Source organism: Burkholderia sp. AU31624 (assembly GCF_020420065.1).
GTDB lineage: Bacteria > Pseudomonadota > Gammaproteobacteria > Burkholderiales > Burkholderiaceae > Burkholderia.
In genome coordinates this window covers 1-56564 of record NZ_JAIZRT010000011.1, presented here as the reverse complement: position 1 = coordinate 56564, position 56564 = coordinate 1, and the positions used below count along the sequence as shown (strand labels likewise).

Genomic DNA, 56564 nt, shown 5'->3' with positions numbered 1-56564 from the left:
GCCCCAGAACATGTCGGCAGCCGGAATCGTGACCGTCGCGCCGGCCGCGACCGCCTTCGCGATCGCCGCGTCGGTGTCCGGCACGTACAGGTGCAGGCACACCGGCGTGCCTTTCAGTGCCTTCGGCCCGAGCGCGCCGTGCTCGGGCATTTCATCCACCAGCATCAGTGTCGAATCGCCAATCACGAGGCACGCGTGCGCGAGCCGGCCGTCGGGCATCGCCAGGCGAAACTGTTCGCTCGCATTGAACGCGCGCTTGTAGAAGTCGATCGCTGCGGTTGCGCCGGCGCAGATCAGGTGCGGCGTCAGCGTGCGCATCCCTTCCGGGATCGGTTTGACGGACGTGGACATGGGTGTCGCTCCTTCGGGCGGTTGTCGTATCGGAATCGGGACGGACGCGCGATGCGCACGCCTCCGATGCTACGACGGACGAACCTGGCGGAAATCGACACGGCGCCCGACATTTTTTTGTTTTCTCGGGTATCGGCGCACGCGGGTTCCCCGCATCGGACGTCATCGGCGCGTCAGGTCGGCCTCGTTGCCCGGCACGCCGAACTGCCGGCGGCATGCCTCCAGCAATCCCGCCACCGCATCGAGCGGCAGATCGGCAAACCGGGCGATCGGCAGCATCACGCCACCCGGTACCTTGTTGCGCGATGAAAGCGCCGAGAACTGGTAGCCGATGTAGCGATTTCCGGCGACGCTGATGATCCGGAATTCGGTGACGTCACGCCATCGCGTGACGGGTTGCTCGCGCAAAGCCCCGATCAGCCTGAAGCCCATCTCGTCGACCTGCAGCGCCATCCTGCGCCGCGACGACACGAAGAAGGCGGCCCCCGCCAGCGCCAGCAACACGGCCAGTGCCGCCACCGGCCAAAGCGCCGGCGCGGCTGCGTAACCGCACAGGCTCGCCACGGCCAGCACCGCGCACGCGATCGCCCTTCTTTTCAGGCTCCGGCCGTCGACCGCCAGCGTCACCGGCAACGGGCCGACGACGGTTCCCGCGTCGGAATCGACGTGCCAGCCGGCGGAATCGGTGGTTTCGCTTTCGTCGTTCATCGCGCAATCGCTCACGTCGACGGCAACCCGCTCATCGCGGCCGGATACCCGATCGACGCGCCGAGACAGGCGGCCTGTCGCCGCAAAATGCTCGGTATCGACGACGGTAAGCATCGACGCACGACAACACGCCTTCGTCCGCACGGAACCGGCCACGCTCCGTCGGCATCGGTCATGTTCAGTTGCACACCTTGACGGTACCGTTGGTCGTGCATTGACCAATGGCCCAGTGGCTCTGCCCTGCCAGATGAGGTGCCTGGCCGACGCCACGGATCGGCTCGGACGGCGAAGATGCCGGCACGGCCGCGGCAGCCGACGCGGTGTCGGGCGACGGGAGCGGAGGCGGCTCGGGCGCGGTCTGGCAAGCCGACAACGCCAGACAAAGAGCGGATGCCAACAGGGCGATGAGCGGTCTTGACATGATTTCGTACGCGTTTGCGATATTCGCTTCCGGGAAAACGGGCTCGCTCAAGATCACGTGCCCCGTCAGACCGTTCGGCGCAACCGCCAATGCAGCATGGCGACCATCCAATACTACTCCTCGCGATCGACGTCGCGCGAGCGGCCATTCGGCCAGGTGCCGCCCTCCATGCGGCGGCACGCGCCATCGCTGACGCATGCCGCGCCGGTCAGATTTGCGGCAGGTCGCGCAAAGTGCGCGACTCGTTCGTTGCATCGATGTCGAGCTCGATGCCTTCCGATGCATCGCGATACAGCACGCGCTTCAGCCGGGGCCCGATCGCGGTGGCGTCCGATGCCGAGAAGATTGCGCGGACATCGTTACCGGACGCGAGCGCGCGCGCCACGTCCGCCACCGGTGCTTCGCTCGGCGTCGCCGCCCACGACCGGTCAGCCGGATTCACGGCCGCCCAGCGCACGTGCGTCACGCGCGCGCTGAGCGGATCGATTCGCACGCCATTCACCGCAAACATCGACATCGGCATCTCCTTCGAATTTTTTGCGGGCCGCCGTACCGATACGCGGTCACGGACGGCCCCAGATCTCGCAGACGTTTCCCGCCGGATCGGCCACGGAAATCGCGATCGTGCCGTCGCCGTAGTCCCATTCGTTCAGGATACTGACGCGACACGACTCAAGTCGCGCGACGGCTTCCGACACGTGCGCGACTTCGATCGCCAGCGCAATGCCATGGCCGGTCGGACGAAACTCAGGGTACGGAAACTTGCCACCGCTACCCGTATGGATGGTCAACGTCGCCGCATTCACGACAAAGCGATGCCACGGATTCCCCGCAGCCGACACGCCTTCGGCATGCACGGGCAGCGCGAGCGCCAACCGATAGAAATCCACCACCGCCCGGAAGCGATCGTCTTCGACCGGCACCAGAATGCCCAGACTCGCGATCATGCGCGCTTCTCCGGCCCACGTGATTTTCGATGATACATTGGGACGCTTTACAACCGTCAACAGACAATCGTGCACGGGAGAAACACATGACCGACGCCTGGGGAACCTTCCCTGCCAGAATGGGCGACCATCAGGCTTTCATCAGCTTCAACCACAGCTTTGCGGAAATCGCCGAAGGCGATCCGCGCACGTCGCTGCTCAGCGTGCGCGTCCCCTTTGCGCATCCGACACCGGAAGGCCTGCCGAGCGGCGACGAATTCACCGACCTCGCGACGATCGAGGATCTGCTCGACGCCACGATCACCGCGAAAGGGGGCGTGCAGGTTGGCCGCATCACCGTCGACGGCCACCGGGATTTCCTCTTCTACGTGCCGTTCGATCAAGAGGCAGCGGCGGAGATCGTCGACACGCTGGCCGATCAGACGACTTACGCCCTGCAGTACGCACATCAGGACGATCCGGACAAGGAAGCGTACTGGCAGACGCTCTACCCGACCGATGACGACTGGCTGATCATGCGCGACATGCGCGTGCTGGATGAATTGCGGAAGAAAGGCGACGCCAGCGAGGTAAGCCGGCGCGTGATGCACTGGGCATACTTCCCCGACCCGAGCGACGCGCATCAGTTCGCGGACTGGGCCGAATCGAAAGGCTATCCGGTCGAATCGGTGGCGCCCACCGAGGACGGCAAGTCGGCGGTCCGGTTTTCACATGAAGGCACCATGGCGCTGGCCGACATCACGCGCCATACGATCGCGATCAACCACGAAGTGCGTGCACTCGGAGGGGATTACGACGGATGGGAAACCAGCGTCGAACAGGCTGGCTGAGCGGGTCGACCTGCCCGCTGTGCGACACGTGATGCAACGCATCCGGCGCAAAAAATATCCCGGCGGCATGCTTGCGCGCCGCCGGGACCAAGGCATCACCGGCCGAAACCGGCGATGGGCCTGAGGGTTCGCTCAGGCACGAGGAAAGCGATTCGTGCGGACCAGGCGAACGGATGCCGGGGCGCGCAATCGATGCGCTCACGCCGCCCGCCGGACGCCTGTCCGGTTCCGTCGACGCAGCCTTCCCGCGTCGGACGGGCAAAAAGCCCCCGCTCCTGCGCGAGCGAGCGGGGAAACGGTTGACCGGGCCGGGGAAGAACGGTCAACCGGCCAAATTGTGAGCGTGGGCCGCACAACGATCTGTGCGGCAACTCACCATTTGGTGACAATGCCGCAGCAATTGGTTCGCTCGCGTGCCGCGCGGATCGCGTCACGGTCCGAGCGCAACGCCCGCGACCGGCGCAAGCATTACCACGATGACGGGCGACAGCACCACGGCCCCGATCATCATCACGCCGTCGGCCGCGAGGGTGACAGGCGTCGCGAGCACGCGCACGGCCTTGCCCGCCGTCGTGATGCGGTCGGTGACCGGGATCTTGTACGCATGCGCAAACGACGACCATGTCTTGCCCTGCGCAAAACCATCGGCGCGATAGCGCGATCCGGCCAGTTCACCCTTCATCCCCAGATCCCAGTCTCCGAGCTTCGTGAAGCCGTCCTCCAGCGCACGATTCCAGTCCTCATCGGTCATGTGATCGCGGTGGAGCCGCAGCGAGAAGTCGCCCGAAATCTTGCTACCCTGCGCGACGAACCCAGATAGCGACGCCTCGATCGATTTCCGGTAAGGCGATGCCAGCACCGCGCCGAGATGCTCCGGCATCTCGAAGATGTAGTGATATTTCTTGCCGAGCACGACGAATTGCTTGCCGTCCTCGCTGACGAGGAATCGGTCGACTGTCTCTTCGTAATGGCCGTCTTCGAACAGCATGGCAGTGCAGCCTGCCAGGCCGGCAGCGACAACGATCGCGCCCGCCGTCAACAGCGTTCTTCTTTTCATGTCTGGAGTTTTATTTTGTTTTAATTCAATCGGATATTTTCAGCCCGGGCCCAGTCTCCGGTAAGTCGCAGGTGTTGTCAAAGCAGGTTTATTCTATTTTTCCGATCGAGACGATTCTGGTTTCATTTTCTTGCACCGATTTTTTCGAAACCGCAGTTTGCGAACGCCGTGACTCGCGTCATGACAACCGGGTTTCGTCATCGTGACGGTCAGCTGAAAAGCCATTCTGCGACCATCTCTATCCAGTCGAGTTCGCCCGCGATATCGATGACGGTTTCGCCGACGATTTCGGCAGTCGATGTGGTCGATGCGCCCGTCGCCACCGTCCCGGCAGCAACCGCGTTCGCCTTCGCCATTTCGACCGGCGCGCCCGATCTCGGATCGGCCAGCCGCTCCAGCCAGTCGATGATGTTGGCACGCGCATCCTCTTCATCGACGAAATCATGTCGCTCCAGAAATCGATCGAACACGACCCACGTAAGCGTCTTGCTTCGCGAATCGGATTCGAGATGCCAGTCGACAACGCCTGTCCGACCGGACGCCCTGATTTCGAGCATCGCGGTGAAACAGTAATCGAGATACTCGATTTCAAGTTTCGACGACATGGTTTTCTCCGGTCGATCTGCCAGCTCTGTACTTACGATGTGCCGCGCATCGGGTTCCTCGACACTGTATGAATCTTCGATGAAATTCGCGCGGCGCATCATGTCCGCGAGCAGTATCGCGATATTCTCGTGACCTGTCGATATCGATCGCCGACACATGACCGCAATCGATTTGCTCACTATTGTTCTCCGCGCTTTTGCTCGCGGCCAAGGTTCTGCCGCGAATCGGGCCGATTTCCTATTTCGGGTATTGTCCTGCCTCGCCGCCGCAATCGCGCTGCTAAACTGGAATCAATAAGGCCGCTTGCGGCATCAGAGGAAACAATGGCACTCGCCCACGCACAGGAAAATGGCGTAGAAGTCTGGGTGATCCAGCTTCCCGGGCACACACCCTATGCCTACACGCACCTCAAGCGGGTATTCTCGTCTGACGATACGCGCCATCGGGTCGTGACGATCGACCTGCCGAAACTGCTGGCATGTGCCGACCGCGACACGACGGACTACGTGTTGCCGTCCGTTCTGTACTGGGCCCCTGGAAAAGCCGCGGGCATTCGCGAATTCCTCGATCCTGAACAGGACAGGATTGCGGACATGCCGTACATCACGTTTCGCGAGACGAGAACGCGAACGCTGCTCGGCATCCCCGGCCTGTCGAAGGTCGGCGTCGCGTCGTTCCGCAACGGCCAGCATCGCGCACGCTATCTGGCCTATGCAGGCGCAACGACCCTGCCCGTCGAGGTGCACGAGACGGAAGCCGATTTGCTCGTGCGGTACTGCGGCGAGTAGCGACGGAGTCCGTTCGGCTTTCGCCCGGCGACGGCCGTACCTCGTGAGACCGTTCGCTCGAACGTCGCCAGGCCGCTACGCCTGTATCGCATAGATCCGGTCGGTGACCTCCGTCTGGCCGATGCGGCTCGTCTCGATACCCGCCAGTTGCCATCCGTTGTGTTCATAGAAACCGATCGCGCGTTCGTTGTCCTCCAGCACCTTCAGGTGGACCTTGTCCACGCCAAACGTACGCGCCCAGGCACGAACGGCTTCGATCATGCGCTTGCCCGTGCCGCTTCCGTGATGCGCAGGATGGACGTGCAGGCAGTCGAGCAACACGCCAGGCACCGGGTCGACCGGACGCTCGGCGCTGACGAAGCCCACGGGCTCGCCATCCGCCTCGGCGATCAGCACGAGCCCCCACTCTTCTTCATTGCGATCCAGATAGTGCCGCCATCGGTTCGCGTGCTCCGTCGGTACCTCGTCGGCGAGGTAGGCAGCCGGCAGGATGTGGCTGTATGCGGTTTGCCAGCTCAGCGTGTGCAGGCGAGCGATATGGTTTGCGTCGTGCGCTGTCGCGGCACGCAGCGTGGCCCGGGTTTCCGGCATCGGTGGTCACTCCTTCAGCTTGCTCTCTTGATCGGGACATCCCGCCGCAAAATATACCGCGCATTGCGGCATGCAACCCTCGACGACCTGCGTGCGAACGATACCGTGTCGGCCTGTCCCGAGCCGACGAAATCACGGCATCGCACTCCGCACGTAATCGGCGCGTACCTTGCATGCGCCGTCGCCACCCACCAGCTCGTGACGTCCGCCAGCGCTCGTCTTCTTCACGCCTGACGCGATCGCGTCAGCGCCTGCCCGCCGGGCGTCGCTGCAACTCGTTGCCTGTGCAACGGAATGAAGGCAAAAAAAATCCCGACACCATCATTGGTCGTCGGGATCGAACGGCCCTGCAAAGCATGAGGGCACGAGGAAGCCGACACATTACATCAATGCAAGACTGTTGCGCGCTGTCGGTTCACGCCAAGTCCCTGTCCCATTCCGCCATTCATGCGCAAAGCGCGGCCATAAACGAAAAAAGCCTGCTCACGCGGAACGCGAGCAGGCAAGAAAACGGATCAGCATTCGAGGCACGAGGGCTGTCCATGGAAGATAACGGCACGGAGCGCAAGAACCTTAGCTGGGACAGGAAACTTCGCAACATCATGTCGGCGGGATACGGCCATCCAATCTCGTGTCGAAGATCCATTGATGAAAACCGGCGACACAGTGACGATATCCTGTCGCCCGCAACGCTGGCCGTCCGCCAACCGTGCGAAGCTCCACCCGGCTTGCTCGTAGCAAAGCACCACTCCATTCAATCGGCCATGTATGGCAAACTTCGGCTCCGAATCGGCGCAGCGCGCACTCTTCACTGCAGGGGAATCATGTACGTCTTGATCTATATCGCAGCAGTCGCTGTCGCGAACCTGATGGTCGCTCATTTCGGACCCGCTGCTACACCGATCATCGCGTTCTTTCTGATCGGACTCGATCTCGCGATTCGAGACCGACTCCATCTGGACTGGCGCGGTCGCGCGCTTTGGTCAAGGATGCTTGCGTTGATCGCGGCCGCTGGTGTTGTCAGTTACGCGCTCAATCCGGCTGCCAAGGAAATCGCCCTCGCGTCTCTCGCAGCGTTCGGTTCGGCAGCCGTAGCAAGTGCAATCGTGTTTCAACTCGCACGTCGCTTTCCGATACTGGCGCGCGCCAACGGTGCGAACGTCGCGGGTGCGGCTGTCGACTCCATCGTCTTTCCGCTTATTGCGTTCGGGGCGGTGTTTCCGACGATCGCCGCATTGCAGTTCGTTGCAAAGGTGGCGGGTGGCGCTTTGTGGTCGTGGGTGGTTTTTAGAAACACTCGAACGGTTCAGGCGGGGATCGCGAGCAATGTGGTTGATCGGTGACGACGAGCGCTGTCCAGATATCGCTGACTACGCTTTTTTGATGGAAGAAGTTCGACGCGCAGGTACCAGCCCGTGTCAGCTTCAGCGCGTGGAGTAAGCATGCGGACGGTGGAAAGGTTGATTCAGCGTCCCGTCAGGATCGGTCGCCGCGCGATTTCATACCCCAAGAACCAGCGACGCACCAACCCTATCGTCACGATGCCCACGATCACGCCGGCACCGATATCTGCCAGGTAATGGCCACCAACCGAGAACGTCGATGCCAGCATGACCGAATTGAGCGCGAGCGCGACGGGAAAAATGAAGCGAAGATTACGTGTGACGTAGATCAACATTACCGCGACGACTGCATGAAATGACGGTAACGAAACGATTCCCTGCATCGCCATGGGATTCATCACCATGGGCGCCCCAGTTCTCGCACTGAAATAATCAGAAAGGTGAGACGCCGGACCGGAGTCGATAATACCGAAGTACGGGAATGCACTCGCCGCCGGATACCACGTCGAAATCGCAACGACGAATATCAGCGAAATCACGAATATCAGCATCATCTCGCAAAGCTCTTGCTTTCGGCGCAACAGTCCGAATAAAAAGCACAACAGAACCATCTGATACGAAATGGTTTTATATGCGAACAAAAGTACTTGCTGAATAACCTCGTAACGTACGACCCATTGGTAGCTTTTCAACCAATCGAATCCGAACGATTGCTCCCACGCCAGAAGCGCACCCTGGATCTCGGGACGGTTGACGGCCGCCCCGATATACGTCGCAATCACTGCCGCCTGCGCATTCATCGTGACGGTTCGAAAGCAAAGGACCGAGAGCGCGATATCCCGACAGCGAAATTTTTCGGCAATTTCCCGATAGCGCGGGATACGTCCGATGCCGACTAAGACACCGCAGATCAGTAGCGTCATGACGCACGTCTCGACCGATTGCGGATACCACTCGTGAATGAGGGACAGCCCAAATCGGCCCATGGTCGCGAAATCGACAGCAAACATGACACCCGTCAGCATCCAAGCAATCGCAAACGCCCCCAATACTCTCGTTCTCATATTTTCCCCGGCCATGCTTTTTATTGACGGTGTATCCGTCCTGTCAGCACATATTCAATCACGCCCGGCAAAAAATTACACTGGGCGTTTGTCATAGGCCAGCCAAATCAATCATCGCGGGAACGGGCGCTCATGGCGGAGGTGGTTGCGGTGTTTCCGCCGTTGAAGGGGCGTTTCCGCGTCTCGACGGCCTTGTGTCGATCGAAGGCACTCGCTTAGCCGGTCGACACTCGCGTGAAGCGCGCAATGCAATGCCGGAAGATGCGCCGCAAGGTAATCGAGCCGTTCGAAATCATGCCAACGCTCGCGGCACGCCCCGGTCGGTTGGAGGCGATTCGGCACGAAGAAATGCCTGTCCGTGTTCACGCCGAGGCGCGGCACGCACTACACGCGCGACGGATTCAAGGGATGCCGAGGGAAGTTGATGAGCGAAACGATCGAGGCGAAGGTCATTGCCGATCGATTCGCATTCCATGACTTGCGTGCATATTACGCACCCAACATCAGAGCGAGCGCGGCGCCCTGCCCGACCTGCATGCGAACCCCGCGACAACCGCACGGGCGTACGACCGAAACAAAATCGGAAAGCACTGGGAATTCCATTTTGTGGAATGCCAAAACAAAAACGGCACTGTCTTTTGGGACAGTGCCGTTTTTAACAACTTGATACCGCTTGGAATTCTGTGGGGTGGCTGATGGGACTCGAACCCACGACGACAGGAATCACAATCCTGGACTCTACCAACTGAGCTACAGCCACCACTGTTACTGCTTTTTGTTCTTCGCTGCTTTTGTGTTTCAGCAGCGAAGAACAAGATTATACGAACACTTTTGAATCTTGCAAAGCTTTTTTTTCAAAAATTTCTTCGGCCTCGTTCAGATGCGCGCGCGCCTCGTCGAACACGGCCAGATCAGCTCGGGCGAGCTTCTTGTTGTCGGACAGCACACGACGCCAGCCGCGTGCACCGGGCATGCCGCGATACAGTCCGAGCGCGTGCCGCACGATCGCGCCGAGGTAGGTCCCGCGCTTCAGTTCGGCCGCGCAGTATTCGATCAGCTTCGCCTCGGCCTCTTCGCGCGTCGGCACCGCGGCGGTCGACCCGTAGAAGCGCGTATCCACCTCGGCGAGTACGTACGGGTTGTGATACGCCTCACGGCCAAGCATCACGCCATCGACATGCTCGAGATGCTGCGCAACCTCGTCGAGGGTCGTGATACCGCCGTTGATGACGATCTCGAGCGACGGAAAATCGCGCTTCAGCTGATACGCATAGTCGTACTTGAGCGGCGGGATCTCACGATTCTCCTTCGGCGACAGCCCCTTCAGGATCGCATTGCGCGCATGCACGACGAACGTTTCGCAGCCAGCCTCGGCCACCGTACCGACGAAGTCGCGCACGAACGCGTAGTCCTCGACCGCATCGACCCCGATCCGGTGCTTGACCGTGACCGGCACCGACACCGCATCGCGCATCGCCTTCACGCAGTCGGCAACGAGTTGCGGCTCGTTCATCAGGCACGCGCCGAACGCGCCGCGCTGCACGCGCTCGGACGGGCATCCGCAATTCAGGTTGATTTCGTCGTAGCCCCACTGCTCGCCGAGCTTCGCCGCGCGCGCGAGATCGTCGCGCTCGCTGCCGCCCAGCTGCAGCGCGACCGGCGCTTCGTTCGGCGTGAACGCGAGATGCCGCTGGGCATCGCCGAACAGCAGCGCGCCCGTCGTGATCATCTCCGTATACAGCCACGTGTCGCGCGTCAGCGTACGGTGGAACGAGCGGCAATGCCGGTCGGTCCAGTCGAGCATGGGCGCGACGGATACGCGGCGGGGAGGAAGTGAAGACGGTACGGACATGGATTTCGGGCAACAGGCCAGGCGGCGCGGAAACAACCCGGTATTTTACCGCAACACGGGCTGTGCCTGCCCGGCACGCGTGCTACCCCTCGCCCAGCTCAGCATCGACCGCCCGCCGGGCCTCGTCGAGCACGCGCTCGATCACGCGCCGTTCGGTCAGCAGCATCCCGTCGACCTTGACGAGCCGCCAGTCGATCCGCACCGCGTCGCCCTGCAGCACGCGGTAATGCGCATGCTCGCCGTCCCAGACCTGCTCGGTCTTCACCTCGATCTCGAAGCCGCGGTACGGCTCGCTGAAATCGCCGAGGTCGCTGCCTCTCGGTTCCATCGCACGCTCCGTGGCGACGCAGCGCCAAGCCGCCCGGGCGGCCCGGCGCCGTGCGCTCAATCGTATTCGTCGGATAAAAAGGATTTGCCCTCGGCCGTCAGGTCGACCCGGTCGGCCGCCGCCTGGTAGATCAGCCCCTCGTTCAGCAACGCGTAGACGACGTCGTCGAACGCAGCGGGAACCGGTCGGCTTTCACCGAACTGGTCGATCCATTTCAGCGCCTCGATGGCTTCGGGGGAAAGGATGGGGGTCATGCGTTGGCCTCCGGCATCGGTGTCGCTCCATCCTAGCACTTCGTCCGGACGTCGAATACCAAGGCAAACGCGCTGCGCCAATGCCGGACGGCGCCCACGGGCAGGTTGCCCGCGGCGCCGCGGCGGTGCAGCACACGCGGGCTCAGAGGCGCGCGATCGATACTTCGGTCGATTTCACGAGCGCGACGACTTCCGCGCCCACCTTCAGTTCGAGTTCGTCAACCGAACGGGTCGTGATCACCGACGTGACGATGCCGAACGGCGTCTCGACGTCGACCTCGGAGACCACCGATCCGCGAATGATCTCCTTGACCTTGCCCTTGAACTGGTTACGTACGTTGATTGCAGTGATGCTCATCAGGTTGATCGCTCCGAAGAAAAAGATCTCAGAACGGGCGGCCGCTGCCGCCCGGAATTAAACGGCCCAGCGGATCTGCCCGACCGGTCGAACGTTGTCTGCCTCATGCGGTGCGTCGTGGTCGGCCGCACCGGGCCCGCCAGCGAGCACGCGTTTCAGCACGCGATCCTCGAGCGCCGCAAACGCAGCCGACGCGCGGGCGCGCGGCCGGTCGAGCGGCACCGGCTGATCCAGCGCCACCCGCCCCTGCTCGATGAGCAGGATGCGGTCGCCGAGCGCGACGGCCTCCTGCACGTCGTGCGTAACGAGGAGCGCGGTAAATCGATGCTCGCGCCACAACCGCTCGATCAGCGCATGCATCTCGATACGGGTCAGCGCGTCGAGCGCGCCGAGCGGCTCGTCGAGCAACAGCAGTTGGGGCCGGTGCACGAGCGCACGGGCCAACGCGACACGCTGCCGCTGGCCGCCCGACAGTTGCGCGGGCCAGTCGTTCGCGCGTTCCAGCAGGCCGACTTCATCGAGCACCGCGCGTGCCTGGTCGCGCGCGCCGCGTCCGAGGCCCAGCATCACGTTCTGCAGCACGGTCTTCCACGGCAGCAGGCGCGCATCCTGGTACATGATCCGCGTATCGAGTTCGCCGCCGCCCTCGCCGCGCGTTTCGAGCGTGCCGCTGCTCGGCTGCTCCAGTCCCGCGACGAGACGCAGCAGCGTCGATTTCCCGCAGCCGCTGCGGCCGACGATTGCGACGAAGCTGCCGCGCGCGATGCCGAGCTCGACGTTGTCGAGCACCGTGCGCGCCCCGAAGCGCTTGCTGACGCCCGACAGCGTCACCGCATCGTCCGGTGCCGGGCTTCCCGGCCGTCGCCGCGCGAGCGGAACGACGGATGCGCCGGCATCACGTTCGAGAACCGCTGCGTCCCGCGCGTCGCCGTCCGCGACACGCGCCTGCACCAGTTCGGCCTCAAGGTCTGCGCCGGCAAGCGGGCCGTAGGCGGCCGCCGAAGTCGTCGCATTCATGCCTTTGCTCCTGATTGATAAGCGGGGTGCCAGCGCAGCGTCACGCGCTCGAGCCATTTCGCCAGCACGTCGGCCAGCTTGCCGAGCACCGCGTACAGCAGGATGCCGACCACCACCACGTCGGTTTGCAGGAATTCACGCGCGTTCATCGTCATGTAGCCGATGCCCGACTGCGCGGAGATCGTTTCCGCGACGATCAGCATCACCCACATCAGCCCGAGCGCAAAGCGCACGCCGACGAGAATCGACGGCAACGCACCAGGCAGGATCACGTCGCGGTACAGCGCAAAGCCGCGTACGCCGTAGCTCTTCGCCATCTCGATCAGGTTTGCGTCGACCGAGCGGATCCCGTGATACGTGTTGATGTAGACCGGGAAGAACACCCCGAGCGCAACGAGGAACAGCTTCGCCTTCTCGTCGATGCCGAACCACAGGATCACGAGCGGAATCATCGCGAGCGCCGGGATGTTGCGGATCATCTGGATCGTCGAATCGAGCGCGACCTCGGCCGCCTTCGACAAGCCGGTCGCGAGCCCCAGCGCGAGGCCGACGCCGCCGCCGATCGCGAAACCGAACAGCGCGCGCCACGTGCTGACCTTCACGTTCGCCCACATTTCACCCGACGTCACGAGCGACCAGGCCGCTCGCACGACCGCCACGGGTTCGGGCAGCACGCGGGTCGACAGCCAGCCGATGCGCGCGCCCACTTCCCATGCCGCCAGCAGCGCGAGCGGCACGAGCCACGGCGCGACGCCGCGCCACGCGCGGGCGGCCACGGCCGCGGCCGTCGTCGACGTTTTCGTTGTCATCGCAGGCCTCCTGTCGCTCAGCTCTGGGCCGCTTTCGGCAGATAGCTGTTGCCGACGATCTCGCCGAACGGGCCCGACAGCGGGCCGGTCGCTTTCGCCGCGCCGTTGCTCTTGATCAGCGGGAATACGAGTTCCGCGAAACGGTACGACTCCTCCAGGTGCGGATAGCCGGACAGGATGAAGGTCTCGATGCCGAGATCCGCGTATTCGCGCATGCGCTCGGCGACCTGCTCCGGGTTGCCGACGAGTGCGGTGCCCGCGCCGCCGCGCACGAGGCCGACGCCGGCCCACAGGTTCGGGTACACCTCGAGCGCCTCGCGGCCGCCGCGCTTGCCGCCGTGCAGCGCGGCCATCCGGCGCTGGCCTTCCGAATCCATGTTCGCGAACGCCTTCTGCGCGCGTGCGATGGTTTCGTCGTCGAGGCGGCTGATCAGGCGCTCGGCGTCGCGCCATGCTTCGTCCTCGGTCTCGCGCACGATCACGTGCAGACGAATGCCGAACTTGATCTTGCGGCCGCGCGCCTCGGCGCGGGCGCGAATATCGGCGATCTTCTTCGCGACGGCCTCGGGCGGCTCGCCCCAGGTCAGGTAGGTGTCGATGTGATCGGCCGCGATCTCGTGCGCAGCCGGCGACGAGCCGCCGAACCACAGCGGCGGATGCGGACGCTGCACGGGCGGATACAGTGCCTTGCCGCCCTTCGACTGCAGATGCTTGCCGATGTAGTCGAACCCGCCGTTGTCGTGCGACGCGGACAGCAGCCCGCGCCAGATGTTCAGGAAGTCGTCGGTGATTTCGTAGCGCGTGTCGTGATCCGCGAACAGGCCGTCGCCTTCGAGCTCGGCGGCATCGCCGCCCGTCACGACGTTGATCAGCAGGCGGCCGCCCGACAGGCGGTCGAACGTCGCGGCCATCCGCGCCGACAGCCCCGGCGATGCGATGCCGGGACGGATCGCGACCAGGAATTTCAGGCGCTGCGTCGCCGGGATGAGGCTCGACGCAACGACCCACGCATCCTCGCAGGAACGGCCGGTCGGCAGCAGCACGCCCTCGTAGCCGAGCGTATCGGCCGCTACCGCGACCTGCTTGAAGTAATCGTAATCCGCGGCGCGCGCACCTTCGGCCGTACCGAGGTAGCGGCTGTCGCCGTGCGTGGGGATAAACCAGAACACATTCATCTGCTGCTCCTGCTTGACTGTCCTTGCCGGAATTTGAAAAAGACACCGCCCTGCTCGCGTCGCGGATGCGCGGCGCATGCATGGTGTGCGTTCGAATCGGGATGGCTCGCCGGTCAGGCCGTGCAGCGGGCGAGGACGCGATTGCACGGCTGTTTCTGGGAAATCAGTCTAGGGATCGGTGCAGGGCTTTGGAACGATTTTTTTGAGCTTAGGTTTTCCGCTTTCGTGATTAGCACGACGCTGGAGCGAATATCGCGGCGGGCGGGCCCTATAATGGCGCACCTATCCGAATAACTCCGCGCGGACGGCCCCGGCCGTGCGCGCCTGCGGTGCACTCATCGATGCAGAAAGTCATCCTGCCATTCCTGTCCGGCTTCCTGGCCGCCCTGTTCTTCCGCGAAGCCACGCTCGCCCTCCTTCATACGGCCGACCTGATCGCCGCAACCGGCTTCTCCACGCAGCCGTTCGCGCCGCTCGGCATTCCTGAATTTGTCGCGAATGCGCTGATCAGCGCGTGCTGCGCGATCCCGATGGCGTGGCTGCTGCGCGTCTCGCCGGAGCGCGAGGCCTCGTGGATCGGCGCGCTGGTGTTCGGCGGCATCGTGCTGACGGCCGCCCGCGTGTTCGCGATCGATCCGCTGCGCGGCATCTGGCCGTCGGGCAACATGATGCCCGTGCTCGCGGCCGGCTTCGCGGCGAATGCGGTATGGGGCTTCGGCGCCCTCGTGTTCATGCGCGCGTTCATGTCGGACGACGCAGGCGACGAATAACGCGGCGGCAAGCGCTGCGCCCTTCGCCACCCACCGGTCGACACCCATGCAAAAGGCCGCCTGCACGTGCAGGCGGCCTTGTCGTTTCCAGCGCGCGCTTCGGCCAGTCCGACCGACGTCAGTCCTGCAGCTTCCGCAGCGGATGCGTGTCCGGCGTCCACGGGCTGTCGAACATCGCGAGCACGTCCGTGCGGTCGATATCGGCGGACGACTTGAAACGCCAGGCCGGCTGGTGGTCCTTGTCGACGATCAGTGCACGCACGCCTTCGATCACGTCGCCGCGCGCGAACGTCGAGCGCGTGAGATCGAGATCGCGCCGCAGGCAATCGGCCATCGTTGCGCCACGTGCACGTTCGACGACTTCCAGCGAGACGGCCATCGACAGCGGCGACAACTGTTCGCGCATCGCGTGAGTCGCCTTCTCGGCCCATCCGTCGACGGCCGCGCAATCCGGCTCGGCGTCGAGCGACGCGAGGATCGCGCCGATGTCCGGCTGCGCGAAATGCCGGTCGATCCCGGCACGCGCGTCGGCCAGCGCCGACGTGTCGGGCGTCGGCACGACCTTGTGTGCGGCCGCCGCGTCGGCCACGCACGCGACTGCCTGCGCGCCGCTGTCGATGCGCGCGCTGCGCAGCGTATCGAGCAGCGCCGGCACTGCGGCATCGGGCAGATAAACGTCGGCGAGCTGCGCGTACAGCGCGCCGGCCGCGTCGAGCGTCGCGCCGGTCACGGCGAGATAGCGGCCGAGCGCGCCGGGCGTGCGCGCGAGGAACCAGCTCATCCCGACGTCCGGGAACAGGCCGATACGGGTTTCCGGCATCGCCATCTTCGTCGAGTCGGTCACGACCCGCAAGCCGCCCGTATGCCGCGCCGCCTGCGAAATCCCCATGCCGCCGCCCATCACGACGCCGTGCATCAGCGCGATATAAGGCTTCGGATAGGTGAAGATCGTGTGGTTGAGCGTGTACTCCTCGGTGAAGAACGTGTCGACCGCATCGCGGTCGCCTCGCTGCCACGCATCGTGGAAGAAGCGCACGTCACCGCCCGCGCAGAACGCACGCGGATGCGGGCTGTACACGACGACGGCGACGACCTCCGGATCGTCGCGCCACGCGTCGAGCGCCTGCTGCATCAGCCGGATCATGCCGACCGACAGCGCGTTCAGCGCCTTCGGCCGGTTCAGTTCGAGAAAGCCGATGCGGTTCGCGACAGTCGCGCGCACGTCGGGCTGAGTGGATTCGGCGGAAACGGCAGCGGGAGAGGAATCGGTCATGAGAGTCATCCGGCAAATGGCAGTCGCACGCTCAGTGCGCCTGCATCTTCGAGAACAGGTTCAGCACCACGACGCCGGCGATGATCAGGCCGAGGCCGATCACGGCCGGCAAGTCCGGCACTTGGCGATAGAGCAGCATCGCAACGAGCGTGATCAGCACGATGCCCGCGCCCGACCAGACGGCATAGATGATGCCGACGGGCATCGTGCGCAACGTGATCGACAGGCAGTAGAACGCGATGCCATAACCGGCCACGACCAGCAAAGACGGCCAGAGGCGCGTGAAGCCGTCCGCCGCGCGCAACGCCGACGTGCCGATCACTTCCGCGACGATCGCGATCGCGAGCCATGCGTAACCGGGAAGCTGCATCGCTCAGCTCCTCGCGAGGGCCAGCACGGCGTAGTCGTGGCCGAGCTCGGCACACAGCGCCTCGACGACGAATTCGTGGTCCGCGCGCTGCGGCAGCCCCGACGCGGTGATCGAGCCGATCACGCCGGCACCGGCGACGGTCAGCGGGAACGAGCCGCCGTGCGGCGAATATTCGGCGATCGGCAGCCCGTGCTTGTCGGCGAGCGTCGCACCGGCCTGCTGCATGCGCAGGCCGATCGCGTACGAGCTGCGGCGGAAATGGGCGACGACGTTGCGCTTGCGGCGTACCCAGTCGGCATTGTCGGGCGTGGCGCCAGCGAGCGCCGCGTAAAACAGCGGCTGGCCGAACGTGACGATGTCGATCGCGATCGCATGGCCACGCGACGTCGCGAGCGCGTGCATCCGGTTGCCGAGCGCCCATGCGCGGGCCGCGTCGAATTGGGGAAATACGAGCGCCTGTTCCTGCGCGCCGATCGATTGCAGATCGTGAGCGATATCCATGAATCCGTCGATACAGTAATGAGAGTCGCAACAGCGCCGAAGCGATCGCGCGCGGCCCCGCTGCCGAAGAAACGAAACAAACCGCTCGATTCTAGCGCACGCACCCGCCGTACCGGCCCCACAAGCAGCGACAAGAAATTGTCAGAAAACGCTTGCACGCATTCGGGTTACTCCTTATAATTCATTTCTTCGACGGACGCGGGGTGGAGCAGTCTGGCAGCTCGTCGGGCTCATAACCCGAAGGTCGTAGGTTCAAATCCTACCCCCGCAACCAACCGTCCAGAATTACGCAAAAAGCCCGGCTCCGCGCCGGGCTTTTTGTTTTTCCGCCGCACGCCTCGTCCCGCTTCGCGCGACACGCGGCCTGCACGCGCAGGCGTTCAAGAATGCCGCGCCCCGGTGATACACTCGCATCACCTCGTCCCTTCCACTCGACATGAAATTCTGCTCCGTCTGCGGTCACGAAGTCATCGCGCGCATTCCTCCGGGCGACAACCGCGAGCGCTTCATCTGCGATCACTGCGGCACGATCCACTACCAGAATCCGCGCAACGTCGTCGGCACGGTTCCGGTCTGGGGCGATCAGATCCTGCTGTGCCGCCGCGCGATCGAACCGCGCTACGGGTTCTGGACGCTGCCCGCGGGCTTCATGGAAATGGGCGAGACGACGGCCGAAGCCGCCGCGCGCGAAACGCTCGAGGAAGCCGGCGCGCGCGTCGAGGTGCAGAACCTGTTCACGCTGCTCAACGTGCCTCACGTGCACCAGGTCCACCTGTTCTACCTCGCGCGGCTCACCGATCCGGCGTTCGAGGCCGGCGAGGAAAGCCTCGAAGTGAAGCTGTTCGACGAAGCCGATATCCCGTGGGACGAAATCGCGTTCCCGACCGTCAGCCAGACCCTGCGGTTCTTCTTCGCCGATCGCGCCGCGGGCGACTACGGCGTGCACACCGGCGATATCTTCCGCTCGCTGCGCAACGGCTGAGCCCCCGCCCCATGGTCCCCTGGCTCGGCCCGGACGATCCGTTTCCGCCCATCGAACGCGCGCTCGGTCCCGCGACCGGCGCGCCCGGCCTGCTCGCCGCGAGCGCCGACCTGCTGCCCTCGCGCCTCATCGACGCGTACCTGCGCGGCATCTTCCCGTGGTATTCGGACGGCCAGCCCGTGCTGTGGTGGAGCCCCGATCCGCGCATGATCCTCGTGCCGGCCGAATTCAAGGTGTCGCCTTCGCTGCGCAAGACGCTGAAGCGCGTGCTGCGCGAGCCCGACTGGGAAGTGCGCGTCGACCACGATTTCCCGGGCGTGATGCGCGCGTGCGCGCAGGCGCCGCGCCGCGGGCAGCGCGGCACGTGGATCACGGCCGAGATCATCGACGCTTACACGTCGCTCTACCGCTCCGGCAACGCGCACAGCATCGAGACGTGGCACGACGGGCGGCGCGTCGGCGGCCTGTACGGCGTGTCGTTCGGGCGGATGTTTTTCGGCGAGTCGATGTACGCGGACGCGACCGATGCGTCGAAAATCGCGCTGGCCACGCTCGTCGCGCACCTTCGCGAGCAGGGGCTGGAAATGATAGACTGCCAGCAGAATACGTCGCATCTAGCGTCGCTCGGCGGCCGCGAGATCGCACGCAAGGCCTTTGTCGCTCACGTGCGCAGCGCGGTAGCCGAACCGCCGATTCCGTGGCAGTTCGACAAGCGCGTGCTCGCCGCGCTGACGGGCCGCACCGAAACGGCGGCCCCCTCCGGAATCGAGCGCTAGCGCGGCACTCCCTCCCTGCAACGAGAGCTGCCCATGACTCACCCGACTGAGCTGCCGCTTTCACCGCTTTCGGCGCTGCAATTCTATGCAACGGCGCCCTATCCGTGCAGCTATCTGGACGGCCGCGTCGCGCGCTCGCAAGTCGCGACGCCGAGCCACCTGATCAACTCCGACATCTACACCGAGCTCGTGAAGGCAGGCTTCCGGCGCTCGGGCGTCTTCACGTATCGTCCGTACTGCGACGGCTGCCGTGCCTGCGTGCCGGTGCGCGTCCCCGTCGCCGCGTTCGCGCCGTCGCGTACGCAGCGCCGGATGTGGAAGCGGCATCGCACGCTCGTCGCGACGGTTTCGCCGCTGCACTACGACGAAGAGCACTACGCGCTCTACATGCGCTACCAGTCCGCGCGCCACGCGGGCGGCGGCATGGATCGCGACAGCCGTGACCAGTACGAGCAATTCCTGCTGCAGAGCCGGATCAACTCGCGCCTCGTCGAATTCCGCGACCTCGACGCCCCGGGCGGCGAGCCCGGGAAGCTGCGCATGGTCAGCATGATCGACATCCTCGGCGACGGGCTGTCGTCCGTCTACACGTTCTTCGAGCCCGACGACCGGCACACGAGCTACGGCACCTACAACATCCTGTGGCAGATCGAGCAGGCGAAGAGCCTCGGCCTGCCCTACGTGTACCTCGGCTACTGGATCCGCGAGAGCCCGAAGATGGCCTACAAGGCGAACTTCCACCCGCTCGAAGGGCTGATCGACGGCCGCTGGAAGATACTCGATCCGGAACGGATCGACCTGCCGCCCGTCGACGCGGCACTGGCCCGTGCGCCGTTGCCGGGCGGGCATTCCGGCTCGGGCTGACGCGCGCCGCGGGGGTGACGAAGCGAAGCGCGCCCCTGCCGCCCAACTCCCGGTAAAATAGCGGGTTGTCATTCATTCCGGCTGTCCGCCCTATTCCCGTGTTCAGTTCCCTTTATCCGCTGGCCCGCGCATCCCTGTTCAAGATGGATGCGGAAGACGCTCACCACCTCACGCTACGCGCGCTCGGCGCGGCCGGCCGCACGGGCCTTGCCTGCGCGCTGTCGGCCCGCGTGCCCGACGCGCCGCGCACCGTGATGGGGCTCACGTTCCGCAACCCGGTCGGCCTCGCGGCCGGCCTCGACAAGGATGGCGCGGCCATCGACGGCCTCGCGGCGCTCGGCTTCGGCTTCATCGAGGTCGGGACGGTCACGCCGCGCCCGCAGCCCGGCAACCCGCGCCCGCGGATGTTCCGCCTGCCGCAGGCCGAAGCACTGATCAACCGGATGGGCTTCAACAACCACGGCGTCGACCAGTTCGTGAAGAACGTCCAGGCTGCCCGCTATCGCGGCATCCTCGGCCTGAACATCGGCAAGAACGCCGATACGCCGATCGAGCGCGCCGCGGAGGACTACCTGTACTGCCTCGAGCGCGTGTACCCGTTCGCGAGCTACGTGACGATCAACATCTCGTCGCCGAACACGAAGAACCTGCGCCAGCTGCAGGGTGCGGGCGAGCTCGACGCGCTGCTCGCGGCGTTGAAGGACAAGCAGCAGCGCCTCGCCGACCTGCACGGCAAGCTCGTGCCGCTCGCGCTGAAGATCGCGCCCGATCTCGACGACGAACAGGTCAAGGAAATCGGCGACACGCTGCTGCGCCACAAGATCGAGGCGGTCATCGCCACCAACACGACGCTGTCGCGCGCGGCCGTCCAGGGCCTGCCGCATGCGGACGAAGCCGGCGGCCTGTCGGGCCGCCCCGTGTTCGACGCGTCGAACGAAGTGATCCGCAAGCTGCACGCCGAAGTCGGCAGCGAAGTGCCGATCATCGGCGTCGGCGGTATTTTCTCGGGCGAGGATGCCCGCGCGAAGCTCGCGGCCGGCGCGGCGCTGGTGCAGCTCTATACGGGGTTCATCTACCGCGGTCCCGCGCTCGTCGCGGAATGCGTGAAGGCCGTCGCCCGCGAACGCACCGCGTAATATAGGCATAAACAAACGATATTTAAAAGTCGATTGCATTTTTGCTATCATCGACCCCGTTATCAGAATCAATGACCCGGACAGGGCAAGGAAACACACGATGAAGATTGCGCTGCTGAAGAAGCTGCTGGTTGCCGGCCTGATCGGCACGTCGTTCGCCGCTGCCACCGCGCATGCGGCCGACCTCCTCGACCAGGTGAAACAACGCGGCACGCTGCGGGTCGGCCTGGAAGGCACGTTCCCGCCGTTCAACTCGAAGAACCCGCAAGGCGAACTCGTCGGCTTCGACGTCGACATCGCGAAGGCCGTGGCCGCGAAGCTCGGCGTGAAGGCCGAATTCGTGACGACCGAATGGAGCGGCATCATCGCGGGCCTGCAGGCCGGCAAGTTCGACGTGATCGCCAACCAGGTCGGCATCACCGACAAGCGCAAGGAAACGCTCGACTTCTCGCCGGCGTACACGTACTCGTCCGCGCAGCTGATCCAGCGCAAGGACGACACGCGTGACTTCAAGTCGCTGGAAGACCTGAAGGGCAAGAAGCTCGGCGTCGCGCTCGGCACGAACTACATGGACATGGCGAAGTCGGTGCCGGGCATCGACGTGAAGACGTACCCGGGCGCGCCCGAGTACCTGCGCGATCTCGCGGCCGGCCGTCTCGACGCGGCGCTCAACGACCGCCTGATGCTCGCGTACCTGACGAAGAACTCGCAACTGCCGCTGCGCCCGGGCGCGAACGTCGGTTCGGCGAACCCGTCGGGCATCCCGTTCAAGAAGGGCAACCCGAAGTTCCAGAAGGCGATCGACGACGCGATGGCGCAACTCGAGGCCGACGGCACCTTCACGAAGATCTCGGACAAGTGGTTCGGCATCGACGTGACGAAGCCGATCAAGTAAGCACGCCTGCATTTCCCGCCTGACGGCGGGCCGGAAAGGGCGGCATCCGTCACGATGCCGCCCTTTGTTTTATGCGTCCGGTTTATGATTGCGCTTTCGCGCACGCATTCGATTCGTATTCCATGTCGACAACGTCCCTGCTCGTCCAATCGCTGCCGGTGCTCGCCCAAGGCGCCGTTCTGACCGTCAAGTTCGCCGTGCTGTCGATGGTGTTCGGCCTGCTTGGCGCCGTCGTGCTCGCGATGATGGGCATCCGGCAAAGCGAAGCGCTCGACGGTTTCGAACGCATCTGGGTCAACGCGCTCGCGTGGCTGGCACGCGCATACGTGAGCCTGATGCGCGGCACGCCGCTGCTCGTGCAGATCTTCGTCATCTATTACGGGCTGCCGAGCCTCGGCATCTCGCTCGACCCGACGCCCGCCGGCGTCATCGCGCTGTCCGCGAACGTCGCGGCCTACATGTCGGAAAGCATGCGCGGCGCGATCAACGGGATCGCGCGCGGCCAATGGCTCGCCGCGTACAGCCTCGGGTTGTCGTGGGGGCAGACGCTGCGCTACGTGATCGGCCCGCAGGCGCTGCGCATCGCGGTGCCGAGCCTGTCGAACAGCCTGATCAGCCTGATCAAGGACACGTCGCTCGTGTCCGTGATCACCGTGACCGAACTGCTGCGCAGCGCGCAGGAAGTAATCGCGGCAACCTATCAGCCGCTGCCGCTTTATCTCGCCGCCGCGGCCGTGTATTGGATCCTGTGCCAGATCCTCGAATGGGTGCAGCGCTGGTACGAAAAGCGCCTGTCGCTGCCGTCGCGGCACTGAGCGCACGCCGCGCGCCGGGCCGCTCGCGCGCGCCCGGCTCCCGCCTTCCCGCTTACTCGCCCGAATAACGCACGCCGAGCGCCGCACGCGCGGCATCGGTCATCGCGATCATCTGCCGCGAATGGTCGTGCGTCATGATCGGGCTTTCGGTCTGGCCCGCGCGCAGCAGGTCGCAGAAGTGCGCCGTCTCGTAGTTCAGGCCGCCGCCGTCGACCGGTGCGTCGAGTTCGACGGTGCGCCCGTCCGCATAACGAATCGTCGCGCGCGCGGGGTTCCACCATTTCTCGTGAATCGTCACGTGGCCGCCGGCCGCGGCGATCAGCGCGTCGCCGCGCCCCATCACGTCGAGCCCGCAAAAGAGCTGCGCGATCCCGCCGTTCGCATGCACGCTGTTCAGGCTTGCGAACAGATCGACACCCGTCTCGCCGACGCGGCCGAGCGTCTGCACGTCGCGCGCGGCGCCGAGCCAGTCGACCGCGAGAAACGCCTCGTAGATCCCGATATCGAGCAGTGCGCCGCCCGCGCGATCGAGACGATAGACGGCATGGTCGTCCGGCACCGATGACGACGCGCACCCTGCCCGCACGAGCCGGATCTCGCCGATCGGATCGTCATGCAGATGCGCACGTAACTGACGGTACAGCGGGAAGAACGGCGGCTTCATCGCCTCCATGAAAAGCCGCCCGGCGTCGCGTGCCGCACGCAGCACGGTGTCGAGCTGCGCCGCGTTCAGCGTCGCGGGCTTTTCGCACAGCACGGCCTTGCCGGCAGCCAGCGCGGCCAGCGTGTACTGCCCGTGACTGTCATGGAGCGTCGCGATGTAGACCGCGTCGATATCGCTCGCGAGAAGTGCTTCGAGGCTTGCGGCAGGCGTACCGCCGTATGCATCGCAAAAGTCTGCCGCGGCATCGGCGCGGCGGGCCCAGGCACCGGCGAGCGTGGCACCCGGCACGTGCGCGAGGCTTTGCGCGAAACGGCGCGCGATGCCGCCTGCGCCAACGATGCCGAAGCGCACCGTGCGATGGTCGTTGTCGTTCATCCTGATCTTCCGTGTCGGTCGTATGACGATGGCCGGCACGCTGCCGGCCGGCCGTCATGATAAACGGCCCGCGGCACACGGATGAGCGAGTCGCGCAGCGTCAGGCGCGCATGGGCACGTCGACGGAGAAATCGCGCGAGATCTCGTCGGCGCTGAAATCGATCAGCGCGAGCGAAGCGGCTTCGGCTTCGCGCGGGTCGCGCCGCTCGATCGCGTCGACCACACGTGCATGCGCCTTCACGACGACGTCGTGCGCACCTTCCTTCTGCACGACACGCGGATTCACGAGACGCACCGCACCGCGCACGATCGCCGCCATCTGCTGGAAGAACTGGTTGCCGCTCGCCTGCACGATTCGCGTGTGCAGCAACTCGTCCGCCGTGTCGTAGCCGGGGTCGCCCGGCTGCAGCACCTTGAACGCATCGAACGCTTCGCGGATGCCCGCGATGTCGGCAGCCGTCGCGCGCACCGCCGCCTGCGCGGTCGCGCGCGGTTCGATCAGCATCCGGAATTCGATGACGTCGCGCATGAACTGCGGATCGGGTTTCGCCCGGAATCGCCAGCTCACCACGTCTTCGTCGATCATCCGCCAGTCGCGCATCGGCCGCACGCGCGTGCCGACTTTCGGACGCACGTCGAGCATGTCGCGTGCAAGCAACATCGATAGCGCTTCCCGCATCACGGTGCGACTCACATCGAACTCTTTCGACAGCACGTCCTGCGGCGGCAAGATGCCGCCGTACTTGTCCTCGACGATACCCGAGACAAGCCCATCCATCACTTTCGCGACCAGTGACCGGTCTTTGCCCTGCTCCATGACACCTCCCCGTGCGTCGATTTGCGAACACCTGCTCCGCAGTTCCGCCGGCCCTGGTTACGACTGTTCTTATGATCTATAAGTTGATGAGTTCGAGGATATTTCGCTATCTGGTAAACACCTGACAGGGTTATCCCTCTTTTTGACCGGGTGATTTATACGGCTAAAAATAAGGCCCGGGAAGCGCATTGCGCCTACCGGGCCCCGATTTCCACAAGATTTAAACATTCAGTCCATTACGACACGCGACTCATCATTACGGACTGCTTGTCACATCTTTCAATTAGCCGAATAAACGATCGTTTCAACGCCGTTTTCCGTGCCGAGCAAGCACAGATTCGCACCGCGCTCGGCGAACAGGCCGACCGTCACGACGCCCGGCCATGCGTTCACCTGGGCTTCGAAACCGCGCGGATCGGCGATCTGCAGCCCCTTCACGTCGATGATCTCGTTGCCGTTGTCGGTGATATACGGCGCGCCGTCCTTCGTCACGCGCAGCACCGGCACGCCGCCGAGCGCGGTCACGCGCCGGCCGATCGCCGTGCGCGCCATCGGCACGACTTCGATCGGCAGCGGGAACCCGCCGAGCACCGGCACGCGCTTGCTGGCGTCCGCGATGCAAACGAACGTATCGGCCACCGATGCGACGATCTTCTCGCGTGTCAGCGCGCCGCCGCCGCCCTTGATCATCGCGCCGCTCGCGTCGATCTCGTCGGCACCGTCGACGTACACCTGCAGCGAATCGACCTCGTTCAGGTCGAACACCTTGATGCCGTGCGACTTCAGGCGTTCGGTCGTGGCGACGGAGCTCGACACGGCGCCGCGATAGCGCGCCTTGACGACGGCGAGCGCGTCGATGAAGCAGTTGGCGGTCGAGCCGGTGCCGACGCCGATCACGGCGCCTTCCGGCACGTTCTGGATCACGTAATCAGCGGCGGCCTGGCCGACGAGGCGTTTGAGTTCGTCTTGAGTCATGGAGTGGTAATGCTGCGGGATTGCGGAAAACCACCAGTTTACCGGACTCGGATGACGGCCCGGCTTTTTCGGCGTGCCGGGCGCGGCGGATTCAGGGCGCGCCCGCCGCGGGCGCGTTGTCCGCCGGTTGCGTGCCGGGAAAGTACTTGTCGAGCAACGCCTGCGCGATCGCGTCGGTTTCGGCGTCCGGGTTGCCTGCATAGTCGGACGGCCTGAAATGCATCTGGAACGCCGCGAACACGCGGCGCGTGCGTGCGTCGAGCACGCCATCGGTGGCCACGTCGTAACCGTAGCGCGCGAGCTTGAGCTGCAGTTCGCGCACGTCGACCGGCGCATGCGGATCGCGACCGCCGAGCCGCGCGGTGATGGTCGCCTCGTCCGGCCACGCACCGACGCCGGCCACGGCCAGCACGTGCCACGGAAACAGCGGCCCCGGATCGATCTTGCGTTGCGGCGCGATGTCGCTGTGCCCGACCACACGCGTCGGCGGAATCCCGTAGCGCGCGACGATGTCCTTCGACAGCCGGGTCAGCGCCGCGACCTGTTCGGGCGGATAAGGCTGCCAGGTGCGGTTTTGCGGATCGAGCGGCCCGCGGTTCACGTTCTCGATGCCGATCGACACCGCGTTCAGCTCCGTCGTGCCCTGCCACTCGCTGACGCCCGCGTGCCAGGCGCGCTCCGATTCCGGAACGAGCTGATAGACGACCGGCCTCCCGCGCTCGAGGCGCGGCTGCGGCGGGATGACGTAATGCACGCTGACCGAATCGCCCGTCAGCGTGCGAAGCGATTTCGCCTCGTCGCTTTCGGTGTAATGCATCACCAGAAAGCGGATCCGCGCATCGGCGCCGCGCGCGTGCAGGCTCGTGTCGGCGTAGTAGGTACCGCGTTCGACGAGCGACGGCGACGTGCAGGCAGCCAGCAGGCACAGCACGGCGCAGGATGCGCCAGCGCGAAACAGGGTCATCGGTCGCGAGCTCCGGAGAGCCGCGTGCCGCAGCGGATCGCGGCACGCGTCGTTCGGGTCATTCGAGGCCCGCGCAGGGCGCGCGGGACGGGCTGCGTCAGCCCTTCACGCGCCGCTGGCGCACGGCTTCGTACAGGCACACGCCGCTTGCGACCGACACGTTCAGGCTTTCCACGCTGCCAGCCATCGGAATGCTCATCACTTCGTCGCAGGTGTCGCGCGTCAGCCGGCGCATGCCTTCGCCTTCCGCGCCCATCACGAGCGCGACGGGGCCGTCGAGCTTCGTTTCGTAGAGCGTCGCCGACGCTTCGTCCGACGTGCCGATGATCCACACGCCGGCCTCCTTCAGCTCGCGCAGCGCACGGGCGAGGTTCGTCACCGTGATGTACGGCACCGTATCCGCCGCACCGCTCGCCACCTTGGCCGCGGTGGCGTTCAGGCCGACCGCACGGTCGCGCGGCGCGATCACCGCGTGCGCGCCGGCCGAATCGGCGACACGCAGGCACGCGCCGAGGTTGTGCGGATCGGTGACACCGTCGAGCACCAGCAGCAGCGCCGGGCCCTGGATGCCGTCGAGCAGCTCGGACAGGTTCTGCGCGAGCGGGACGTCCTCGACACGCGCGACGACACCCTGATGGCGCTCGGTATGCGCGAGGCCCCACAGGCGCGTTTCGTCGGCCGCGATCAGCCGCACGCCCGCTTCCTTCGCGGTGTGCAGGAAGTCCTGCATGCGGCGGTCGCGGCGCGTCTGGTCGTACAGCACCTCCGCAACCGTCGATGCATCGTGCCGCAAACGTGCGGTCACCGCATGAAAACCGTAAAGAACCTTCAGACGTGACATGACTGGAACAACCTTCGATCAAACGTGCGGCCGCGCGACGCGCGCAGCCGCGATCCATGGAAAAGGAAAGCGCCGCGTGGCCGGCTGATGGCCGGTCACGCGGCGTCTCTCGATACTGCAGGGCGGGCGCTGGCGCCGCCCCGAACGCTCAATACTTCTTGCGGGCGCGTGCCTTCTTCGCGGTCGGCTTCGCCGCCGCACCGCCACCGCTGCTACCCTTCTTGCGCGCGGCGCGCGCTTCCTTCACCGCGACGCTCGGCGCACTCGCGGCCTTCTTGCGGCGCGGCACGTGATCCTCCACCTGCGGCAGCGTGCGTACGCGCGGGCCATTGCCGCGGTCGACACCGCCGCCAGCGGAAGCCGGCGCGGGCGACGGACGCGGCGCCTTCACCGGCGTATCGCGCACGAGGCGGAAGTCGATCTTGCGTGCATCGAGATCGACGCGGCTCACCTGCACGCGCACGCGATCCGACAGGCGATAGCGGATGCCCGTGCGTTCGCCGCGCAGCTCGTTCTTGATCTCGTCGTACTGGAAGTAGTCCGAGCCGAGTTCCGTGACGTGCACGAGCCCTTCGATGAACAGCGTGTCGAGCTGCACGAAGATGCCGAACGACGTGACGCCGTTCACCATCCCGCCGTACTCCTCGCCGAGCTTGTCGCGCATGAAGTAGCACTTGAGCCAGGCCTCGACGTCGCGCGATGCTTCATCCGCGCGGCGCTCGTTCGCCGAGCAGTGCAGGCCGAGTTCTTCCCAGATCGCCGTGTTCGAACGCGAGCGGCCGCGCGATTCGTCGTCGGCCTGCTGCATCGCGCGAGCGCGCGGCGACAGCGCGGTGTTCAGCTCGAAACCTTCCGGCGCCTTCGGCACGTATTTCTTGCCCGACAGGATCGCGTAGATCGCGCGGTGCGTGAGCAAGTCCGGATAACGGCGGATCGGGCTCGTGAAGTGCGCGTACGCCTCGTAGGCCAGGCCGAAGTGACCGATGTTGTCCGGGCTGTAGACGGCCTGCTGCATCGAGCGCAGCAGCATCGGCTGCAGCATCTGCGCATCGGGCCGGTCGCGGATCTGCGCCATCAGCGCCGCGTAGTCGCTCGCATGCGGCTTGTCGCCGCCGCCGAGCGACAGGCCCATGCCGCGCAGGAATGCACGCAGGTTCTCGAGCTTCTCCGGCGTCGGCCCCGCGTGCACGCGGTACAGGCCCGGATGCTTGTTGCGCTTCAGGAAATCGGCGGCGCAGACGTTCGCGGCCAGCATGCATTCCTCGATCAGCTTGTGCGCATCGTTACGCTGGCGCGGCACGATCTGCTCGATCTTGCCCTGCGAGTTGCAGACGATGTAGGTCTCGGTCGTGTCGAAGTCGATCGCGCCACGCTTCTGCCGCGCGGCGAACAGCGACTTGTAGACGCCGTACAGATCCTGCAGGTGCGGCAGAAGATCCGCGCGGCGCGCAGCCTCCGGCCCCTTCGTGTTCGACAGCACGGCGGCGACTTCGGTGTACGTCAGGCGCGCCGCCGAATGGATGACGGCCGGATAGAACTGGTACGCCTTGATCTCGCCGCGCGCGGTGATCACCATGTCGCACGCGAGCACGCAGCGGTCGACCTGCGGATTCAGCGAGCACAGGCCGTTCGACAGCTTCTCCGGGAGCATCGGAATCACGCGGCGCGGGAAGTAGACCGACGTGCTGCGCTCGAGCGCGTCGGCATCGAGCCCGCTGCCCGGCTGTACGTAGTGCGACACGTCGGCGATCGCGACGATCAGGCGGTAGCCGTCGCCGCGGCCGACCTTGACCGGCTCGCAGTAGACGGCGTCGTCGAAGTCGCGAGCGTCCTCGCCGTCGATCGTCACGAGCGGCACGTCGCGCAGGTCGACGCGGAAACGCAGGTCGGTCGGCCGCACCTTGTCGGGCAGCGCGGCGGCTTCGTCGAGCGCCGGCTGGCTGAATTCATGCGGCACGCCGTACTTGCGCACCGCGATTTCGATTTCCATGCCCGGATCGTCGATGTCGCCGAGCACCTCGACGACACGGCCGAGCGGCTGCGAATGGCGGCTCGGGAAATCGGTCAGTTCGACGACGACGACCTGCCCGACCTTCGCCTTCTTCACGTTCTGCGTGATCAGGATGTCGTGGCCGATCCGCTTGTCTTCCGGTGCGACGATCAGCGCGCCGTTCTCGTTGAGCAGGCGGCCGATCACGCGCTTGTTCGCGCGCTCGGTGACTTCGACGACATGCCCTTCCGGGCGGCCGCGGCGATCGTAGCCGACGATCCGCGCGAGCACGCGATCGTTGTGCATCACCTTCTGCATTTCGCCGTTCGGCAAGAACAGGTCGTCCTGGCCGTCGTCGCGGATCACGAACCCGTAGCCGTCGCGATGCCCCTGCACGCGCCCGGCGACGAAGTTCGACGGATGGGTCAACTGGTAATGGCCGCGCTTGTCGAGGCGGATCTGGCCGTCGCGTTCCATCGCGGCGACACGCCGGAAGAACCCCTCGCGCTCCTGACGCTTGATCGACAGTGCTTCCGCGATGTCGTTGGCGGCCAGCGGCGCGTCGCTCGTACGCAGCACGCCGAGAATTTCTTCACGGCTCGGAATGGGGTACGGATATTTGCTCAAGGGTTTGTCGATGGTTGTTCTCGTTGCGTTGATTGATGGTGCACGGCATCAACATAGAGGTGTCCGTCAGACAGTTCTATATTGACGGCGGCGGGTCATTCTATCACCCGCCTGTGTCACCAAAAGACCGGAATGCCGCCGGCAGGCGCGGCGGAGCCCGGTTTGCGATGCATCGCAAAAAAGTGTTGACACGAATAATTGGGGCGCTATAATTTCGCTTCTTTGCAGCAAGCAGCTACTGCAAAACGTGCCCAGGTGGCGGAATTGGTAGACGCACTAGGTTCAGGTCCTAGCGGTGGCAACATCGTGGAGGTTCGAGTCCTCTCCTGGGCACCATCTGTTTTTAAAAAGGTCGGCTTCAAGCCGGCCTTTTTCATTTCTAGCCCAGGGAACCGTGCGCCGGAGTCGCGCATGTGCGACCGAGTTCTCTCCTCGGCGCCTCTGTATTCAAAAAAGCCGGCATCGTGCCGGCCACCTTCCCTTCGTTTCCGAGCCTTGGGCGCTCATCGCAGGCCACTCGGCATCGTCGCGAATCAGCACCAAAGTGGTGCGCGCTTGGCGGACCGAAATCCGCCTCGCGCCAAGTCGCCATCAGAGCATGCGCTTCAGCACGTCGTTCTTCGACACGAAATGATGCTTGAGTGCCGCCGCCGCGTGTACCGCCACCACGAATGCCAGCGTATAGCAGCCGAACTTGTGAAGTTCGAACCAGTGCTCGGTCACCGGCCCCGCGCTATACGGCGTCTTCACGTAAAGCACGCCAAACAGCCAGTAACCGTCCGGCACCATCACGAACCCGCTGAACAGCACGAAGGCGACCAGCGCGTAAATCAGCGAGTGCACCAGGTGCGCGATCGATTGCTGCTGACGCGGAATCGACGCGACGTCAGGCGGCGTGCGGCGGAAGAACGACCACACGTAGCGCAGCGGAAACAGCACGATCAGACAGCTCGCAAGCGACATGTTCAGGGTCGACACGAAACGCCAGAGATCCGGCTGCGTGATGAAGTGCAGCGAAATTCCGGCCACCATCGTGTACAGGATCACGGCCGCGAAAATCCAGTGCAGCGCGCGGGAAAAGCGGTCGTATCGACCGCTGGATAATGTTTCGTTATGCAAATCTGTTTGGGAAGCCACCTGCATGATTCATCCTTTATCGGTTGCGAAGACATGGTTGCCATGGATATGTGGATGAAATTATCGAGGCGGAAACCCGTGTTGATAACCATTCTCAAGGATTTCAAAATACCCGGCGCGACGTCAGCGCATCTCGATCAGGAACGTCATCACGCCGTCGCCCGACCCCGCCGTCACGCGCTCGCCGTACTGGTAGTACTGCGCGGTATACGGCAACGTGGTTGCCCCGACCGTCGCGTCACCAAGGCTGTGCCAGGTATTCAACGTGACCGGCGCATCGTTCTTCAGCACGCGAATGCCGACCCCCTGCGCGGCGTCGTCGCCGAGCAGCTTCAGCACGTCGGTCGTGCCCGGCACCGTCTCGCCGAGCAGCTGGATCGACAGCGGGGTCGGCCGTGCCTCGCCGAACGGGCTGCAGGTCAGGTCGATCGCGAATTCGCGTGACGCCTGGGTCGAGCCCGGACCGTCGAAGGCCGACGCGGGCACGGCGCCGAGCGGCACGACGAGATGCTTCGAGGCCGTATTGACGGTGCAGGCGACGCCCCGCACGTAACTGCTCGTAATGTGCTTGCGCACCACGTAATGGCCCGGATCGCCGCTCACGGGCGACGCCTCGACGACAAACGCCTGGCCCAGCAGGAAGCCGGGCGTCACCGGCCCGATCTTGACGAGCTCCATGTCGATCACGAACGTGCGCGCCGAGCCGTCCCCCGGATGCATCCCGAGCACGCCTTCCGTCTTGCTGCCGAGATCCTCGCCGTCGCGCACCATCCGCAGCGCAAGGCCCGGGAGATTGGTTGCCCACAGGTTCATGCCCGGCGCGGGGCCGAACTCGCTCGAGTAGTTCAAGGTCCGCGCCAGCGGCTCGCCCTGGCCATTCGGCGCACAGGTGAGGGTCAGCGTGAACCGGACCGACCGGACGACGCCGCCGACCTCGACGCCGTCGGCCGCGATCGAACCGAACTCGATCGGATTGAAATCTTCGGGGAGGCTCAAGCACGCGGCAAACGCGGGCGCCGTGCAGAGCGTCAGCGTGACGAACGCCGCCCAGCGGCGCAGGCACGTGGCAAATCGGGATATCGTGAGTTTCATGAACGGGGTGAAGTAGGTGAAGCAGCGTCGGCCCGCAACGCCGGATGCGTGCGCGAGCAGACGACCTCGAGTTCGGGGAAATTGCTGTGCGGCGTCGACTCGCCCATGTTGTACGACAGTGCGCAGCGCTCGTCCGGGCGCGCGCCCCATCGCACGAACAGGTCGCCGGCCCGGCCGACGCCGGTGACGAAGCCCTGCCCGTTCGGGCCGACCATGCCGACCTCCTTGCCGGCCGCCGTCATCACGGCGGCACCGAACGGCACCGGCTGGCCCGCGTCGTCGGTCATGTCGAGCATCAGGCGGCCCGCCTCGACCTCGAACGGCGCCAGCACGACCGCACCGTGCGTCGGCACGACGTGCACGATCGCGTTGCGAATCTCGAGCTGACGATCGAGTTCCGCCGTGCGCAACGCGATGCGGTTCTGCCGGTACGGCGTGACGTTCGGCACGACCGCATAGCCCGCGCGGTCGGTACGCACGCCGGCATGCGCGATCACGCCGACGTCGGCCGCACCCTCGCTGCGCACCAGTGCGACGGTTTCGCCGAGCGGCTGCGACAGCGTGACGCCGCCGCCGTGCACGATCATGCCGCCCGCCGCGCTGACCGAGGTCTGCGAGCCGCTGCGCGTCTGGTTGTGGGTGGCCCCGAACTGGCCGGCCGTCGCACGGTAGTTCAGGTTCACCGCACCGCCCAGGCCGTGTGCCGTGCGATCGGCGTCGACGCCGTAGCTCAGGCGATCGTCGTCGAACAACGTGCCGAACACGCCCGCGCGCTGCTCGGTGCCCGCGGTACCGGCGATCAGCGTCGCGCTGCCGTACGCGTGCGGTGTCGTCGTGCGCCCGCCGCCGAACGGAATCGACAGGTTCAGCGATACCTGCCGGCTCCGCTCGCCGCGCGCGCGCTGCTCGGCGCTCAGGCTCACGTTGTAGGACACGCGCGACACGCTGCCCGAATAGCCGAGCTGGAGCAGCCGGTCCTCGCCCGCACCGTCACGGTAGGCTCGCCGGCTCGCACTGACGTACAGCGAGCCCGCGTGCCCCAGGCTCTGCGACACGCTCAGCTCACTGCGGTTGCGCTTGCCCGCGCGGCCCGCCCACGTGTCGACCGACGTCGCGTAGCGCACCACGACGTCGGACAGGCTGCGATAGCCGCCCGAGTACTGGTGATGCGCGGCGCGCAGTTCCGTGCCGGTCGACGCGAACGCCTTCGCGTACATCGCGCGCACCGCGCTACCCGCGCCCGCTTGCCCCGCCTGGTCGCGATAACGGGCGTGCGTTACGTCCACCGACAGTGCACCGATCCGCGCCAGGTTGCGCGCGGCGCCGGCCGCCAGCGCCGCATACCCGTTCGCGAACGTCACGCCGCCGTAGATCGTCGTCTCACCGGGCAAGCCGTAAGCGGCGCTCGCCGACGTGAACCACTGCGATTGGGCGGAATCGGCACGCAAGCGCCCCGCGGCCGCGCGATACGACCACGCATTCTGGCGCAGCAGGGTCGGAATGCTCGCCGACGGCTGGATGAAGCTGCGCTTCTGGCCATCCGCCTCGACGATCGTCACCTCGAGGTCCGCATGCGCCGCGATCGCGTACAGGTCGTCGATCTCGAACGGCCCCGGCGGCACGTAGCTGCTGTAGATCAGATAGCCGTTCTGGCGAATCTCGACCTTCGCATGGCTTTGCGCGATGCCGCGCACGACCGGCGCGTAGCCGCGCTGGCTGTCCGGTTGCATCGTGTCGTCGGACGCGAGCTGCACGCCGCGGAACGCCACGCTGTCGAACACGTTGTCGGACGTGAAGTTCTCGCCGAACGTGACGCGGCTGCGCCAGCCGGGAAGGTCGCGCTCGAGATAGGTATTCATGAATTGCGTCTGCAGCCCCGACGCGTTGTGGTTCACCATCGCGCTGCTGCGCAGGCGCCACGCGCCGAGGTTCAGGCCCGCGCGCACGCTGCCGTATGCTTCCGTCGCGTGGCCCGACGGCCCGTCGTAACGCCGCTGCGCGGCGTTGAAGCGATAGTCGAAGCGCAGTGCATTGATGCCTTCGTCCCAGCGCGACGGATCGACCGAGCCGCGCGGCACGCGCTTCATCTTCGCCTGCGGGACCGTCAGCGCCAGCGTCTGGCGATCCGGATCCACCGTGACCGTTGCGTCCGGCATCGCATCGCGCGGATCGACGCACGCGAGCGTAGCGTCGGCCGCATCTGCGGCATCCACCTCGGCGACGCGCGGATAGGCCGCGAGGTTCACGCCGAACCCGTCGAGCTGCGCGGCGCCCAGGCAGGGCCGCACCGCATTGCCTTGTTCGTCGCGTGGATCACGCTCGAAGCGGATGTCGTGCATGCCCGACGCCTCGCCATTGACCGACACCTCGACCGGGTGCACGCCGGGCAGCAGCACGTTCGCTTCGGCGAACACGTCGAGATCCACATCCGCCTGCGGGTTGCCGAACGCGAGGAACGCGGGATTGAACGCCGTGTTCGCGTGCGCGTGCGCCCCCGCGCTCGGCAATCCGAACGCGAAGGTCGAAGCGAGCGCGAGCACGCATCGGCGCAGCGGGTCAAGGCATCGTGTCATGAATGGGTGAACGGCGCGCGCCGGATGAGCGCACGCCGCATGAAGTCAAAAAAATGGAAAGTCGGGAAAGCGGATCGCGGAGTGGCCGCTGGCCGGCCCCACGACCGCGTTGCGTCAAACGGCGCCGGTCGGCACCTTCATCGTGACGGACGGCGTCACGGCGCCGTAGTCGTTGATCGTGCTGAACCGCAGCGTGACGGGCTGCGCCGGCACCGCGTGGATGTAGCGCAGCTTGTAGGTCGCCGCCTGCAGCGGCGGCACCATCTCGAGATCGACGTCCTCGCTCGTGCCGGCATCGATGCCGATCTTCGAGAACGTGACGTGATAAGGCGTCGGATTGTTCACCGTCAGCAGCGCGCCGTCGCCCGACGGCGTGATGCGCCAGGTGAGCGCCGCCGGCGCATCGGCCGACGAGCCGGTCAGGCCCTGCGGCCGATAGAACGCCTTGATCCGCGTCTGGATCGCGATCTGGAGCACGTTGTCCTGCTTCGGCGTGGCCGGAATCTCCTTCACGTTCAGCCACATCAGCGACTCGCGATCGGACGGCAGCCCGTGCTTGACGGGCATCACGCGCAGCAGGTTTTCCTTGCCGGGATCGAGCCGCGACAGCGGCGGCGTGACGAAGAACGGTGCCTTCGCGCCGCCCTTCGTCGATCCGCCGTCAATCCAGGCCTGCACGACGTAAGGCTGGCTGTCCGCGTTCTTCACGGGCACGACGGCTTCGCGCCGGTCCTCCTGCAGGATCACGCGCGTCGCGCCCACCACCACGCCCGCCAGCGCGCCGTGGGTCATGCACAGCCCGAGCACGCAGGCCAGCGTACGTTGTCCGAATTGAATCGTCATCGGTCGATCCCGTCTGCTTAGCGGTAGTGCAACGTGAACGACGCCGTGCCGTTCGCCTCGCCCGCCTCGGTCTGGTTCGACGTCGAGACGTAGTTCGCGGCGAAGTTCAGCACGTTGCTGCCCGGCGTCAGCTTGAGCGTGTCGGTCTCGCTGTTGATGCCGATCTGCTTGCCCCCTTCGTCCATCAACTGGATGCCGACGCCTTTCGCGTCGTCCTGCGCGCCGGTGCCGATCGCGAGCAGCGTCGGATCGTCGCCGTTCGACGTGCCCTCGAACTGCGCGCGTACGCCGCTCAGCTGGTCGTTGCACTCGCTCAGCGCGATCTGGAACGGCACGCGGCGACTTTCCTGGCCGGCGGTGGCGAGCTGGTCGATACCGATCGCGCCGAGCGGCACCTGAATATTGCTGTTGTCGATCTTGCAGGTCGTCGCGACGATCTTGCCGTGGAAGTTGATCGTGCCATCCGCGGCAAGTGCGGACGTCGATCCGAATACGGCCAGGAGCGCGGCCAACAGGAGGGATTTCTGGGTCTTTTTCATCGAGTATCTGGGTAGAGAATTGAGGATTTCCGCTGCCGGTCCCTGACAGCGGAACTACGAACCCTTCGAGTTCGCAGGCATTATTCCGATCCGGCCATCGCCACCCAACAAACTTAAGAAAATTCTCAACGCATGCCGCCTGGACGGATGAATCACGATGCAATACGACGCCGGCGACGACGCTTCCCCCCTCACCGGCGCGCCCGCCGACGTAGCGGACGGCACCGGTCAATACGCAAGGAATCCTCACCGTCTGGCGAAAGATGCGCCGTGCAGCGATATGGCCGTCGGCACGGATGGTGCGCGCAAACGCGCCCGAGGCCGGCACGGCCGAGCGTACCGCTCGCGGCGGTGGTGACAAACGACGGGGGGAACGGGATGTGACCGGAACGCGGCGAGACGGGCGGCCGTGCCTCGCGAAAGCCTCAGGATAGCCTCGCGCAGGCGCGTCGATTCAATGCCGAACGGCGGCTGAAGCGGCGTGCCGCGACAGCCTTGTCGGAATGGGAATACGGATGGGGACAGGAAGGATCGGCGATATCGATCCCGTGGTCAGCCGGCGCGCGTCGCCGCGGCCGGCCGATTGCTCAGGTCAACTCGAGCCGATACCCGTAGTTGTAGATCGTCGTGATCGCGAGCCCGTTCTTCGGCCGCAGCCCGAGGCTCGTACGCAACTTGCTGACATAGGTGGCCAGCGTCGCGTCGTACTTCCGGTCCACCACGCCCCAGATACGCTTGATCATCATGTCCTTCGACACGATCCGCCCGACGCTCTCGAACAGCATCAGCGCGAGATCGAACTCGCGCTGCGACAGCTCGACCGACACGCCGTCGACGGTCGCGGCATGCGAGCTCGTGTCGAGCACGAACTTGCCGACCTCGACGACCTTCGCGCGCTGCGTCTCCGGGTAGTACTTGCGCGCCTGCGCATTGACGCGCGCGACGAGTTCGCGTTCCCGCAACGGCTTGATCAGATAGTCGTCTGCACCGGTGTTCAGACCGAACACGATGTCGTTCTCGCCGTCGTGCTGCGTCATCATGATGATCGGCAGCGTGTCGGCGAACGATTCGCGCGCCCAGCGCATCACCTCGATCCCCGACTTGCCGGGCACGTCCCAGTCGAGCAGCAGCACGTCGACGCGCTGCGTGCGCACCAGCTCGATGAAGCTGTCGCCGTCGTGACGCACCTCCGTGTCGTAGCCGGCCTTGTTGAGCCAGCCGGCCACGACGCCCGCCTGCGTCACCATGTCTTCGAGTATTGCGACAATCATGTTCGATCCAGTCTCAAGATGCCGCCCCGTCCTCGGGCCCGTTCGCCACTCCGTCGGCCGGAGCGGGCGGCAAGTAAACAAAAGCCCATTCGCCATAGGCGTCGCTGTCGCCGAACGTATCGTACCGCGCGGGAAAGCCCTGGCGCTTCAGCGGCTGCCCCGGCGCCTCGCTGTACACGCCCATGATGCCGCCGTCCGGCGCCTTCACGAGCCCCCACTGCGTCGACCCGGTCAGCGGATCGGCGTACAGGCGCCGCAAGTGACGCTGCGTCGGCAGCGCGCGGCGGTCCTCGAGCAATACGTCGAGCGACTCCGGATAGCGGCTGCCTCCCGCCGCATTGTAGTAGCTTGCGATCGCCGCGCGATACTGGTCGCCGACAAACAGCAACTGCGCCTCGCGATCGCGCTGCTGCACCGTCTGCCAGATGCGCGCGGCCTGCGTCATGCCGAGCCCCAGCGCCGCGACGAGCATCAGCACGCCGAGATACGCGATGCCGCGCTGCCCGCGCGGGCCGCGGCATCGGCCGCCACGCCGCCGGTTACCACGTCCCATATGCGCTCCCGTCGAGCGCACGCCCTTTCGCGCCGCTCTTCACGTCCGCGACACCGCCCCGGTCGCCGGCCTGCGGTTGCCAGGAGCCGCGCTTGCCCGTGACCGGGTCGAGCGGGATCTCGCGCAGATAGCGCTTGTCGACCAGCACCTCGAGCGTGTCGGGATCGCGGCCGTGATCCGCCCGATAGTCGTCGATCGACTGGCGCAGCGTGTTCAGGTTGTGGCGCAGCACCGTTTCCTTCGCGCGGTCGCTCTGCTTCAGGTAGCCGGGGGCGACGAACGCGGTGAGCGACGCGATGATCGCCATCACGACGAGCAGTTCGATCAGCGTGAAGCCCGCGATGCGGCGTGCACGCTTACCACTGGTTGTACGGGACGCCATTGAGGCTCTCCTTGCGGTTGGTCGAGCGGATGTCGAACACGTCCTCGCCGGACGAGAATGCATCGGGGTCGCTCGCATAGCTGCGCGTTTCCCAGGTGTCCTCCGGCGCCTTGCCCTCGCATTCGCACATCGGATCGGCGGGGAGCTTGCGCAGGAAGTACAGTCTCGCGCCGTCCGGCGATTTCTTGTCCTCGACGCCGTCGACGAGTGCGTGCAGATCGGGCGGATAGCCGCTCGCGTCGACACTGCGCTCGATGCGCCCGTCATCGGCCGCCGCCTTGTACGCGTCGAGCGCCGAGCGGATCACCACCAGCGCACGGCGCAGTTCGGCCTCGTCCGAGCGGCGCTTGACCAGGTCGGTCAGCGGCAGCGCGACGGTCGCGAGCAACGCGAGCAGCGTCAATGCCACCAGCAGCTCGATCAGCGTGAAACCGCGCGCGCGCGCACGTCGACGGATGCTCATGCGAAGCCCCGTGCGCGCGACGGCAGTACCGGCGCGTCGGCATACCGCACCGGCGCCGATTCGCGCTCGCCCGTCAAACGCGCGACGAGCGCGTGGAGCGAGCCGATCAGCGAACGTACCGCGGCGGTGATGCGATGCTCGCCGCGTGCCTGCGGCTCGGCGAGCGCCGCGCGCGGCGCGGCAGCATCGGCCACCGTCACCGGCGCAACGGCGCGCACGACGGCAGCCGGTTGCACCGCCTGCGGAGCCGCGTCGACGTCGCCCGCACGCGCCTGCCCGATCGGCGCGGCGACGACTTCCGCACGCGGGCCGGCAGCCGGTGCCGCTGCAGCGACGGCGCGTGTGATCTCGCCGCGCGGCGCGGCCGGACGGTTCTGTGCGACCGGTGCGACCGGAGCCGCTACGGTCTTGATCGCCGCAGCCGGTTGCCGCCCGGCATCCGCACGCGTACGCATCATCCCGGTGCCGCGCGCGCCGTGCTCGGCTGCCGGGCTCGTCGCGTCGCCCTGCTCGGCCTGCGCCGGCGCTTGCGGCTCCGCGTCGGCGTTGGCCGGTTCAGCGCTCATCTCGTTGCCCGCGGGCTTCGACGGCTCGACCGGCTCGATCGGCGCGTTCAGGTCCGGGCCGTCCGACGACGTCATCCGCGGGGGCACTGCGCGTGCCGACTCGAGCGTCAGCGCTTCGGTGGTCACGCGCGACTCGGTGCCCGACAGGAAGGTCGTCACCGCCGACGTCGGCAGGTCGAGATTGCGTTCGATATGCGGCGTGATCAGCAGCACGATCTCCGAACGCTCGCTGCTGCGGCCGTTCGAGCCGAACAGCCGGCCGAGCACCGGCAGGCCCGACATGCCCGGCAGCCCCGCGATGCTTTCGCTTTCATTGCGCTTCACCAGGCCGGCCAGGATCTGCGTTTCGCCGTTCTTCGCGGTCATCAGCGTCTCCGCGTTGCGCGTCCCGAGCGAATAGGCGACGAGCCCGGTCTTCGTGGTTTCCTTCGACAGGATGCTGCTGACCTCCATGTTCACCTTGACGCTCACCTCCTCGTTCAGGCTGATGCGCGGCTCGACCTTCAGCATCAGGCCCACGTCCTGGTAGCTGACCGATTCGGTGACGACACCGTTCGCATTGGTGGTCGTGACGATCGGCACACGCTCGCCGATCTTGATGTTGGCCTTCTCCATGTTGCGCACGCGGATCTTCGGATTCGCGATCGTCTTGGTCTTGCCCTGCTTCTGCAACATGTCGATCGCGAGCGCGAGCCCGCCCGATTCACTCGACACGCCGACGCGATCGCGATTCAGGCGCAGCAGGTCGCCGAGCGTCAGCGCACCGCCTTCCACGCTGCCCAGCGCGTTGAACTGGACCTTGCCGGGATATTGCACGCCCAGATCGAGGCTGTCGTTCATGTTGACCTCCAGCACCTGCACGTCGAGCGTGACTTCCGATTGCGGGATATCGAGGCCCATCACGACGCGCTCCGCGACCTGGATCGTCTCCGGCGTGTCGCGCATGACGACCGCGTTCACGCGTTCGTCCACGTAGACGTCCTTCGGCTTGATCATCTGGCGCAGCGCGGCCATCACCGACTTCGCGTCCGCGTGCGACAGGAAGAACGTGCGAATCGCGAACTCCGTGTAGTTGCGCGCCTTGTCCGGCTGCGACGGGTAGACCAGCAGCGTGTGCTTGTCGAGCACCTTCTTCTCGAGCTGGTTGGTGCGCAGCAGCAGGTTGATCGCGTCTTCGGCGGTCGTGCGCTCCGCGAACAGCGTCGCGGCCTGGCTGGTATCCACGTCGCGGTCGAACACGAAGTTCACGCCGGACACGCGCGAAATCACGTCGAAGATGTTCATCAGCGGCTGCTGCTTGAAGTTGAGCGACACCGGCTTGCGCAGCGCGTCGGCCAGTTGCGGGCGCACCGTGCGGCCGGCCTGCGATTGATTCAGCAGCGTATCGCGCAGGCGCTTCGCGTCCGCATGGTTCGGCTGCTCGGCGAGAATCCGCCGCACGATCTCGAGCGCTTCCTGCGGCTTCTCGCCGCCGATGCGCTGCGCGCGCGCGAGGTCGACCGACATCTGCTGGCGGCGCTTGACCTGCTCGAGCGACTGGCTGGCCTTGAAGTTGCCCGGCTCCTCGCGCAGTACGTTATTCAGGTGGTCGATCGCGGCGGCATGGTTGCCCTGCGCGACCTGGCCGTCGGCGGCCTTCAGTTCGGCGCGCACATACTCCTGCCGGCTGCCCTCGACGGCGGTGGTGAGGGCGATGTCGTCGGGCGCGGCCTGCTTCTGCTGCTGCAGCGTGCTGAGGCGCTCGGCAGGTGTCGTGGCGGCGGCAGGCACGGCGTTGAACGGGGTACTCGCGCATCCTGTCAGCGCGAGCGCCGAGATCAGGAGTAAAAGACTGAGTTTACGTTTCATGATGGTGTTCGGAACAGGTTCAAATCGGGGTTCATGGAGTCGGGACGGGCGGCGACAGCTCGATATCGCTGCTGCCACGGGTCACGATCACCGCGCCCTGTTTGCCCAGTTTCTTCAGCCGGTAGCCTTCGGCGATCTCGCCGCCCGGCAGCACCGCGTCACGCACGCCGCAACGCGATTCGCACAGCAGGAAAGTCTTGCCCGCGCCGTCCAGCACGACGATGCGATGACCGTTCTCGCGCCACTCGCCGGCAATGTCGAACGGCGCCGATGCAACCGGTGGCGCGTCGATCGGCGTGTCGAGCGGCGGCATGTCGGGCTCGGGCGCCGCGTCGGGCGGCGGCTCGGCGTCGGTCGCCGTCTCCGCGCCGAGCGAGGCCCAGCTCTGCGCGGGGAACAGGTCGACGACCGGTGCCAGCGCGTGCGTTTCGCTCGCCGCGCTGCCGCCGGCAACGCACGCGGCAGCCAGCGCGAGCGCGGCCGCGATCGGGATCAGGGGCGCGCGCATCATGCGTCCGGCCCCAGCAGGCTGACCCGCAGGTCGGCGATCACGTTGGGACTGTCGATCCGCTCACGCTCGACCGACAGTCCCTCGATGCGTACCATCGGCTGCTGCGTAATCTCGCGGATCGCTTCGCGCAGCCCGACATAGCTGCCGGACAGCGCGACGTTGATCGTGAGCCGGCGCAGCTTGCCCTGCACCTCGACTTCGCGGCGATAGGTCGCGTGCTTGCGCTCCATGCCGTGCTGGGACAGGATCTGGAAGATCGAGTACGCCTGCTCGGTGCTGCGCAGTTGCTGCACCTGCTGCAGCGTCATGCCGCCGTGGCCGGCCTTCTGGCCCGGCTTCGGCAGCGCGGCCAGCGCCTTCGTCCGCGCGTCGCGATCGGCCTCGAGCTGCTCGGCGCCCGGCTGCAGGTAGCACGCGTGCACGCCGATCAGCGCCACGACGAGCCCCCCTGCCACCAGCCCCGGCATGCCCAGCTTGCGGGACGCCGCATAGGCGCCCCAGCGCAGCCGCTCGGCGAGCGCGGTCATGTCGATTGATTTCAGGTTCGTCATGGGTGTTCGATGTTCAGGCTGAAATAGAAAATGTTCTTGCCGTCCTCGTCTTTCGTCCGGTGCTGCATCAGGCGGACCTTGCGGTCGGGGTGACGGTCCTTCAGACGGTCGACGAACATGTAGATGTGCGACAGATGCGCGGCACCGCCTTCGAGGCGCGCTTCCTGCCCGGCCTTGTCGACCGTCAGCAGCTTCAGCGCGATCTGCGGCGTCCACGCGTGCTCGATCCAGTCGACCACCGCCGGTCCCGCGCCGGTCGCGCTCGTGCGCTGCTGGTCGAGCACGCGCGCGATGCGGCGCTCCTCCGCCGTCATGTTCTTCTGCCGGCGCTGCTCGCGCTCGATCGCGCGCTGGCGCTGGTCGATGCGGCTTTCGATGCTGTCGACCTCGTCGCGCAACTGCTCGACGTTGGACCACTCGCTCGCGACGAACGCGCCGGTCAGCAGCGCGCAGCACAGCGCGACGGCTGCCCACGGCGTGACACGCGTGCGAGGCGCCACGAAATCCAGTTCATTCAGGCGCTTCATGCCGGCTCCTCCTGCGTGTGCACGGCCTGGGCCATGTCGTCGTCGAGCAACGTGACGCCCTCGGCGGCCGCGCTCGGCAGCGTGCCGTCGAGCGCGCTCGCGAAAGCCGCGCCGGCCAGCGGCTGTCCGGCCATCAACGCCGCGGCCGCGAACCAGTCGTCGAGACGGCTGCCCCCCGCACGCGGCAGCGTGACCACGTCGGCCCACTCGCCCGCACGCCGGAACGCGCAAGTGACGATGCGCGGCTGCAGCAACGCATAGCGGTAGTCGTCGCCGCTCAGGTGCTTCGCATGCGTGGCGAGCGCCACCGACAGCGCGTCGCGCACGCTGACGAGCCGCCAGCCGGCTGCGCGGCACGTCTCGTCGAGCGACACGAGCAACGTGTCGCAAGCCGCCACCGCGAGCTGCGCGCGGCCGCGCCGCCCGCCTTCGAGGCGAATCCGCAGCGCGCCGCGCTGCGCACGGGCGGCGAACAGCGCGCGGGCATAACCGTCCCACGCGGCGTCCGACACCAGTCCGTCCTGCCAGGGCAACACGACGCCATGCGTCCACGGATGCCCCGCGACGACGTGCACGCGGTTCAGCATCGGCAGGCGCGCCTTCGGCAGGTCGCCGAGCACCTGCGCCAGCGCGTCGGCGGGCGCACCGTCGTGCGCGACGACGATCCGCGGCTCGCCGGCGCGCCGTGCGCGCCAGTCGTTGCTCGTCCATACGCACAACCGGTCGGCGTCGAGCACCGCGAACACGTTATTCCACGGCGATCGCACGCTGCACCTCCTGAAATGTCGTCAGTCGTGCGCGAATCGCGGCAAGGCCCGCATCGCGCATCGACTGGTAGTCGGCGTTGTTCGCGAGCGCCTGCGCGCGCTTCTCGATCGAACGCTCGAGCAACGCAGCCTTCATCGCCGCATCGAGCGTCAGCACTTCGGCGAGGCCGATCCGGCCGTGATAACCGGTGCCCCGGCAGGTTTCGCAACCCTCGCCGGGCGTGACCACGTGCTTCAGGTCGTCGAGCGACGCACCGGACAGATCGGCACCGTCGGCCGCCGCGCCGCCGCAGCTTTCGCAAATGCGCCGCACCAGCCGCTGCGACACGACGCCGTTCAGCGCCTCGAGAAACGTCGACGGCTCGACGCCCATGTAGATGAAGCGGTCGATCACGCTGAAGCCGTCGTTCGCGTGGACCGTCGACAGCACGCGGTGGCCGGTGAGTGCCGATTGCACCGCGATCGACGCGGTCTCCTCGTCGCGGATCTCGCCGACCATCACCGTGTCCGGATCGTGCCGCAGGATCGCGCGCAGCCCGCGAGCGAAGGTGAGCCCCTTGCGCTCGTTGACGGGAATCTGCAGCACGCCCTTCAGTTCGTATTCGACCGGATCCTCGATCGTGATGATCTTGTCGTCGCCGGTGTTGACTTCCGACAGCACCGCATACAGCGTCGTCGACTTGCCGCTGCCGGTCGGCCCCGTCACGAGCATCAGCCCGTACGGCCGGTGCGCGAGCGCGCGCACGCGCCGGGCCGTCTGCGCGTCGAAGCCGAGCACGTCGAGGCTCACGCTGTCGCCGCGCTGCGACTTGTCGAGCACGCGCATCACCGCGTTCTCGCCATAGGTGCCGGGAATGATGGACACGCGGAAATCGATCTCGCGGCCCTGCATCACGACCTTGAAACGGCCGTCCTGCGGCACGCGCTTTTCCGCGATGTCGAGCGCCGCGAGCACCTTGAGACGCGACAGCGTCTGCGCGGCCGTCTCGAGCCCCGGGATGTGACGGATCGACTGCAGCACACCGTCGATCCGGTAGCGGATCGCCAGGCCGTCGAGTACCGCTTCGAGGTGGATGTCGCTCGCGCGACTCTGCAGCGCGTCGTAGAGGGTCGTATTGACGAGCCGGATGACCGGGCTTTCGTCCTTCGCGATGCTCGCGAGCGAGATCGACTCGATCGCCTGCGCGAGCGAATCGCCCTGCGCATCGATCGTCACGTCGTCCATCAGACGCTCGTTCGACTCGACGTCGCCGAGCAGCCGCTCGACCTCGCCCGGCACGCTCATCGCCATCTGCACCGGCTGCGCACCGAAGCGCGCGAGCAGTTCGTCGCGCACCTGGCGCGCGAACGGATCGGCCAGGACGACGCAGGCCGCACCGTCGCGCTCGATCGGCAGCACGCGCCAGGTCAGCGCATCGTGCAGCGGCAGCAGGTCGAAGCGCGTCGGCGCCGCCTGCAGCGTCTGCGCGTCGACCGCGTCGACGCCGAGGCAGGCCGCCACTTCGGCCAGCACCGATACGTCGCCGCTCAGCAGGCCGTCGACGTATTGCGCGAAGCCAACGCCGGATGCCTCCGATTCCGACTGCCAGCGTTGAGCGATGTGTTCCGTTTTCATTCAGTTTTCTCCTGTTGGTCAGCGGGTTCGCGAGAGCCGGGTCGGCCCGGATCGCTATCCGACGCTGCCGGCCAATTCGAAGATCGGCATGTAGAGCAGCAGGACCACCGCGCCCACCGTCGCGCCCACCGCCAGCATCAGCACCGGTTCGAAGACCTTGCTGAGCATCTCGATCGCGCGGTCGAGCGCGCCGTCATGAAACTGCGCGATGTGTTCGCACATCCCGCCCAGGTCGCCGCTCTGTTCGCCGACGCGCAACAACCGTTCGGCAACCGACGTCGTCAGCGCATGCGCGGCGAGCACCGCGGCGACCGGACGCCCTGCGCGCATGTCGGTGAGCGCCGCCGCCAGCCGCCCGCGGAAATGCTCGGGCAACACCTTGCCGGACAGCTCCAGCGCGACGATCACCGGCGTGCCGCCCGCGATCAGCAGGCCGACGGTCCGGTAGAACCGCGTGAGTGCGAACAACGCGCAGATGTCGCGCACTTTCGGCGCGCGCCACATCAGCCGCTGCGCGGCGCGCTTGACGGCCGCCGAGCGCACCGCCAGCCCCGCGCCCACGAACGACGCCACGACCGCCAGCCCGACCGCCATGCCGTTCTCGCGCAGCAGGGTCGCCCACCAGAGCATCGCCTGCGCGGTCGCCGGCAGCGTGGCCAGCGACTCGAACACCACCGCGAAGCGCGGAATCACGAAGAACGCCATGAACAGCAGGATCGCGATACCCACGCCGATCACGACGACCGGATAGATCAGCGCGCCGGTGACGCGCTTGCGAACCTGTTCGATTCGCACTTCGTACTGTTGGTAGCGCTTCAGCACGACCGGCAACTGGCCGCTGCCCTCCGACGATTCGATCGTCGCGACCAGCAGCGGCGGAAAGATCGCCGGTTGCTGCGCCAGCGCCTTCGACAACGGCTGCCCTTCGACCATCACCGCGAGAATCCGGTCGATCACGTGTTTCGCGTCCTTTCCCGAATCCGCCTTGTCGCGCAGCGCTTCGAGCGCCTCGATCAGCACGAGGCCCGCATCGAGCAGCGTCGATAACTCCTGCAGGAACAGCGTCAGCGCAAACTTCGGCGCCGCGCGGCGGCGCCCGAAGCCCGCCTCGCGCCGGATCTCGACCACGACCCGGCCCTGTGCCGCGAGCCGCGCACGCACCTCCGCCTCGCTCGCCCCTTCGGCCGTCTGCTGCGAGACCTTGCCGTCGGCAAGCACCCGTACCCGGAACGTGTTCATCGCGACGGCCTCCGCCATTCGTCGAGTTTCGCGAAGCTCGCCTCACGATCGCTCGTCAGCACCCGGTATTCCTTCCAGACCTTGGTCGCGTAGGCCTTGCGGGCCGGCTCGCGCTTCGGCGAAGACCCGGCGTTGTACGCGCCGACCGCGTTCCAGGTATAGCCGTGCCGATCGATGAAATCGGCGAGGATCGATGCGCCGGTGGCGATCGACGTGCACGGCTCGTCGATCAGCCGCTTGTGCGTCACGCCGACCTTGACAAGACGCGGCAGATGCGTGCTGTTGATCTGCATGAGCCCGATGTCGTAGGTGCCGTTCCGGTTCCAGTTCATCGCGCGCGGATTCATCGACGATTCCACTTTCGCGATCGCGACGAGCAGCAGCGGATCGATGCCATGCTGCTCGCCTGCCCAGGTCCAGCAATCCCTGGCCGCGACGCCGGAGGTGCCGGCGGCGAACAGCGCCACCGCGGCCACCCAGCGACGCAGGCCCTTACATGCCGTAGACGAGGTCTGCATCGAGACCACTCCCGCCAACCCGACCGTCGCGCCCGAGCGATACGATCTCCGCTTCGCCGTCGCGGCCCGGCACGTTCCACTGGTACACGCGGCCCCAGCCGTCCTTCGGCACGGCCTTCGCGAGATACGGGCCGTTCCAGCCGTCGGTGCCCTGCGGCGCCGCGACCAGTGCGTCGAGCCCTTCGTCAGCCGTCGGATAGCGGCCCATGTCGAGCCGGAATTGCGAGACCGCGTCGCCCAGCGTCTTCATCTGCGCTTCCGTCGACTTGACCTTCGCCTTGTCGACCTGCGAGAAGAGCTTCGGTCCGACATAGCCGGCCAGCAGCGCGATGATCAGCAGCACGACCAGCAGCTCCAGCAGGGTGAAGCCCTTCTGGCCCCGTCGTTTCGTCCATTTCAGATAGTTCGGTTTCACGTCGTATGCCCTCGGTAGAGATCCCGGCGCGGCATCGCGGCCGGAGGCCGTCGTGTCGCAGACGGCAGGTGAATCGCGCTTTCGCTGATGCGTATTCGATTGAAGGAAAGCGCCGATCGATGACGTCATTTTCCCGGGGGGCGCCCTGCGCCACCACCTTCCTCAACGAAATATCAATAAGGTTTTCAAGGTGCGGGCCGGTACGCTCCGACCCGAAAAAAAAGCCGCACGCATTGCTGCGTGCGGCTCGTCTCAATGCCCTTTCAGGTCGTTACTTGGCGCAGGCGCCCAGGTCCTTCCACACCTTGCCGGTGTGGTCCGCACCCGTCGAGGCCGGGCTGCCCGGAACCTCGTTCTGCGTCCACCAGCGCGCCTCGTACGTGCGGCCGTTGTGCTGCACCTTCGCGCCGCCCGTGTAGGCCGTGCCCTGCTTCCATTCGGCCTGGCATTGCGCGCCTTCACCGCCGCCCGCGTCGCCGGTCAGCTTGAACGTGGTGGTTTCCTGCTTCAGCGTGCCGCCTTCGATCTGCGACGTTGCCACGGCCGTGTGCTGGCCGGCCTTCGCGTTCGCGATGTCGACGCTCACGTCGCCCTGCATGCGCATCGTCGACGACTTCGAGCCGACCAGCGAATTCGACGCGTCATAGACCTTCACGTTGACGTTCGTGTCCTTCGCGTGATTGAACTTCAGGAAGAACTTCGCGGTCGCCTTGCCGTTCTGGATCTTGAATTCACCGTTGTTCGAGATGCTGAAGCCTTCGTCGAGCCCGCTTTCCGGCTGGTGATCGATCGTCGTCTCGGTGCGCACGATGCCGCTGCCCTTCTTCGAGAACACGTCGTTCTTGCCGAGCGACGGCTCGATGCGACCGTCGCGCTCGACGCCGGCCATCAGGTTCGCCGACTGCACGCGGTTGATTTCCTTCGCGAGCAGCATCGGCCACATGTTGCGTTCGCCCTGCTGCGCGGAGCCGATCGTCACCGTGGTCTTCATCGACGGCACTTCGCCGCTCGACTTGAACACGCGGTTCGTGACCTTGTCGCCGGCCTTCAGGTCCATGATCGGCGCGATGCTGCCGACGTTCGACCACGAGGGCTTGCCCGGATCGGTCGCGCCGCCGTCGTCGGTGATGTTCAGGTCGGCGACGTTGTAGAACATGCCGGCCGTATCGCCGACGTGCCACGTCGTCAGCATCACGTGATGGCCCTTCTTGTCCGCCGGAATCGTGCAGTTGTGCGGGCCGATCTCGTCGGCTTTCTTCATCCCGCCGTCGACCGTGCAGAACGGGTTCAGGTCGAACTGGTCGCGCGTGAGCTTCTCGTTCGGATTCCAGCCCTGCTTCGTCAGGTAGTACTTGAATTCCTTCGTCACGTGCGCCGCGGTGAACGTCCACTTGAACTTCTGCGCGCCCGGCTTGATGCTGGTCTGCTTCCAGCGATCGACCGACTGCTCGTTGAGTTCGCTGAACTGCGTCACGCCGCCGCTCGCGATTTCGCCGTCTTTCGGGCCGGCTGCCGGGAAGCCTTGTTTGCCTTCGATACTTTGCGGCTCATAGGCGACCGAGCCGCAGTTGAAGTTTTCGATCTTCCCCGCCTTCGCGCTGCACAGCAGGCCGCGCGACGGCGGCTCGGACAGGTAGCCATGCGCGAATGCGGCCTGGGCGAAGAACATCGACGCGCAGGCAACGAGCGGCGACAGGGTAAAGAGGGTCTTTTTCGCAGTTCGGGTTCTCATCTGATTTCGTTTGGTTGAAAGTGGGTCAGGGTTGGCTTCGTTCGACGGATCGCGTTCGAACGTCTCGAATGGCGTGACGCATGTTCTGCTGACGAAACGCTGAGTGAAGTATCGGCAAGCGTCTTTCGATCGCGAATCTTCCTCAACGATCTCTAAACGATTCCGTGCCGAGTCATCCGCAGTCCTGACATAGGCATGTCCCGCGTTGACCTGCCCGCGTTTAGATTGCATTGAGATTCGTTGCCGCCCCGCCCTCCACGAAGAAAAATGCGCTGGCATTCGCGACACTTTTTTCAACACCAGGATGGATGGCTATCAAATTGAATTCGAAGAAACCGACTCTTGATCTCGTGGTTCGACGCCGCTCGCTGCGCCGCACGCACATCGCCTATGCGGCACTCGCCGCGGCCAGCGCACTCAGCTTTGCCAACGCCGCGTTCGCCGCCCCCGGCAAACCCAGCCTGAAACAGTACGAAATCACCTCGCAGCCGCACGGCTTCGTCGAAATCGACATGCAGAAGGCAGGCGTCGCGCCGTACAAGGACATCGTCAAGCTGAACAAGAAGGTCGACGTGCCGCTGCCGTTCGACATCTGGAGCAACGGCACCGCGGTGAAGGCGGTCGCGCTGGTCGACGGCGTCGTCGACGCCACGTCCGAAGTGAAGATGACGCCCGGCGGCACGCAGAGCGGCCAGGTGGTCGCGAACGTGAAGACGCCCGGCGTGAAGAAGATGCAGGTGCGCGTGATCGACGCGAACGGCGCGGCGACCGACAGCGCACCGCTCGACGTGGTCGTGTTCGACACGATTCCGGAGCTCGCCGACGATCTGCCGAACAACGCGAGCAAGAACCACAAGCCGTACGCGAACACGTCCGGCTCGGTGGTCGGCACGTACTTCGCGACCTGGTCGATCTACGACCGCAAGTTCAACGTCGACAACGTGCCGGTCGAGAACCTCACGCACATGCTGTACGGCTTCATCCCGATCTGCGGCGGCGCGGACGTGAACGCCTCGCTCGCGAAGGACCTGCCAGGCTCGTTCAACACGCTTCAGCAGAGCTGCAAGGGCCTGCCCGACTTCAGCGTCGCGATCCACGACACCTACGGTGAAATGGCCAAGGCATTGCCGGGCCAGACCGCGAACTCGAAGCTCAAGGGCGTGCTCGGCCAGATGATGGCCGCGAAGAAACGCAACCCGAACATGAAGATCCTGCCGTCGATCGGCGGCTGGACGCTGTCCGATCCGTTCTTCAAGTTGCATGACCCGGCGAAGCGCAAGGTGTTCGTCGACTCGACCGAGCAGCTGCTGCGCACGTGGAAGTTCTTCGACGGCGTCGACATCGACTGGGAATTCCCCGGCGGCAAGGGTGTGAACCCGTCGCTCGGCGATCCGGTGAAGGACGGCCCGCTGTACGTGACGCTGATGAAGGAACTGCGGCAGATGCTCGACAAGCTGTCGCAGGAAACCGGCCGGACGTACGAACTGACGTCGGCGATCGGCGCGGGCAAGGACAAGATCGACGTGGTGAACTACAAGGAAGCCACGAAGTACATGGACTACATCTTCGACATGACGTACGACTTCTACGGTGCGTTCAGCCTGAAGGAACTCGGCCACCAGACCGCGCTGTATGCACCGGGCTGGAAGCCGGACACCGCGTACACGACGCACAATTCGATCCAGGCGCTGCTCGCGCAGGGCGTCGATCCGAAGAAGCTCGTGGTCGGCGCGGCGGCCTATGCCCGCGGCTGGACCGGCGTACACGGCTATGCCGACGGCAATCCGTTCACCGGCACGGCGACGGGTGCGCACAAGGGCCAGTGGGAGCCGGGCATCCTCGACTACAAGAAGCTCAAGGCGGAGATGATCGGGCCGAACAACGCCGGCATCAACGGCTACGAGTACCACTACGACCAGACGGCCGAAGCACCGTACGTATTCAACAAGAGCACCGGCGAACTCCTCACCTTCGACGACGAGCGCTCCGTTCTCGCGAAGGGCGACTACGTGCGCGCCCACCAGCTGGGCGGCCTGTTCTCGTGGGAAATCGACTCGGACAACGGCGACATCCTGAATGCGATGCACAAGGGCCTCGGCCACGGCAATGAAGGCGGCGGCGCGGAAAACCATCCGCCGATCGCGAACGCCGGTGCCGCCATGACCGTCACCGGTCCGGCGACGGTCACGCTCGACGCATCGAAGTCGCGCGATCCGGACGGCGACAAGCTGACCTACAAGTGGGACCAGGTCGCCGGCGCGCCGCTGCAGCTCGCCAACGCGACGAGCGCGAAGGCAAGCGTCGACATTCCGTCGGTCAAGCAGGACACGAAGTACACGTTCCGCGTGACGGTCACCGATCCGGCCGGCCTGAAGGACAGCGCGCAAGTCGTCGTGACCGCCAAGGCCGACACGGCCGTGGAACCGCCGCCGGCGGAAAACCGCCCGCCGATCGCGCAAGTCGGCGGCCCGGCAACGGCTGAAGCCGGCCAGGCTGTCGTGCTGTCGGCAGAGAAATCGACCGATCCGGACGGCGACAAGCTGAGCTTCAAGTGGAACGTCCCGACCGGCATCCAGGCGACGCCGGCCGGCGCGAAGCTGAACTTCACCGCACCCACGCTCGCGAAGGACCAGTCGTTCACGTTCTCGGTCACGGTCAGCGACGGCAAGCTGTCGAGCACCGCGAAGCACACCGTGCTCGTGAAGGCCAAGGATGCGGGCGGCGGTAACGGCGGCGAAGGCGGCGGCAACGGTGGCAACGGTGGCGGCGAAGGCGGCAAGTACCCGGCGTACAAGGCCGGTACGCAGTACAACGCCGGCGACATCGTGTCGAACCTCGGCAAGCTTTACCAGTGCAAGCCGTTCCCGAACAGCGGCTGGTGCTCGGGCGCGCCGACCGCGTATGAGCCGGGCAAGGGCTTCGCGTGGAACGACGCGTGGACGCTCTACGGCAACGACGGCGGCAGCGGCGGCGGTAACGGCGGCGGCAATGGCGGTAACGGCGGCGAAGGCGGCGGCGGCGAAAGCGGCGGCGGTAACGGCGGTAACGGCGGCGGCGAAGGTGGCGGCAGCGGTGGCAACCACCCGCAGTACAAGGAAGGCACGAAGTACAACGCGGGCGACATCGTTTCCAACAACGGCAAGCTGTTCCGTTGCAAGCCGTTCCCGTACACCAACTGGTGCTCGATGGCAGCCTGGGCCTACGAGCCGGGCAAGGGCACCGCGTGGGACCAGGCATGGGAGGAACACAAGGAGTAATGCCCGGTCCGGCCGGCGGCGCCAGCGCGGCGCCCCGGTCAATCCGAACCTGCGTCTCCGGGCGCACAACGGCTGATGCCGATATCGCCCTCGCCTCGCGCGAGGGCGTTTTCGTTTGGGTGTCGGTTGGCGGATGGGCATCCGCAACGCTGCGGACGGGACGGTTGGGAAGGTGCGGGCGATGCGCAAGGAATACGCGGACCGCAAACGCCAGGACCGGCGTCGCCCCGGTGTCATCGCGTCATGTCGATGGCGTCCTCGATCTTCCCGCTGCTTCGCGTCCGGGGTCGCGCCGCGCCTGCGGGATCGGAGTCCGGCTTGGCGGTGGGTCCGCGTCGGAAGACGACACGCGGCCCCCGCGCCTTCGTCTCTCGTGCCGACGTGGCAAGCCATCGCCGCACTGTCCGCTATCGCGCGTTCTCGGCGACGAGCCTCCATCCGCAAGTCTCGTCAGGTCGGCATCGCCCCGGGACGGCTCGATCGTCACGCAGTCCGAAGCGCCGACAGGCGCGCCGGTCTCGTCATCCGCCGTGTCGCGACACGCGCCAGGCCCGAACGCAAAAAAGCCGGGCCCTGTGCGATACAGGGTCCGGCTTTCCATCCATCCGGTTCAATCTCTACCCGACCTCGACGAAGCTGGCGGCCGCACTACCGTTGCGGCCCGGCGCAGCTCACGCGTCTTCGAGCGTTTCCGCAGCGGCTCTCGGCAAGCGCACGATGAAGCGGCTGCCCTGCCCCGGCGTCGACGTCACGTCGATCGAGCCGCCATGGCGCACGACCACGGCCTTCACGAACGGCAAGCCGAGGCCAACGCCGCGGCTGGCGTCGCGGTGCGAGCCGTCGACCTGAAAGAACGGCTCGAACAGGCGCGGCAGCGCGTCGGCGGGGATGCCGATCCCCTGATCCTGCACCGTCATCGTCACCTGCCGATCGTCGGCAGCGATCCACACGTCGACCACCGTACCCTCGTCCGAGTACTTGATCGCGTTGTCGAGCAGATTGGTCAGCGCACGCAGCAGCATGTCGCGATTGCCGGACACGAACACGTCGTCGCCCTCGTAATGCGGGCCTTCGACGCGGATCCGCTTCGCATTCGCGCTGTGCCACAGATGATCGACCGCCTCCGTCGCCAGATCGTTGGCGGACACGGCCACGTAGGCGCGGGTGTCGAGATGCTCGGCGCGCGACAGCTGCGTGAAATCCTGTGCAACGCGCAGGCTGTAGTCCACCAGCTTGTGCAGGTCCGTCAGGAAATCCTCGTCGGTCGCGCCGTCGGCGCCGTTGCGCTCCTCGAGCAGCGACAGCACGGTCGACAGCGGATTGCGCAGGTCGTGCGCCATGTGTCGCAGCGTCAGCCGGTCGCTTTCGACCGCGGCCTTGATGTTGTGGATATCGACGAAGCAGATCATGCTCGCCGTGGAACGATGCTGCTCGCCGTCGCCGAACGGCGTCACCATCATCATCTGCGTGCGCCCGTTCAGCGTCAGCTCCGCCGAGTGAATCTTGCCGCTCGCCTTCGCGATCTGCACTTCGTCGTGCGCGATCGACAGCACGTGCCGGACGGCCGCGTCGCGGTCACCGTCGGTGTCGAACGTCTCCAGCATCGCGCGGCCACCCGCATTGCACAGCAGCAGCCGGCCGTGCTGTTCGACGAAGATCGGATACGGCAACGTCTCGATCATGTCGACGTAGGCCGTCTGCCAGGCGCGAATATGCTGCATCGCGATCTCGACTTCGTCCGCGCTCGGCAGCTCGGTATCGGCGCCCGCCGCGTGCGGCACGCCGGCGAACGCATGCTTGCCGGCCAGCCGGTGCAGCAGCCCGTATTCCTTCAGCATGAACGTCCGCAGGCTGCCGGCACGCCGCCAGCCGCAGAACGCGAAAATCAGCGCGCACACGGCAAACATCGGCCCGAGCGGCATCCAGTACGACCAATGCACCAGCAGCACCAGCGAGACGGAGACGAACGCGGCCATCCACGCGATCGCGACTGCGTACATGCGCCAGCCCGGCACCAGCATGCAGATCAGCAGCATCCCCGTCGCGACCGCGACGCTGACGCCAACCTGGATCGCCGCCGGCTCGCGCCGCAGAATGCGGCCATCGAGCAGCGCCTGCGTCACCAGTGCATCGACCTCGACGCGCCGCAGCCGCCCCCCTTCCGACGTCGACAGGTCGTACACGCCGGAAAGGTCCGACATCGCGTCGCCGATGAAGACGATGCGACCGCGCCACACCGACTCGGGAATGCGCCCTTTCAGCACGTCGACGTATGAATAGCGATCGAGGTCGAAGCGCGCAGGCAGGAACAGCGCGAGCGAACCGGTCTCGACATGCCCCAGATTCGACACGTGGTCCTGCACCTGGTGACGCACGTCGCCGGCCGGCAGCGACGCGCCCGCCACGCGAATCGCCTCCAGCGCCACGTGCGGCAGTTCCGCCTCCGCGTTGTCCGCGTGAATATAAGGCACGATGCCCTGCACCAGATGGTCGCTGCCCAGCATCACGCTGCGCTGGCCGATGGCCGCGGCCGCGGCGCGCAACCGTGACTCGGGCAACAGCACGGTGTCGGCACGCGTGGCCTCCTGCGAGACGTGGGCAGGCAGCACGACGTGCCCTTGCCGCGCGATCGCGCCCGCCAGCGCCTGATCGCCGGACGCCGCGCTGAACATCGTCATGTCGAGCACGACACTCGCGGCAGCACCCAGCCGATCGAGCACCTGCGCATGGGACGTGCGCGCGTAGCTTTCGCCGCTGCCGAGTTCGGCAATCGTCTTCTTGTCGATCGAGATGACGACGACCTCGTCACGATCCCCGTGATCGACGCCGGTCACCACCAGGTTCCAGTACAAACGGTCGAGCGGCGACAGCAACGCCTCGGCGGTCGGCGTGCAGCTGAGCACCGCCAGCAACACCGCGCCGGCCGTGAGCGGCCATACGGCAGGTCGAACGGATGTTGCAGTTTTCAAGACTCGATTGAGCCAGTCAGGCATGGTTTGGTCCACGTTTTTGTTTTGTTCGCCCGAGTTCGTTGCAGCCGCGCACTTCCTGCATGGTTGCGGCCTTGGCCACATTTTTCGTCGCGCTCGCGATCCCGCCACGCAACTCTCGCTCAGGCGGCCCCGGGTCCCTCAACAGGCAACCGCACGGCATGCTGCCGCGGGTTCCAATGTCGCCATGTTGCCGGAACTATCTCGATTTTTATTAGGCACCGGGTCCAATTAGACCTTGTCCCATATGGTTTCTATTTCGTTTCGGACTTGTCTTAATTTTTGCCATCCGGACGGTCGTCAGGACGCGTCGATACCGTGCCGGTGCGCGCCGTTCGGAACCTTCGATCCCGGGTGAGTTCGTGCAGACAATGCGGTTGTTCGCCCCAGGTTGTTCACCCGTGAAGCGATCCTGCCAAACTTTGATGAACGGCGGGAAATTTCGCACCACGTTTTTCCCGACCGAATGGTTTGCCGACGCGCGTCGAGACGAAGCCGGCGTCGGGCTGAATTTTCGCAGCGGGACTGGCCGGCGCCGGCCAGTGTGTGGCGGACCGTTCGACGTGAACACTTTTCATCGCTTTCGATGAAATTGTGTTGACAGCCTCTTCGGACACGCTATAATTGCGTTCTTTCGCGATGCAGCAACAAGCGAAACGTGCCCAGGTGGCGGAATTGGTAGACGCACTAGGTTCAGGTCCTAGCGGTGGCAACATCGTGGAGGTTCGAGTCCTCTCCTGGGCACCATCTGTTTTATAAAAAGGTCGGCTTCTAGCCGGCCTTTTTTCATTTCCGGGCGCGAAAATACGCGCCAATCGCAAAATGGCGTCGTCGCACATGCAAGTGGCGCGCATGCCTGCCTCACCCTCCTTCCCCCGACCGAACAGCGTGCTCAATTATTTTCGTTCGCGACCTGAAATTGTGTTGACAGCCTCTTCGGACACGCTATAATTGCGTTCTTTCGCGATGCAGCAACAAGCGAAACGTGCCCAGGTGGCGGAATTGGTAGACGCACTAGGTTCAGGTCCTAGCGGTGGCAAC

56 protein-coding genes and 4 tRNA genes (1 of these 60 running past the window's edge) are annotated in these 56564 nt (G+C 65.7%); 14 read left to right on the top strand and 46 right to left on the bottom strand.

Features of this window, described 5'->3' with window-relative positions; translation table 11 throughout:
• From LGM89_RS32315 to LGM89_RS32300, 5 genes are all read right to left on the bottom strand, one after another.
• Positions 1-351, bottom strand: partial view of a VOC family protein gene (locus tag LGM89_RS32315; RefSeq protein WP_046545626.1) — the 5' portion only. Its footprint begins 123 nt before the window's first position; 351 of the gene's 474 nt are visible here — the first part of the coding sequence; it begins with the start codon at positions 349-351; its stop codon lies beyond the left edge, outside the window.
• Between the two features lie 162 nt (positions 352-513).
• Entirely contained in the window at positions 514-1059 is a 546-nt protein-coding gene (locus tag LGM89_RS32310; protein ID WP_089495285.1) for an aspartyl-tRNA synthetase, read from the bottom strand.
• A gap of 178 nt (positions 1060-1237) precedes the next feature.
• A complete protein-coding gene (locus tag LGM89_RS37345) occupies positions 1238-1480 on the bottom strand; it encodes a hypothetical protein (protein ID WP_226121710.1) in 243 nt (80 codons plus the stop codon).
• Positions 1481-1688: 208 nt separating this feature from the next.
• Entirely contained in the window at positions 1689-1997 is a 309-nt protein-coding gene (locus LGM89_RS32305) for a phosphatidylserine/phosphatidylglycerophosphate/cardiolipin synthase (RefSeq protein WP_046546333.1), read from the bottom strand.
• Between the two features lie 46 nt (positions 1998-2043).
• The gene (locus LGM89_RS32300; protein WP_226275122.1) at positions 2044-2427 is read right to left on the bottom strand and encodes a VOC family protein; all 384 of its coding nucleotides are present in this window, start codon (positions 2425-2427) and stop codon (positions 2044-2046) included.
• Between the two features lie 86 nt (positions 2428-2513).
• Between LGM89_RS32300 and LGM89_RS32295 the strand changes: the two genes are divergently transcribed.
• Positions 2514-3257 carry a DUF695 domain-containing protein gene (locus LGM89_RS32295; RefSeq protein WP_089494777.1) on the top strand — a complete coding sequence of 248 codons (744 nt, stop codon included), beginning with the start codon at positions 2514-2516 and terminating at the stop codon, positions 3255-3257.
• A 430-nt stretch (positions 3258-3687) separates the two neighbouring features.
• Here the strand turns inward: LGM89_RS32295 and LGM89_RS32290 are convergent, their stop codons facing one another.
• Both LGM89_RS32290 and LGM89_RS32285 read right to left on the bottom strand, forming a co-directional pair.
• Positions 3688-4296 carry a hypothetical protein gene (locus tag LGM89_RS32290; protein WP_226275120.1) on the bottom strand — a complete coding sequence of 203 codons (609 nt, stop codon included), beginning with the start codon at positions 4294-4296 and terminating at the stop codon, positions 3688-3690.
• Positions 4297-4523: 227 nt separating this feature from the next.
• A complete protein-coding gene (locus LGM89_RS32285; RefSeq protein WP_226275118.1) occupies positions 4524-5099 on the bottom strand; it encodes a hypothetical protein in 576 nt (191 codons plus the stop codon).
• Between the two features lie 144 nt (positions 5100-5243).
• Between LGM89_RS32285 and LGM89_RS32280 the strand changes: the two genes are divergently transcribed.
• A complete protein-coding gene (locus LGM89_RS32280; protein WP_089456141.1) occupies positions 5244-5708 on the top strand; it encodes a plasmid fertility inhibition factor family protein in 465 nt (154 codons plus the stop codon).
• A gap of 75 nt (positions 5709-5783) precedes the next feature.
• On the opposite strand, the gene LGM89_RS32275 is transcribed toward LGM89_RS32280, so the two are convergent.
• Entirely contained in the window at positions 5784-6299 is a 516-nt protein-coding gene (locus LGM89_RS32275) for a GNAT family N-acetyltransferase (protein ID WP_226207783.1), read from the bottom strand.
• Positions 6300-6841: 542 nt separating this feature from the next.
• On the opposite strand from LGM89_RS32275, the gene LGM89_RS32270 reads away from it, so the two are divergent.
• On the top strand, positions 6842-7642 hold the full coding sequence (locus LGM89_RS32270; protein ID WP_226275116.1) for a VUT family protein: 801 nt from the start codon (positions 6842-6844) through the stop codon (positions 7640-7642).
• A gap of 122 nt (positions 7643-7764) precedes the next feature.
• On the opposite strand, the gene LGM89_RS32265 is transcribed toward LGM89_RS32270, so the two are convergent.
• From LGM89_RS32265 to ssuD, 9 genes are all read right to left on the bottom strand, one after another.
• Positions 7765-8565 carry a phosphatase PAP2 family protein gene (locus LGM89_RS32265; protein WP_179254810.1) on the bottom strand — a complete coding sequence of 267 codons (801 nt, stop codon included), beginning with the start codon at positions 8563-8565 and terminating at the stop codon, positions 7765-7767.
• Positions 8566-9390: 825 nt separating this feature from the next.
• Positions 9391-9466 (bottom strand) — tRNA-His (locus tag LGM89_RS32260).
• Between the two features lie 57 nt (positions 9467-9523).
• Positions 9524-10510 carry a tRNA dihydrouridine(20/20a) synthase DusA gene (gene dusA, locus LGM89_RS32255; RefSeq protein WP_256989954.1) on the bottom strand — a complete coding sequence of 329 codons (987 nt, stop codon included), beginning with the start codon at positions 10508-10510 and terminating at the stop codon, positions 9524-9526.
• Between the two features lie 130 nt (positions 10511-10640).
• Positions 10641-10886, bottom strand: a complete 246-nt coding sequence (locus tag LGM89_RS32250; protein WP_089425275.1) for a hypothetical protein — start codon at positions 10884-10886, stop codon at positions 10641-10643.
• Positions 10887-10942: 56 nt separating this feature from the next.
• Positions 10943-11140 (bottom strand): hypothetical protein, encoded by a 198-nt coding sequence (locus LGM89_RS32245; protein WP_089494770.1) that lies wholly within the window; start codon positions 11138-11140, stop codon positions 10943-10945.
• 142 nt (positions 11141-11282) lie between these two features.
• The gene (locus LGM89_RS32240; RefSeq protein ID WP_006476104.1) at positions 11283-11498 is read right to left on the bottom strand and encodes a TOBE domain-containing protein; all 216 of its coding nucleotides are present in this window, start codon (positions 11496-11498) and stop codon (positions 11283-11285) included.
• A gap of 57 nt (positions 11499-11555) precedes the next feature.
• On the bottom strand, positions 11556-12515 hold the full coding sequence (locus LGM89_RS32235) for an ATP-binding cassette domain-containing protein (protein ID WP_089494769.1): 960 nt from the start codon (positions 12513-12515) through the stop codon (positions 11556-11558).
• On the bottom strand, positions 12512-13324 hold the full coding sequence (gene ssuC, locus LGM89_RS32230; RefSeq protein WP_089439997.1) for an aliphatic sulfonate ABC transporter permease SsuC: 813 nt from the start codon (positions 13322-13324) through the stop codon (positions 12512-12514). Before ssuC ends, LGM89_RS32235 begins: the two co-directional genes overlap by 4 nt.
• Positions 13325-13341: 17 nt before the next feature.
• The gene (gene ssuD / locus LGM89_RS32225; protein WP_226275115.1) at positions 13342-14499 is read right to left on the bottom strand and encodes an FMNH2-dependent alkanesulfonate monooxygenase; all 1158 of its coding nucleotides are present in this window, start codon (positions 14497-14499) and stop codon (positions 13342-13344) included.
• A 341-nt stretch (positions 14500-14840) separates the two neighbouring features.
• Between ssuD and LGM89_RS32220 the strand changes: the two genes are divergently transcribed.
• Positions 14841-15269 (top strand): hypothetical protein, encoded by a 429-nt coding sequence (locus tag LGM89_RS32220; RefSeq protein ID WP_006484223.1) that lies wholly within the window; start codon positions 14841-14843, stop codon positions 15267-15269.
• A 118-nt stretch (positions 15270-15387) separates the two neighbouring features.
• Here LGM89_RS32220 and LGM89_RS32215 read toward each other — a convergent pair whose 3' ends face one another.
• From LGM89_RS32215 to LGM89_RS32205, 3 genes are read right to left on the bottom strand one after another with little or no spacing between them, the layout of a single operon-like run.
• Entirely contained in the window at positions 15388-16542 is a 1155-nt protein-coding gene (locus LGM89_RS32215; RefSeq protein ID WP_089494767.1) for an enoyl-CoA hydratase/isomerase family protein, read from the bottom strand.
• A 31-nt stretch (positions 16543-16573) separates the two neighbouring features.
• Positions 16574-16912: a DMT family transporter gene (locus LGM89_RS32210; RefSeq protein ID WP_039358831.1), complete on the bottom strand. Its 339-nt coding sequence runs from the start codon at positions 16910-16912 to the stop codon at positions 16574-16576.
• Between the two features lie 3 nt (positions 16913-16915).
• Complete coding sequence (locus LGM89_RS32205; protein ID WP_124584177.1) at positions 16916-17413, bottom strand: heme-degrading domain-containing protein; 498 nt, start codon at positions 17411-17413, stop codon at positions 16916-16918.
• Positions 17414-17610: 197 nt separating this feature from the next.
• Here LGM89_RS32205 and LGM89_RS32200 point away from each other — a divergent pair.
• The 7 genes from LGM89_RS32200 to LGM89_RS32170 all read left to right on the top strand — a co-directional run bounded on the left by LGM89_RS32200 (position 17611) and on the right by LGM89_RS32170 (position 22881).
• A tRNA-Met gene (locus LGM89_RS32200) sits at positions 17611-17687 on the top strand.
• 162 nt (positions 17688-17849) lie between these two features.
• The gene (locus tag LGM89_RS32195; RefSeq protein WP_089425269.1) at positions 17850-18395 is read left to right on the top strand and encodes an NUDIX hydrolase; all 546 of its coding nucleotides are present in this window, start codon (positions 17850-17852) and stop codon (positions 18393-18395) included.
• Between the two features lie 11 nt (positions 18396-18406).
• The gene (gene aat / locus LGM89_RS32190) at positions 18407-19171 is read left to right on the top strand and encodes a leucyl/phenylalanyl-tRNA--protein transferase (RefSeq protein ID WP_226275114.1); all 765 of its coding nucleotides are present in this window, start codon (positions 18407-18409) and stop codon (positions 19169-19171) included.
• Positions 19172-19204: 33 nt separating this feature from the next.
• Positions 19205-20035, top strand: coding sequence for an arginyltransferase (locus tag LGM89_RS32185; protein WP_089425267.1), 831 nt, complete (start codon positions 19205-19207; stop codon positions 20033-20035).
• 98 nt (positions 20036-20133) lie between these two features.
• Entirely contained in the window at positions 20134-21171 is a 1038-nt protein-coding gene (locus tag LGM89_RS32180; RefSeq protein ID WP_021161559.1) for a quinone-dependent dihydroorotate dehydrogenase, read from the top strand.
• Positions 21172-21271: 100 nt separating this feature from the next.
• A complete protein-coding gene (locus tag LGM89_RS32175) occupies positions 21272-22066 on the top strand; it encodes a cystine ABC transporter substrate-binding protein (protein WP_039358847.1) in 795 nt (264 codons plus the stop codon).
• A 122-nt stretch (positions 22067-22188) separates the two neighbouring features.
• Positions 22189-22881, top strand: coding sequence for an amino acid ABC transporter permease (locus LGM89_RS32170; RefSeq protein WP_006484207.1), 693 nt, complete (start codon positions 22189-22191; stop codon positions 22879-22881).
• A gap of 52 nt (positions 22882-22933) precedes the next feature.
• Here the strand turns inward: LGM89_RS32170 and LGM89_RS32165 are convergent, their stop codons facing one another.
• The 6 genes from LGM89_RS32165 to rnr form a co-directional block, all read right to left on the bottom strand.
• Complete coding sequence (locus LGM89_RS32165) at positions 22934-23920, bottom strand: Gfo/Idh/MocA family protein (RefSeq protein WP_226275113.1); 987 nt, start codon at positions 23918-23920, stop codon at positions 22934-22936.
• 100 nt (positions 23921-24020) lie between these two features.
• Positions 24021-24737, bottom strand: coding sequence for a FadR/GntR family transcriptional regulator (locus LGM89_RS32160; protein ID WP_021161556.1), 717 nt, complete (start codon positions 24735-24737; stop codon positions 24021-24023).
• A gap of 279 nt (positions 24738-25016) precedes the next feature.
• A complete protein-coding gene (gene rpiA / locus LGM89_RS32155; protein WP_089494761.1) occupies positions 25017-25712 on the bottom strand; it encodes a ribose-5-phosphate isomerase RpiA in 696 nt (231 codons plus the stop codon).
• Positions 25713-25803: 91 nt separating this feature from the next.
• Positions 25804-26676: an N-acetylmuramoyl-L-alanine amidase gene (locus LGM89_RS32150; protein ID WP_089494760.1), complete on the bottom strand. Its 873-nt coding sequence runs from the start codon at positions 26674-26676 to the stop codon at positions 25804-25806.
• Positions 26677-26773: 97 nt separating this feature from the next.
• Positions 26774-27517, bottom strand: a complete 744-nt coding sequence (rlmB, locus tag LGM89_RS32145) for a 23S rRNA (guanosine(2251)-2'-O)-methyltransferase RlmB (RefSeq protein WP_059234599.1) — start codon at positions 27515-27517, stop codon at positions 26774-26776.
• 148 nt (positions 27518-27665) lie between these two features.
• Positions 27666-30134 carry a ribonuclease R gene (gene rnr, locus LGM89_RS32140; RefSeq protein ID WP_226275111.1) on the bottom strand — a complete coding sequence of 823 codons (2469 nt, stop codon included), beginning with the start codon at positions 30132-30134 and terminating at the stop codon, positions 27666-27668.
• 249 nt (positions 30135-30383) lie between these two features.
• Between rnr and LGM89_RS32135 the strand changes: the two genes are divergently transcribed.
• Positions 30384-30470: transfer RNA gene (locus LGM89_RS32135), tRNA-Leu, on the top strand.
• A gap of 255 nt (positions 30471-30725) precedes the next feature.
• Here LGM89_RS32135 and LGM89_RS32130 read toward each other — a convergent pair.
• The 19 genes from LGM89_RS32130 to gbpA all read right to left on the bottom strand — a co-directional run bounded on the left by LGM89_RS32130 (position 30726) and on the right by gbpA (position 49276).
• Positions 30726-31277: a cytochrome b gene (locus tag LGM89_RS32130; RefSeq protein ID WP_226275109.1), complete on the bottom strand. Its 552-nt coding sequence runs from the start codon at positions 31275-31277 to the stop codon at positions 30726-30728.
• Between the two features lie 117 nt (positions 31278-31394).
• Entirely contained in the window at positions 31395-32363 is a 969-nt protein-coding gene (locus LGM89_RS32125) for a fimbrial protein (RefSeq protein ID WP_226207791.1), read from the bottom strand.
• Positions 32360-34936, bottom strand: a complete 2577-nt coding sequence (locus tag LGM89_RS32120; protein ID WP_226275107.1) for a fimbria/pilus outer membrane usher protein — start codon at positions 34934-34936, stop codon at positions 32360-32362. The genes LGM89_RS32125 and LGM89_RS32120 overlap by 4 nt, the downstream gene beginning before the upstream one ends.
• Before the next feature lie 114 nt (positions 34937-35050).
• Entirely contained in the window at positions 35051-35779 is a 729-nt protein-coding gene (locus LGM89_RS32115; RefSeq protein ID WP_226275106.1) for a molecular chaperone, read from the bottom strand.
• Positions 35780-35796: 17 nt separating this feature from the next.
• Positions 35797-36318, bottom strand: a complete 522-nt coding sequence (locus tag LGM89_RS32110) for a fimbrial protein (protein WP_226275104.1) — start codon at positions 36316-36318, stop codon at positions 35797-35799.
• Between the two features lie 587 nt (positions 36319-36905).
• On the bottom strand, positions 36906-37589 hold the full coding sequence (locus LGM89_RS32105) for a response regulator transcription factor (RefSeq protein WP_226275102.1): 684 nt from the start codon (positions 37587-37589) through the stop codon (positions 36906-36908).
• Positions 37590-37602: 13 nt separating this feature from the next.
• The gene (locus LGM89_RS32100) at positions 37603-38142 is read right to left on the bottom strand and encodes a type II secretion system protein (protein WP_226275100.1); all 540 of its coding nucleotides are present in this window, start codon (positions 38140-38142) and stop codon (positions 37603-37605) included.
• Positions 38129-38524 (bottom strand): type II secretion system protein, encoded by a 396-nt coding sequence (locus tag LGM89_RS32095; RefSeq protein WP_089456124.1) that lies wholly within the window; start codon positions 38522-38524, stop codon positions 38129-38131. Before LGM89_RS32095 ends, LGM89_RS32100 begins: the two co-directional genes overlap by 14 nt.
• Positions 38499-38987 (bottom strand): prepilin-type N-terminal cleavage/methylation domain-containing protein, encoded by a 489-nt coding sequence (locus LGM89_RS32090; protein WP_226207795.1) that lies wholly within the window; start codon positions 38985-38987, stop codon positions 38499-38501. Before LGM89_RS32090 ends, LGM89_RS32095 begins: the two co-directional genes overlap by 26 nt.
• A complete protein-coding gene (locus tag LGM89_RS32085) occupies positions 38984-41401 on the bottom strand; it encodes a secretin N-terminal domain-containing protein (RefSeq protein ID WP_226275098.1) in 2418 nt (805 codons plus the stop codon). Before LGM89_RS32085 ends, LGM89_RS32090 begins: the two co-directional genes overlap by 4 nt.
• A gap of 31 nt (positions 41402-41432) precedes the next feature.
• Entirely contained in the window at positions 41433-41912 is a 480-nt protein-coding gene (locus LGM89_RS32080; protein WP_089494752.1) for a hypothetical protein, read from the bottom strand.
• Positions 41909-42463, bottom strand: coding sequence for a hypothetical protein (locus tag LGM89_RS32075; RefSeq protein ID WP_226275097.1), 555 nt, complete (start codon positions 42461-42463; stop codon positions 41909-41911). The genes LGM89_RS32080 and LGM89_RS32075 overlap by 4 nt, the downstream gene beginning before the upstream one ends.
• Complete coding sequence (locus tag LGM89_RS32070) at positions 42460-42990, bottom strand: hypothetical protein (protein ID WP_089494750.1); 531 nt, start codon at positions 42988-42990, stop codon at positions 42460-42462. Before LGM89_RS32070 ends, LGM89_RS32075 begins: the two co-directional genes overlap by 4 nt.
• Positions 42987-43757, bottom strand: a complete 771-nt coding sequence (locus LGM89_RS32065) for a hypothetical protein (protein ID WP_226275095.1) — start codon at positions 43755-43757, stop codon at positions 42987-42989. The genes LGM89_RS32070 and LGM89_RS32065 overlap by 4 nt, the downstream gene beginning before the upstream one ends.
• Positions 43738-45372, bottom strand: coding sequence for a GspE/PulE family protein (locus LGM89_RS32060; RefSeq protein WP_226275093.1), 1635 nt, complete (start codon positions 45370-45372; stop codon positions 43738-43740). Before LGM89_RS32060 ends, LGM89_RS32065 begins: the two co-directional genes overlap by 20 nt.
• Positions 45373-45426: 54 nt before the next feature.
• Positions 45427-46611, bottom strand: a complete 1185-nt coding sequence (locus tag LGM89_RS32055) for a type II secretion system F family protein (protein WP_089495283.1) — start codon at positions 46609-46611, stop codon at positions 45427-45429.
• The gene (locus LGM89_RS32050; RefSeq protein ID WP_226275091.1) at positions 46608-47129 is read right to left on the bottom strand and encodes a lytic transglycosylase domain-containing protein; all 522 of its coding nucleotides are present in this window, start codon (positions 47127-47129) and stop codon (positions 46608-46610) included. Before LGM89_RS32050 ends, LGM89_RS32055 begins: the two co-directional genes overlap by 4 nt.
• Positions 47104-47544 carry a type II secretion system major pseudopilin GspG gene (gene gspG / locus LGM89_RS32045; protein ID WP_089425248.1) on the bottom strand — a complete coding sequence of 147 codons (441 nt, stop codon included), beginning with the start codon at positions 47542-47544 and terminating at the stop codon, positions 47104-47106. Before gspG ends, LGM89_RS32050 begins: the two co-directional genes overlap by 26 nt.
• Before the next feature lie 271 nt (positions 47545-47815).
• Positions 47816-49276 carry an N-acetylglucosamine-binding protein GbpA gene (gbpA, locus tag LGM89_RS32040; RefSeq protein WP_089494746.1) on the bottom strand — a complete coding sequence of 487 codons (1461 nt, stop codon included), beginning with the start codon at positions 49274-49276 and terminating at the stop codon, positions 47816-47818.
• A 308-nt stretch (positions 49277-49584) separates the two neighbouring features.
• Between gbpA and LGM89_RS32035 the strand changes: the two genes are divergently transcribed.
• Positions 49585-52533, top strand: coding sequence for a glycosyl hydrolase family 18 protein (locus LGM89_RS32035; RefSeq protein WP_319001524.1), 2949 nt, complete (start codon positions 49585-49587; stop codon positions 52531-52533).
• 671 nt (positions 52534-53204) lie between these two features.
• Here LGM89_RS32035 and LGM89_RS32030 read toward each other — a convergent pair.
• Positions 53205-55502 (bottom strand): CHASE2 and HATPase_c domain-containing protein, encoded by a 2298-nt coding sequence (locus tag LGM89_RS32030; protein WP_226275090.1) that lies wholly within the window; start codon positions 55500-55502, stop codon positions 53205-53207.
• A 681-nt stretch (positions 55503-56183) separates the two neighbouring features.
• On the opposite strand from LGM89_RS32030, the gene LGM89_RS32025 reads away from it, so the two are divergent.
• Positions 56184-56270: transfer RNA gene (locus LGM89_RS32025), tRNA-Leu, on the top strand.
• Positions 56271-56564: the final 294 nt, after the last annotated feature.

Coding starts and splice junctions, on each gene's coding strand:
- LGM89_RS32310 (WP_089495285.1), bottom strand. CDS start 1,059: ATGAACGACGAAAGCGAAACCACCGATTCCGCCGGCTGGCACGTCGAT.
- LGM89_RS37345 (WP_226121710.1), bottom strand. CDS start 1,480: ATGTCAAGACCGCTCATCGCCCTGTTGGCATCCGCTCTTTGTCTGGCG.
- LGM89_RS32305 (WP_046546333.1), bottom strand. CDS start 1,997: ATGTCGATGTTTGCGGTGAATGGCGTGCGAATCGATCCGCTCAGCGCG.
- LGM89_RS32300 (WP_226275122.1), bottom strand. CDS start 2,427: ATGATCGCGAGTCTGGGCATTCTGGTGCCGGTCGAAGACGATCGCTTC.
- LGM89_RS32295 (WP_089494777.1), top strand. CDS start 2,514: ATGACCGACGCCTGGGGAACCTTCCCTGCCAGAATGGGCGACCATCAG.
- LGM89_RS32280 (WP_089456141.1), top strand. CDS start 5,244: ATGGCACTCGCCCACGCACAGGAAAATGGCGTAGAAGTCTGGGTGATC.
- LGM89_RS32275 (WP_226207783.1), bottom strand. CDS start 6,299: ATGCCGGAAACCCGGGCCACGCTGCGTGCCGCGACAGCGCACGACGCA.
- LGM89_RS32270 (WP_226275116.1), top strand. CDS start 6,842: ATGGAAGATAACGGCACGGAGCGCAAGAACCTTAGCTGGGACAGGAAA.
- LGM89_RS32265 (WP_179254810.1), bottom strand. CDS start 8,565: ATGACGCTACTGATCTGCGGTGTCTTAGTCGGCATCGGACGTATCCCG.
- dusA (WP_256989954.1), bottom strand. CDS start 10,510: ATGCTCGACTGGACCGACCGGCATTGCCGCTCGTTCCACCGTACGCTG.
- LGM89_RS32250 (WP_089425275.1), bottom strand. CDS start 10,886: ATGGAACCGAGAGGCAGCGACCTCGGCGATTTCAGCGAGCCGTACCGC.
- LGM89_RS32245 (WP_089494770.1), bottom strand. CDS start 11,140: ATGACCCCCATCCTTTCCCCCGAAGCCATCGAGGCGCTGAAATGGATC.
- LGM89_RS32240 (WP_006476104.1), bottom strand. CDS start 11,498: ATGAGCATCACTGCAATCAACGTACGTAACCAGTTCAAGGGCAAGGTC.
- LGM89_RS32235 (WP_089494769.1), bottom strand. CDS start 12,515: ATGAATGCGACGACTTCGGCGGCCGCCTACGGCCCGCTTGCCGGCGCA.
- ssuC (WP_089439997.1), bottom strand. CDS start 13,324: ATGACAACGAAAACGTCGACGACGGCCGCGGCCGTGGCCGCCCGCGCG.
- ssuD (WP_226275115.1), bottom strand. CDS start 14,499: ATGAATGTGTTCTGGTTTATCCCCACGCACGGCGACAGCCGCTACCTC.
- LGM89_RS32220 (WP_006484223.1), top strand. CDS start 14,841: ATGCAGAAAGTCATCCTGCCATTCCTGTCCGGCTTCCTGGCCGCCCTG.
- LGM89_RS32215 (WP_089494767.1), bottom strand. CDS start 16,542: ATGACCGATTCCTCTCCCGCTGCCGTTTCCGCCGAATCCACTCAGCCC.
- LGM89_RS32210 (WP_039358831.1), bottom strand. CDS start 16,912: ATGCAGCTTCCCGGTTACGCATGGCTCGCGATCGCGATCGTCGCGGAA.
- LGM89_RS32205 (WP_124584177.1), bottom strand. CDS start 17,413: ATGGATATCGCTCACGATCTGCAATCGATCGGCGCGCAGGAACAGGCG.
- LGM89_RS32195 (WP_089425269.1), top strand. CDS start 17,850: ATGAAATTCTGCTCCGTCTGCGGTCACGAAGTCATCGCGCGCATTCCT.
- aat (WP_226275114.1), top strand. CDS start 18,407: ATGGTCCCCTGGCTCGGCCCGGACGATCCGTTTCCGCCCATCGAACGC.
- LGM89_RS32185 (WP_089425267.1), top strand. CDS start 19,205: ATGACTCACCCGACTGAGCTGCCGCTTTCACCGCTTTCGGCGCTGCAA.
- LGM89_RS32175 (WP_039358847.1), top strand. CDS start 21,272: ATGAAGATTGCGCTGCTGAAGAAGCTGCTGGTTGCCGGCCTGATCGGC.
- LGM89_RS32170 (WP_006484207.1), top strand. CDS start 22,189: ATGTCGACAACGTCCCTGCTCGTCCAATCGCTGCCGGTGCTCGCCCAA.
- LGM89_RS32165 (WP_226275113.1), bottom strand. CDS start 23,920: ATGAACGACAACGACCATCGCACGGTGCGCTTCGGCATCGTTGGCGCA.
- LGM89_RS32160 (WP_021161556.1), bottom strand. CDS start 24,737: ATGGAGCAGGGCAAAGACCGGTCACTGGTCGCGAAAGTGATGGATGGG.
- rpiA (WP_089494761.1), bottom strand. CDS start 25,712: ATGACTCAAGACGAACTCAAACGCCTCGTCGGCCAGGCCGCCGCTGAT.
- LGM89_RS32150 (WP_089494760.1), bottom strand. CDS start 26,676: ATGACCCTGTTTCGCGCTGGCGCATCCTGCGCCGTGCTGTGCCTGCTG.
- rlmB (WP_059234599.1), bottom strand. CDS start 27,517: ATGTCACGTCTGAAGGTTCTTTACGGTTTTCATGCGGTGACCGCACGT.
- LGM89_RS32130 (WP_226275109.1), bottom strand. CDS start 31,277: ATGCAGGTGGCTTCCCAAACAGATTTGCATAACGAAACATTATCCAGC.
- LGM89_RS32125 (WP_226207791.1), bottom strand. CDS start 32,363: ATGAAACTCACGATATCCCGATTTGCCACGTGCCTGCGCCGCTGGGCG.
- LGM89_RS32120 (WP_226275107.1), bottom strand. CDS start 34,936: ATGACACGATGCCTTGACCCGCTGCGCCGATGCGTGCTCGCGCTCGCT.
- LGM89_RS32115 (WP_226275106.1), bottom strand. CDS start 35,779: ATGACGATTCAATTCGGACAACGTACGCTGGCCTGCGTGCTCGGGCTG.
- LGM89_RS32110 (WP_226275104.1), bottom strand. CDS start 36,318: ATGAAAAAGACCCAGAAATCCCTCCTGTTGGCCGCGCTCCTGGCCGTA.
- LGM89_RS32105 (WP_226275102.1), bottom strand. CDS start 37,589: ATGATTGTCGCAATACTCGAAGACATGGTGACGCAGGCGGGCGTCGTG.
- LGM89_RS32100 (WP_226275100.1), bottom strand. CDS start 38,142: ATGGGACGTGGTAACCGGCGGCGTGGCGGCCGATGCCGCGGCCCGCGC.
- LGM89_RS32095 (WP_089456124.1), bottom strand. CDS start 38,524: ATGGCGTCCCGTACAACCAGTGGTAAGCGTGCACGCCGCATCGCGGGC.
- LGM89_RS32090 (WP_226207795.1), bottom strand. CDS start 38,987: ATGAGCATCCGTCGACGTGCGCGCGCGCGCGGTTTCACGCTGATCGAG.
- LGM89_RS32085 (WP_226275098.1), bottom strand. CDS start 41,401: ATGAAACGTAAACTCAGTCTTTTACTCCTGATCTCGGCGCTCGCGCTG.
- LGM89_RS32080 (WP_089494752.1), bottom strand. CDS start 41,912: ATGATGCGCGCGCCCCTGATCCCGATCGCGGCCGCGCTCGCGCTGGCT.
- LGM89_RS32075 (WP_226275097.1), bottom strand. CDS start 42,463: ATGACGAACCTGAAATCAATCGACATGACCGCGCTCGCCGAGCGGCTG.
- LGM89_RS32070 (WP_089494750.1), bottom strand. CDS start 42,990: ATGAAGCGCCTGAATGAACTGGATTTCGTGGCGCCTCGCACGCGTGTC.
- LGM89_RS32060 (WP_226275093.1), bottom strand. CDS start 45,372: ATGAAAACGGAACACATCGCTCAACGCTGGCAGTCGGAATCGGAGGCA.
- LGM89_RS32055 (WP_089495283.1), bottom strand. CDS start 46,611: ATGAACACGTTCCGGGTACGGGTGCTTGCCGACGGCAAGGTCTCGCAG.
- LGM89_RS32050 (WP_226275091.1), bottom strand. CDS start 47,129: ATGCAGACCTCGTCTACGGCATGTAAGGGCCTGCGTCGCTGGGTGGCC.
- gbpA (WP_089494746.1), bottom strand. CDS start 49,276: ATGAGAACCCGAACTGCGAAAAAGACCCTCTTTACCCTGTCGCCGCTC.
- LGM89_RS32035 (WP_319001524.1), top strand. CDS start 49,585: ATGGCTATCAAATTGAATTCGAAGAAACCGACTCTTGATCTCGTGGTT.